Source organism: Nocardia sp. NPDC003999, assembly GCF_053604885.1.
Window position 1 is genome coordinate 343,089 of the sequence record NZ_JBSGIB010000002.1, and the last position, 57,671, is coordinate 400,759.

Consider the following 57,671-nt stretch of genomic DNA (forward strand, 5'->3'; position numbering starts at 1 on the left):
AGCAAGCGGAACTGAGCCTGCGCCATCTCGGCGTCGACCGGATCGATCTGTACCAGCTGCATCGCATCGACTCGCAGGTGCCGCTGGCCGACCAGATCGGCGAGCTGGTCGCACTCCAGCAGGAGGGCAAGATCCGGCACATCGGCCTCTCGCAGGTGACCGTCGAACAGCTGCGCCAGGTGCGCGAACTCGCCACCATCGTCTCGGTGCAGAACCTGTACAACCTCGCCAACCGCGCCGACGAGGACGTGCTGAACTACGCCGAGCAGGAGAACATCGGCTTCATCCCGTGGTTCCCCATCGCCACGGGCGAACTCGCCGCTCCCGGCGGTCCGCTGGCCGCCATCTCCGCCGAGCACGGCGCGACCCCCGCCCAGCTCGCCCTGGCCTGGCTGCTGCGCCGCTCCCCCGTCATGCTGCCGATCCCGGGCACCTCCAGCGTCGCGCACGTCGAGGAGAACATCGCCGCCGCGCGAATCGAGCTGACGGACAAGGAATTCGAGGCGCTGTCGGCCGCCACCGCGTCGAGCGGAAACTGACCGTTGCTGCTGTCGGCTGAGCGCCCCACGGCGGCGGGGTGCTCAGGCGGCGGCCGACGCGACCGCGACTTCACCCGGTCATGACTCATGCGCCCTGGCTGTCGTGGCGGGCTGGGTATTCATGACGCCGCGGCAATACGAGCAGCGATGGGGACGGCCACCAGATATCGACCGGCCCCGCGAGTGGCACATAACGGCCCGCATCAGAAGCCGCGGAACACCCCGTCGGCGTCGACGTTTTCGGAGAAGTCCTCGAAGTCCATGTTCGACAGCGACAGGTTGTTCTCCACGGCAGGCATTTCGGTGGGCACCACGCGGAAGGTCTGGAAACCGACGACGTCCGTGTTGCCCCGGCTCGTATCCACGACGAGTATCGGGCGTTCGGGATCGGTCATCGTTCGCTTGTCCGCCAGGAAGAGGTAGTAGGGCGGTGGCGCTGGAACGATTTCTTCCAACTTCTCCACCGTCAGACCTTCGAAGCGACGGTCATCGACCGGCGTGATATCCGCAAAGGCGAGTATCCCGTCACCGAGGTCCCACGGCTGCAGCGCGGCATCCAAAGTTTCGGACCAGGCGGCGTCGTCGGCGAAATACGTTCTGATGAACAGGGAATCGCCGTCGGGCAACAGCATCGCGTTCTCCTCCCTCGCCGAGATCGGGCCCCTGTCGGCCGAACACGCAGCGATCACCACCACGGCCAACGCAGTGACCGCTATCGGACCGAACCTCACGTGCCGGAAGCCTACTCACGCCGAGCTCGGTCCCCCGGCGAGGCTGCGGTGGCTCGCACTCCCGCCGATTAGCGTCCCTTGCGGATATCGTTGATTCCATGGGAGATGTCGAGTTCCCTGCGGGCTCCGGTGACAACTGCTGCGACCCTGGGTGTGGTGGCGATTGCCACGCGGCACGATGCCACCACGCGGATACCACGACGGGCTTGGAATTCATGTCGCCGCAACGGTACGAGCAGCGATGGGGACGGCCGCCCGAAATCGACTGACACCGCGAGTGGCACATCACCGAGGGCCCACTCGGGTTCGCCGCGGCCGTATGCCACTCGCTCAGGTCGATGTACCCCTCCCGACATCGACTCGGTTCCGCGGGCACCGGGAAGTCCTCGTACCCCGTCGTACGGGGTACGAGGACTTCGGCGCTGCCGGGGCTCCCTCGCCGTAGTCCCGTGCAGGGGATGAACGTCGTTGGCGGGCGGATCACGCTGCCGGCAACGAGTTCGGTGCGCTGACAGTCGGTCAGCGCGAGTATCCGTCGGCCCTGCTGTCGGGGACGACGCGGCCGGATGCGACCAAGGTGCGGAAGGCCGCTTGTTTGCGGGGGCAGGCGTCGGCGCGGCAGGGGCGGTGGCCCTGCATCACGCGGTGCGCCTGCTCGACGGTGAACGGCTCATCGGGCGGTCGGTGCGCGTCCTCCGCGCCGCCGTGCGGCAGGCAGGAGCCGACGCCGACGATCGCGGCCACCAGCAAGGTGCACGCGCCGAGCATGCTCAGCAGCGGATTCACGGCCGCTCACTGGTCGGCGGCCTGCCGGGAACAGAACGCCGACGCGGTTAGGTATTGCCTGCAGTGTGCGCCGTGCCCGGCGTGGACGGCGCACAGGAACCGCGCGCGGTCATAGGTCAGGCCGAGCGGTTCCTGCGAGCAGTCGCGGCTCTGAATCAACCACAGCTCTCGGACATCCGAGTGCAACACGTCCATCGTTCACCTCCATAAGCGCAGTGCACCCGGCACCGAGAAGGCGCCGCCGGAGCCGCGCTCGACACGGATGGATCGGGCCGTGTCGGGACCGTGCGCCGGGTTCCGGACAACGGGCGCCCTCGACAGGGTTTGGGCGGACCCCCGATGCCGGGTGCGATTCAACAGTGCGCGTTGCGATTCGGTAGATAACAGACCCGAATGCGGTAATTGCGAGTACTTTCCGTTTGTAGCGGCCTGGAGCGAGGAAGAGAGACCTATGGTGGAGGTCGACTGGACGGGCGAAGCTGTACATGCGCTTCGCACGGCGATGAAGCGAAGCCGTTACGAATTCGCGCGTCTGGTGGGCGTCACACCGCGCACCGTGGTCCTGTGGGAGAACGGCCGGACAACCCGGATGCACGCCGCTAGCCAGCGTCTCCTGGACAGGGTCTTGTCGGGCGTCGATTCCATCGTCGCCGAACGATTCGAGCGCGCGATCACCACGCGCCAGGAGCCGGCCCCCGACTACGAACGCGCCGATTCGGCGCCCGAAAGGCACACCAAGCTCGGTAGGGAAATCGGGCTCGACAAGGAAGTCGAGGAAGACGACGTGAGAAGGCGAGAACTGCTGGCCTGCATCGGCGCGGGCATGGCAGGCCAGGCGGCGGACCTGGTGGCGAGCGAACCGGAGAGGATGCTGGCAACCCTCGACGCGGGGTCGATCAGCGAACGGCGACTGGCGTTCCTGGAGCAGTCGGCCGAGGTCCTGGGCACGCGGGTGGTGCAGGTTCCGCCCCACGAGCTGTTGCAGACGGGGCTCGAGCAATTCCGGCTGGTACGTGGCTGTCTCGGCGAACGGCAGCCCACCCATCAGCAGGTCCGATTGGTGCGCACGGCCGGACGGCTGGCGAACGTGGTGGGCGAGATCCTCTTCAACGAAGGGCATTTCGGTCAGGCGCGCATGTGGTATGCCACCGCGATCCACGCCGCGCAGGACATCGGCGACCGTTATTCGGAGGACATCGCCCTGGCCGGGCTCGCGTATTTGCCGACGTATAGCGATAAACCGAAGGAAGTTTTGCAGTTACTCGACGGCCGCTTGCAAGAAAATCCGTCTTACGGCCCGGCCGCCGCATGGTTGTGGGGAATGGCGGCGCGTGCGCACGCCAGTCTCGGGCACGCCGATGAATTCGCGCGGTGTATCGCACGATCGGCATCGGCTTTGGAAGACGTCGGGTCCGAAGACCTTTCGGTCGGTATTTTTTCTTTCCGCCCGGAGAAACTCGCTTTTTATCAGGCGATCGGATATTCCCGGCTCGGCCGCGCCGAGGAGACCGCCGTGGCGGCCGCCCGCGCGATGGCGTTGTACGACCCGTCGGAGACCATGGAGCCCGCCTTGGTCCGCTTCGAGCACGCCACGGCGCTGCTGGCCTCGGGCGAGGTCGAGGAGGCCTGCGCGGTGGCGACCAGCGCCATCACGAACGCGCACACCTACGTGGGGCTCACGGTCACCAAGCGCGCGAAACAGTTCGACTCGGCGCTCGGCGGCCTGCGCACCAGAGCCGTCGCGGAATGGCGGCAGCACGCGCACGCGGTGATCGACGCGGCGCACGCCGAGGTCTGAGCCCGGAGACGAGGCGGGGCGCACCGGTCGGCAGGGGGATGTGGACCGGCGCGCCCCGCGTATTCAGGTGGTCAGTTCGCCTCGGTGGACATGGCTTCGATGAGCGACTTGGGACGCATGTCCACCCAGTGCGTCTCGACGTACTCCAGGCAGGACTTGCGGTTGGCGGCGCCGTAGGCGATGGACCAGCCGCCGGGAACGGCGGCGAAGACCGGCCATAGGGAATGTTCGCCTTCTTGGTTGATCAGGACGTAGAACTTGGCGTTGTCGTCGTCGAACGGGTTGGTCATTTCGGATTTCCTTCTTCCTGGTCAGATCAGGTTGGGGGTCTAAGGGCGGTCGGTGTCGGCCAGCGCCGCGGTGAGGACGTGGCCGATCCGTGCCAGCGCGGATTCGGAGGTCATCCGCCAGTGCGAGGCGTGCACCGCGTGGTTGTGCACGGTGCCGTCCACGGCGTCCGCCCAGCTCGCGGCGCCCGCGGCACCGGTCGGATCGTCCAGCGCGGCGGTGAAGTACACGAGGTTGCCCTTGTAGGGGCGGGGGCGGTAGCGCCGGATCAACTCCAGTGACCCGGCGCCCGCGCCGAGCACACGGTCGAGGCGGTCGGCGCCGAACGAGGCGAACGGCTCGGGCAGGTCCGCGAGCAGGCGCGCGAGCCGAGGCGGGTCGAGTTCGGCGTCCTCGTCGTCGGCCGCTTCGCCGAGCAACCCGCCGAGCAGATCGGCGACCGGCAGCGCGATGACCGCGTGCGCGGCGACCCGCAGCGAGCTGTCCATCATGGCCAGTACCGCGACCCGCTGGCCCTGCTCCTGGAGCCGCACCGCGACCGCGTGCGCGAGTACGCCGCCGAGCGACCAGCCGAGCAGGTGATACGGGCCCTCGGGCTGCACGGCGCGGATCTCGCGCACGTAGCGGCTCGCCCAGTCGTCGATGGACTCCGGCATGGCCTCCGAGTTGAGCACCGGCGACTGGATGCCGTACACGTCGCGCTCCGGGTCCAAGTGCGCCGCGAGGCCCGCGAACGACCACGCGACGCCGCCGGCCGGGTGGAGGCAGAACAGCGGCTCCCGCGCGCCGCCGGTGCGCAGCGGAAGCACGACGTCGAACGCGGCGGTCGCGTCCACCCGGCCGCGACCGGACCGGTGCTGCTCCAGCTGGGCGATCAGGCGGGCCGGTGTCGGCGCGGCGAACAGCCACAACACGGGAATCTGTTCGCCGAGCGCCGCGCTCAGCCGGACGGCCAGGCGGGTGGCCAGCAGCGAGTTGCCGCCGCGCTCGAAGAAATTGTCGTCCAGGCCGACCCGCTCGACGGCGAGTATCTCGGCGAAATCCGCGCACACGGCATGCTCCAAGTCGGTGCCGGGGGCGCGGAATTCCCGGGCCTGTGTCTCGGGTCGGGGCAAGGCGGAGCGGTCGACCTTGCCGTTCGCGGTGAGCGGCAACGTCGCCAACTGCCGCAGCACGGCGGGCACCATGTAGCTCGGCAGGATCTCGGCCAGCGCGGCGCGCAACGCGGCCGGGTCGAGCCGCTCTGCTGCGGTGAAATAGCCCGCCAGCACGGCGTTCGCGCCGTCGGTGTCGTAGGCGACGACAATCGCCTCGCCGATCTCGGGCCGCGAGCGCAGGGCATGCTCGATCTCCGCGAGTTCGATGCGGTAGCCGCGGATCTTCACCTGGAAGTCGCGCCGCTCGACGTACTCGAGGTGGCCCCCCGCGGACCAGCGCACCATGTCGCCGGTGCGGTACAGGCGAGTGCCCGCGGGTCCGAACGGGTCGGCCACGAACCGCTCCGCGGTGAGCTCGGCGCTGCCGTGATAGCCGCGGGCCAATTGCGCGCCACCGAGATACAGCTCGCCGGTCACCCCGGCGGGCACCGGGTGCAGACGGTCGTCGAGCACGTAGACCCGGTTGCCGGATTCGGGTGTGCCGATGGGCACCAGCGCTTGCCGGTCGCCCGCGGCGGTGCGGAAGCGGGTCACCGACACCGCGGCTTCGGTGGGTCCGTAGAGGTTGTCGATCCTGGCCGCGGTGAGCGCCTGGACCCGCCGCACCGTCGCGGCGGGCAACGCCTCGCCGATGACCAGCAGTCGGCGCAGCGAACGCGGCAGGCGGCGCTCGCCGGACGCTTCGGCCAGCATCGCCAGCAGCGACGGCACCAGCGTCAGCGTCGTCACCGAGGCACGGCGCACCAGGTCGAGCAGCCCCGACGGATCGCGCTGCGCGCCCCGAGGTGCGAGCACGAGCCGCGCCCCGGCCCGCGGCGCCCACCAGTACTCCCACACCGACAGGTCGAACGCGGCCGAGGTCAGCACCAGCGCCGCGTCGTCTTGGCCGAGCGCGTATTCCGACTGCATCCAATCCAGCTGGTGCGCGACGGCGGCGTGCGGCATCGCCACGCCCTTCGGCGCGCCGGTGGAACCGGAGGTGAAGATGACATACGCGGTGTTCGTTGGCGACAGCGCGGCGATCCGTTCGTCGTCGCGCACCGGACCGTCGGCCACCGTGTCGGCGACGGTCGAGATATCCAGCACCACGCTGTGTTCCGACGCCGTCGCGGGCAGCATCGGCTCCCGCGCCGAAGTGAGCACCAGCCGCGGCGCTGCGGCGGCCAATACGCTCGCGGTGCGTTCCAGCGGATGCGCCGGGTCGAGCGGCACGTAGGCGCCACCGGCCGTCACCACCGCGTACATCGCGACGAGCAGGTCGACGCTGCGCGGAATAGCCAGCGCCACCAGCTTTTCCGGGCCGATGCCGCGCGCGATGAGCACCCGGGCCAGGCGATTGACCCGCGCGCCGAACTCCTGGTACGTGACCGTCGTGGCGTCGTCGACGATCGCGATGGCCTGCGGCGTCCTGGCCACCCTCGCCTCGAACGCGGCGGCCAGCGTGGCAGGCGTGCGGGCGCGCCCGGACTGGTTCCAGGTGACCAGCACGCGCTCGGTCTCCGCCGGGTCCAGCAGCGCGAGATCCCCGACCGGCAGTCGCGGGTCCGCGCACACCGCGCCCAGCAGCCGTTGCAGGCGAGTGGCGAAACCGGCCACCGTCGACTCGTCGAACAGGGCGGTGGCGTAGGTGATCGAAGCCGCCATGCCAGCCGGGGTTCCGTCGGAGCCGTAGCGATCGGTGACGATCAAATGCAGGTCGAACTGGGCGACTTCGGATTCGAAATCGGCGGCGGTGACGGTCAATCCGTCCAGCGAGAAATCGGCCTCCGCCTGGTTGTGGAAGGAGAAGCCGACCTGGAACAGCGGGTGACGAGCGGTGGAGCGCTCCGGGTTGAGCACCTCGACCAGACGCTCGAACGGCACGTCGGCGTGCGCGAAGGCCGCGACGTCGGCGGCGCGCACGCGCGCGAGCAGGTCGGTGAAGCCCTCGCCCGCGTCCACCCTGGCGCGCAGCACCAGCGTGTTGACGAACATGCCGACAACGTCGTCGAGTTCGGCGGCGCCGCGCCCGGCCACCGGGGTGCCCACCGCGATGTCCGAGGTGCCCGACAGGCGGGCGAGCAGCACCGTGAACGCCGTGTGCAACACCATGAACAGCGTGGCGCCGCAGGACCGGCCGAGATCGGCCAGCCGCGTGTGCACATCCGGGGTGATCGCGAAATCGACGTGCCTGCCGCGCGTGGAAACGACCGCGGGACGCGGGCGATCGGTGGGCAGGCTCAGCTGCGCGGGCAGCTCGGCCAGCGTCTCGGTCCAGAATCGGATCTGCCGCGCCAGCAGCGAGGCGGGATCGTCCTCCGCGCCGAGCAGTTCACGCTGCCACACGCTGAAATCGGTGTACTGCACGGGAAGCGGTGCCCGGTCCGGTGCGACGCCGCGTTTGCGTGCTGCGTAAGCGGACATGACGTCGCGCGCCAGCGGCGCCAGCGACGAGCCGTCCGCGGCGATGTGGTGCACCACCACCACGAGCACGTGTTCGGTCCCCGCCGCGTCGCCGTCGACCGGCGCGAACAACCGGGCGCGGACCGGGACGGTCTCGGCGACGTCGAAGCCGCCGCCGACGAAATCGGCCACCGCCGCGGCCAGGTCGTCGGCCGGGACGGCGATGGGCGCGAGCACCGGGGTGGTGTCCGCGACGGGCAATACGACCTGCACCGGTCCGGACGCATGCAGCGGGTAGACGGTGCGCAGCACGTCGTGGCGAGCCACCACGTCCCCGATCGCGGCGTTCAACGCCGCCACGTCCAGCTCGCCGGTCAGGCGCACCGCCAGCGGGATGTTGTAGGCGGTGGACTGCCGATCGAGGCGGTTGAGGAACCACATGCGCTGCTGCGCGAGCGAGAGCGGCACGGGACCGGTCACCGCGCGCCGGGTGAGCGCGGGACGCGCGGACCCACCTGAGGCGTCGTCCAGCGCGCGGGCCAGCGCGGCGACGGTCGAGTGCTCGAACACCGCGCGGACGCCGACGGCGACCGAGAGCCGGTCACCGAGCCGCGCGGCCAGCTGGGTCGCGGTCAGCGAATTGCCGCCTCGGGCGAAGAAATCGTCGTCCAGGCCCACGCCGCCGTCGAGTCCGAGCACCTCCGCGACCGTGTGCGCCACCGCCCGCTCGGTCTCGGTACGCGGCGCACGGAACGGAGCAGCGCGAAACTCGGGCTGCGGCAATGCTCTACGGTCCAGCTTGCCGACCGGGGTCAGGGGCAGCTCGTCGAGCGACAGCACGCGGCTCGGCACCATGTACGCGGCGAGCGAGCGCGCGGCATGAGCCAGCAGGTCGGCGGCGTCGATCGTGTGGCCCGCGGCCGCGACCACATAGGCGACCAGCGATACCGCACCCGAGGCATCGGTGTGGCCGACGGTGACGGCCGTGCGCACCGTCTCGTGCGCCGCGAGCACGGCGTCGATCTCACCGAGTTCGATGCGCAGGCCGCGCACCTTCACCTGGTGGTCGGAACGCCCGACATAGCGCAGTGCGCCGGATCCGGTCCAGCGCACCAGATCACCGGTCCGGTACAGCCGTCCGCCCGCGGGACCGTAAGGGTCGGCGACGAACCGTGCGGCCGAAAGCCCTGGTCGCGCATGGTATCCCCGGGCCAGGCCTGGACCGCGCAGGTACAGCTCGCCGGTGACGCCGACCGGCACGGGCCGCAGCCTGCCGTCCAGCACCACCGCTGACATGCCGTGGATCGGCGTGCCCAGGTCGAGCGGGTCGCCGGGCCGCAGCGCGGCGCTGATCGTCGCGATGACGGTGGTCTCGGTCGGGCCGTAGGTGTTGTGGAACGACCGGCCGGGGGCCCAGCGGCGCACCGTGTCCGGGCCGTAGGACTCGCCGCCGACGGTGAGTTGCCGTAAGCAGTCCAGCTCGGCCGGGTCGAGCGTGGGCAGGACGGCCGGGGTGAGGAACGCGTGCGTCACCCGCCGGTCACGGATGAGCGCGGTGAGTTCCGCGCCGCCGTAGACGCCAGGGGGCGCGATCACCAACGCCGCACCCGCGGACAGAGCCAGCAGCAGTTCCAGCATGGACGCGTCGAAGCTGGGCGAGGCCACGTGCAGCACGCGCGCGTCCGCGGTGACCAGGTACCGGTCCCGCTGGGCGAGGGCCACTCCGGCGAGGCCACCGTGCGTGGCGACCACGCCCTTGGGCGTCCCGGTCGAGCCGGAGGTGTAGATCATCCAGGCCGGGTTCGCGCACCGCACGGGACGGACGAGTTCGGCGGGGTCGATCGGCGCCGTGCTGTTGCGGCGCATCCGCGCGGCCGTGGACGGGGCGTCCAGCACCAGCCAGTCGACGGCACCGGGCAGCGCCGCGCGGCAGGTGGCGATCGTCAGGCCCAGCGCCGCACCGGAATCGGTCAGCATGTGCGCGATCCGCTCGGCCGGATAGGTCGGGTCGACCGGAACGAACGCGGCGCCGGTCTTGGCCACCGCCCACACCGCGAGCACGGAGGTGATCGAGCGCGGCGCCGCGACGGCCACCACGTCCTCCGCGCCGAGACCGTGGCCGATGAGCATGCGCGCCAGCCGCGACGACTGCTCGTCCAGCATCCGGTAGGTCAGCTGCCGTTCGCCGCCGACCAGCGCGACCGCGCCGGGGTCGAACGCGACGGCGGCGGCCATCAGTTCGGCAAGCGTGCGCGGCGGCACCGGCGCGTCGCCCCGGCGGCCGAGCAGGCCGGCGCGTTCGGCGGGGGCGAGTAGATCGGCGGCGGCGATCGGCGCGTCCGGTCGCGAGGTGAGCGTGCCGAGCAGCCTGCCGAAGCGGCGCAGCAGAGCGCGCGCGGTGGCGGCGTCGAAGAGGTCTGTGGCGTAGTCCAGTTCGACCGCGAGGTGGCCGTCGGCGTCGGGCTCGGCGGCGACGGTGAATTGCAGGTCGAAACGCGCCACCTGTTCGTCGAACGCGACGGCGGTGAGTTCGAGACCGGGCACGGTGAAGGCGTCGGCGGCGGTGTTCGGGTAGCTCAGCGCCACGGTGAACAGCGGATGCCGATCCTGGGACCGCTCGACGCCGAGTTCGTCGACCACCCGATCGAACGGCACGCTCGCGTGCTCGAACGCCGTGAGATCGACGGCCCTGACCCGGGCGAGCAGGTCGGTGAAGGACTCGTCGGCGTGCACTTCGGCGCGTAGCACCACGGTGTTGACGAACATGCCGACCAGGTCGTCCAGGGCCGCCGCGCCGCGTCCGGCCAGCGGGGTGCCGATCGGGACGTCGCCGGAACCCGACAACCGGGACAGCAGCACGGCGAGAGCGGCGTGCACCACCATGAACGGCGTCGCGTCGTGGCGCAGCGCCAGTTCACGGACCCGCGCCGCGATCCCGTCGCCGATCCTGGCCCGCACGCTGGCGCCGCGCTTGCTCGCGACGGCGGGACGCGAACGGTCGGCGGGCAGCTCCAGCTCGCCCGGCAGATCGCGCAGCGTCTCCGCCCAATACGAGAGTTGGTGCGCGGCAGTGGTTTCCAGCTGAGCGTCCTGCCACAGGGCGTAGTCGGCGTACTGGGCGGCGAGCGCGGGCCAGACCGGTTCGGCGCCGAGTACGCGGGAGAGATAGGCCGTCAGCAGATCGCGCAGCAACGGGCTCATCGAATAACCGTCGGCCGCGATGTGGTGCACCACCGCGACCAGCACGTGGCTGGTGGCGTGCTCCCGCAGCAGCACCGCGCGCACCGGAACGGCGGCGGTGACGTCGAAACCGGCGTCGAGGAACTCGGCGATCCGGTCGTCGGCGGCGCGACCGTCCAGCGCTTCGACCGTCAAGCGCACCGAAGCGCCGTCCGCGGGCAGGATCACCTGATGACCCGCGCCGGTCGCGTCGGCCGGATACACCGTGCGCAAGGTCTCGTGCCTGGCCACGACGTCGGCGAACGCGGCGATCATGGCGTCGGTGTTCAGCTCTCCCTCTATGCGCAGCGCGACCGGGATGTTGTGCGCGGCGGACGCCGGATCGAGCCGGTTGAGGAACCACATGCCACGCTGGACCGGCGCGAGCGGAATCCGTTCCGGTCGCGGTCCGGCGACCAAGGGCACCACCTGTTCGGTCGCGGCGGCCTCCGCGGTGAGCAGCGCGGCCAGCGCGCCTACCGTCGGCGCTTCGAACAGCAGCCGCACCGGGACGCGGCGACCGAGCCGGTCGGCCAGCCGGGCCGCGACGCGGGTGGCGCTGAGCGAGTTGCCGCCGAGGGCGAAGAAGTGGTCGTCGACGCCGATCGGCCCATCGCCCAGCACCGTTTCGAAGGCCTCGACCACTACGCGCTCGGCCAGGGTGACGGGGGCGAGATAGGCGGCGCGGTCGAAAACCGGATCCGGCAGCGCTTTCCGGTCCAGTTTGCCGGAGGCGTTGAGCGGGAAGGCGTCGAGCGTGACCAGAGCCGAGGGGAGCATGTACGACGGCAGCGTGCGCGCGGCGGCGCGCAGCACCTCGGCATCCGCAGGCACCGCGCCCGGCTCGGTGGTGACGTAACCGACCAGGTGATCGTCGCCGGTGACGGTGGTGACCACCCGGGCCGCCGCCTGCGCCACCCCGGGGGCGGCCGCGAGCGCGGCCTCGATCTCGCCGAGCTCGACGCGCTGGCCGCGGAACTTCACCTGGAAGTCGGTGCGGCCCAGGTACACCAATTCGGCGGTGTTCCCTCGGGTCTCCCAGCGCACCAGGTCGCCGGTGCGGTACATCCGCAGCCCCGGCGCGCCGAACGGATCGGCCACGAACCGGTCCGCGGTGAGATCCGGCCTGCCGTGATAGCCGCGCGCGAGCTGGACGCCCGCGAGATACAGTTCGCCCGCGACGCCGGGCAGCGTCGGGCGCAGCCGCGAATCCAGCACGTAGACGCGGCTGTTCCATTCCGGATTGCCGATCGGCAGCGCGGTGCGGTCACTCTCGCCCGTCACGTCGCGGTGGGTGATGCTCACCGCCGCTTCGGTGGGGCCGTACAGGTTGTGCACCCGTGCGGCGCTCACCGCGCCGAATGCCCGCACGGTCTCGGCGGGCAGCGCCTCGCCGATCACGAACACCGTGCGCAGCGACGCGAGTGCGGCGCCGCGCCCTGCGGCGGCGACGTGCCCGGCGAAGACGCTCAGCATCGACGGCACGAAATCGGTGACGGTGACTTGCCTTTCGGCGATCACGCCGGTGAGATAGGCCGGGTCGCGATGGCCGTCCGCAGCCGCCAGCACGAGGGTGGCGCCGACCCGCAGCGGCAGGAAGTAGCCCCACAGCGACACGTCGAACGTGGTCGCCGTCTTCTGCAGGTAGACGTCCTCGGCGGTGAGACCGTACCGCGACTGCATCCAGGTCATCTGGTTGACGATCGCGGCGTGCGACACGCTGACGCCCTTGGGTTTCCCGGTGGAGCCGCTGGTGAAGATCACGTACGCCGGGCTGCGCGGGTGGATCGGCGCGCGACGTTCGTCGGCCGCGATCGGGTCGTCGGCGTAACCGTCCAGCGCGACGGCGTCGACCAGGACGGTGGCGACGGAATCGCCGAGGTCGATCCGGTCGGCCGCCGTGGTGAGCACGGCCACGGGCGCGGCGGTGTCGAGGATGTGGGCGATGCGCCGCGCGGGGTGGTCCGGGTCGATCGGCACATACGCCCCGCCCGCCTTGAGCACCGCGTACATCGCGACCACCAGCTCCGGTGAGCGCCGGATCGCCAGCGCCACCAGCGCTTCCGGGCCGACGCCCGCCGCGATCAGGTGGCGGGCCAGCCGGTTGGCGCGCCGGTCCAGCTCGCCGTAGGTCACGGTGACGGGAGGCATCGCGCTGTCGGGCACGAACACCAGCGCGGGGTCGTCGGGCGTCGCGGCGGCCTGCGCCTCGAATTCGTCGAGCAGCAGTTCGTCGGCCAGGGCGGTGTGCGTGGAGTCGTTCCACTCGGTGACCACGCGGCGCAGTTCGCCCGCGCCGAACAGGTCGATGTCGCCGACCACCTGTTCCGGGTCGGCGGTCACCGCGGCGAGCAGACGGGTGAAGCGCAAGCCGAACGTCGCCACGGTGTCGGCGTCGAACAGGTCGGTGGCGTAGGTGAAGCGCAGCGCGTCACCCGTGACGGTGAGCTGGAGGTCGAACGGCGTTGCCTCGTAGTCGAAGTCGTGCTCCGCCACGGCGACGCCTGCCATGTCCAGGGTGACCGGCCCGAGGTTCTGGAAGAACAGCGCGATCTGGAACAGCGGGTGCCTGGCCTGCGAACGCGGCGGGTCGAGCAGCTCGACCAGGCGCTCGAACGGTACGTCGGCATGGGCGAAGGCGTCCAGGTCGCGCTCGCGCACCCGGCGCAGCACGGCGGCGAAGGTGTCCGAGCCGGGGACCTGCGCGCGCAGCACCAGGGTATTGACGAACATGCCGACCAACTCGTCCAGCGCCGCGTCACCGCGGCCCGCGACGGGCGCGCCGATCGCGATGTCCTCCGTGCCGGACAGCCTGGCCAGCAGGGTGGCCAGCGCGGCGTGCACGACCATGAACGGTGTGGCCTCGTAGCGCGCGGCCACCTCGGCGATGCCCGCGCCTATCTCCTGCGGGAGAGCGACGGTCGTGCTCGCCGCCATGTGCGAGGCGACGGCGGGGCGCGGCCGGTCGGCGGGCAGGTCGAGCTGGGCGGGCAGAGCCCGCAGCGTCTCGCGCCAGTACGCGAGCTGGCGTGCGGCCACCGAGTCCGGGTCGTCCTCGGCGCCGAGCACCTCGCGCTGCCAGAGCGCGTAGTCGGCGTATTGCAGGTCGAGTTCGGTCCAGACCGGGGCGGTTCGCGTCGCGCGAGCCGCGTAGGCGGCGGCGAGATCGCGGGCCAGCGGGCCCATCGAGAAGCCGTCGGCCGCGATGTGGTGCACCACCAGCGCCAGCAGGTGGTCGCGATCGGACCGGGTCACCAGGCCGACGCGCAGCGGCACTTCGGCGGTCAGGTCGAACGGGGCGGCGACGAACTCCCGCAGCGCGCCCGTCGCTTCCAGCATTCGGATGACGGGTACCTGATCGGCGTCGAGGATGCGCTGGTACCCGACGCCCTCGTGGTCGGGGTACACGGTGCGCAGCGTTTCGTGCCTGCCGACCACGTCAGCGACGGCGCCGGCGAGGGTGTCCGGGTCCAGGTAGCCGGTGAGGCGGACCACCACCGCGATGTTGTGCACGGTTTCGGCGGGATCGAAGCGGTTGAGGAACCACATCCGCTGCTGCGCGGGCGAGAGCGGGATGCGCTCCGGGCGCGGCCGGGGCGCGAGCGCCGGTTTGGCGCCCGTCCCCGCGAGCCGTTCGGCCCGCGCGGCCAGCGCGGTCACGGTCGGCGCCTCGAACAGCAGGCGCACCGGGATCTCGGCGTCCAGTTCGGCGCCCAGCCGGGCGGCGACCTGGGTCGCGAGCAGCGAGTTTCCGCCGAGGGCGAAGAAATCGTCGTCCGCCCCCACGCGCTCGACGCCGAGCAGAGCCGCGACGATCCCCGCGACGGTCGCCTCGGTCCGAGTGGCCGGAGCTCGGTACCCCACGGTCGCGAACCGCGGCGCGGGCAGCGCGGCGCGGTCCAGCTTGCCGGAGGCGTTGACCGGGAACCGCTCGAGCAGGACGAACGAGGTGGGCACCATATACGCGGGCAGTTCGGCGCTCAGCGCGGCCCGCACGTCCTCGATGTCGATCGGGTGGCGGCGCGAGGCAACCAGGTAGGCGACCAGCTGAGCGCCCAACCGCTCGTCCGAACGGACCAGCACCACCGCCTGGGCAACCGCGTCCAGCGCCGACAGCGCCGACTCGATCTCGCCCGGCTCGATGCGCAGACCGCGCAGCTTCACCTGGAAGTCCGTGCGACCGAGATACTCCAGCTCACCCTTGCCGGTCCAGGAGACGAGGTCGCCGGTGCGGTACATCCGCGCCCCGGCGGGGCCGTACGGGTTGGCCACGAACCGGTCGGCGGTCAACTCCGGGCGCGCCACGTAACCCTGGGCCAGCTGTGCACCGGCGAGGTACAGCTCCCCCGGAACGCCGACCGGGACCGGCCGCATCCGGGCGTCCAGCACCAGCAGGCGGGTGTTGGCCACCGGTCTGCCGATCGGCACGGACACCAGGTCCTGATCGGTCACCTCGTGATAGGTGACGTCGACGGCGGCCTCGGTAGGGCCGTACAGGTTGTGCACCCGCGCTCCGATCACCTCTCGCGCCCGCTGCGCGGCAACCGCGGGCAATGCCTCGCCCGATGCGAAGACGTTGCGCAGCGTAATGCACTTTTCTGTGCGCGGATCCGCCAGGAAAACCGCCAGCATGGCGGGTACGAAGTGCACCGTCGTGACGCGTTGCTCGACGATCAGGCGGGCCAGATAGGCGGGGTCGCGATGCCCATCTGGACGTGCGACCACCAAGCGAGCGCCGAAAGCCAAGGGCCAGAAAAATTCCCAGACCGAGACGTCGAAGGTGGCGGGGGTCTTCTGCAGCACCACATCGTCCGTGACCAGCGGATAGGCCGACTGCATCCAGGTGAGGCGATTCACGATCGCCGCGTGGGTGACGGCCACGCCCTTCGGGCGACCGGTCGATCCTGAGGTGAAGATCACATACGCGGTGTGGCCAGGGGCGGGCGCACCGAGCCGGTCTCCGGCGGTGAGCGGATCGGCGGAGTATCGGGTCAGGTCGAGCCGGTCGACGCGGACCTGCCGCGCCGCGCCCGCGTCCAGGTCGAGGCCCGAGGTGAGCACGCACACCGGCCGGGCGGTCGACAGCACGTACTCCAGCCGCTCGGCCGGATGGTCGGGGTCGAGCGGGACGTACGCGCCGCCCGCGAGGGTGACCGCGTAGATGCCGACCACCAGATCCAGCGACCGTCGCATGCCGAGCGCGACCGGCGCGTCCGGGCCGACGCCCTGAGCGACCAGCCAGCGCGCCAGCCGCCGCGCCCGCGCGGCGAACTCGGCGTAGGACAGGGTGCGCCCATCGACCGTGACCGCAGGCGCGTCCGGGGTCCTCGCGACCTGCGCCTCGAACAACGAGATCAGCGTGGCGGCCGGGTCGACGGGGACGGCGGTGTCGTTCCAGCGGTCGAGCACCAGTGCCCGTTCCGCGTCGTCCAGGATTTCGAGGTCGCCGACCCGCACCGAGGGGTCGGCCACCGCGGCCCGCAGCACGCGCGTGAAGCGCGCCCCGAACGTCTCGACGGTGGCTCGGTCGAACAGGTCGGTGGCATACCGCAGCACGCCGCGCAGCGCGTAACCGGTCGCGACGCGGTGTTCGGTCAGTTCCACCGCCAGGTCGAACTGCGCGACGCGGTTGTCCAGCGGATAGGCCGTCACCGTCAGGCCGGGCAGGCGCAGCACGGTGTCGTCGTGCTGTTCGAAGGTGAGTAGTGTCTGCACCAGCGGCGAATGAGACTGCGAGCGAATCGGGTTCAGCTCCTCGACCAAGCGCTCGAACGGCAGGTCGGCGTGGGCGAAGGCCCGCACGTCGATCTCCCGGACGCCGCCGAGAAAGGCGGCGAACGACGCGTCCGGCGTGATCGGCGTGCGCAGTACGAGGGTGTTGACGAACATGCCGACCATGTCGTCCAGCGCTTGTTCGCCCCGTCCCGCGACGGGGGTGCCGATGGCGACGTCGCCGACTCCGGCGAGTCGGGCGAGCAGCGCGGCGTAGGCGGCGTGCAACACCATGAACATCGAGACGCCGTGCCGCCGGGCGAGTTCCGCGATCGACCCGGTGAGGTCGGCGGGAATCGCGAAGTCGACGGTGGCGCCGCGCCCCGAGGCCACCGCCGGGCGAGGACGGTCGGCGGGCAGTTCCAGCACCGGGGCGAGTCCGTCGAGTTCCGAGCGCCAGTAGGCGATCTGGTTCGACAGCGGCGAGTCCGGATCATCCGCGGAGCCGAGGGCCTCGCGCTGCCAGAGGGTGAAGTCCGCGTACTGCACGGGCAGCGGCGGCCACGACGGCCGCTCCCCCGCGACGCGCGCGGTATAGGCCGTCATGAGGTCGCGGGCCAGCGGTGCGGTGGAGACGCCGTCGGCGGCGATGTGATGGACCACCACGGCCAGCACATGTTCTTCGGGCGCGACGCGGAACAGGCTCGCCCGCATCGGGATACGACTGCGCAGGTCGAAGCTCTCGCCGATCGACGCGAGCACCGCGTCCCGCAGGTTCGGCTCGGTCACCTCGATCGGATGCAGTGGCAGTTCGGGCACATCCGCGCCGGTGCGGACGACTTGGGCGGGGCCGTCCGCGTCGGCGGGGAAGACGGTGCGCAGCGATTCGTGCCGATCGATCACGTCGCGCACGGCCGCGCGCAATGCCGCGAGGTCCAACGCGCCGGTGAGCCGGATGGTGATCGGGATGTGATAGACCGCCGAATCCGGATCGAGCCGGTGCAGCAGCCACATCCGGGTCTGTGCCAGGGACAACGGGATCCGCTCCGGCCGTTCGCGGCGAACGAGCGCGGGCCGGGTGACGTCCGGCCGTTCCGATCCCGCCACTCGCAGGGCGAGTCCGGCCACGGTCGGCGCTTCGAAGACCTCGCGCACCGTCAGCGCGCACCCGAAGGCCGCGTTGACCCGGGCGACCAGCCGCATGGCCAGCAGCGAGTTGCCGCCGCGGGCGAAGAAGTCGTCGTCCGCGCCGATCCGCTCCGCGCCGGTCAGGTCGGCGACCAGGGTGGCGAGCACCGCCTCGGTCCCCTCCCGCGGTGCGCGGAAGTCTCCCGTGGCGCCGGTGAGCTCGACAGCGGGCAGCGCCGACCGATCGAGCTTGCCCACAGTGGTCAGTGGCATCTGGTCCAGCACGACGATGTGGGCGGGCACCATGTACGCGGGCAGTTGTGCCCGCGCGTCGTCGAGCACAGCATCGGGCGTCGGGTCGGCTCCGGTGACGTAACCGACCAGGCATTCCTGTCCAGAGTTGTCGCGAGCCACGAGCACCGCCGCGTTGGTCACGCCGGTCGCGGCGGCGAGGACGGACTCGATCTCGCCCAGCTCGATCCGCTGGCCGCGCAGCTTGACCTGCGAATCGTTGCGGCCCAGATACACCAGATCGCCGTCGCGGTTCCAGCGCACCAGGTCGCCGGTCCGGTACATCATGCGGCCGGGCACGCCGAACGGATCGGCGACGAACCGCTCGGCGGTCAGTCCGGGGCGGGCGTGATAGCCGCGCGCCAGCTGGTCGCCCGCGAGATACAGCTCGCCCGTGACGCCGATCGGCACCGGGCGCAACCGGTCGTCCAGCACATAGGCCCTGGTGTTCCAGCACGGACGGCCGATGGCGACGTCCCGCCCGGATTCGGCGTCGCTGTCGGTGAATTCGTGGTAGATCGCCGAAATCGCCGCCTCGGTCGGGCCGTAGGCGTTGTGCACCGCGCCGTCGAAGCTGCCGCGCAGCGCGGCGAGCAGGTCCGGGGTGAGCGCCTCGCCTCCGCAGTGCAGATGCCGGAACGACCGCAGCGCGTCGCCCATGCCCTCGCCGATCAGCGCGGCCAGCACCGAGGGCACGTACTCCGCGATGGTGATCCGGTGTTCGCGCAGCAGATCCGCGAAGTAGGCCAGGTCCAGGTGCCCGCCGGGCCGGGCGATCACCAGCGGCGCGCCGACGGCGATCGGCAGGAAGCATTCCCACACCGACACGTCGAAGGTCAGCGGGGCCCGTTGCAGGATGCGGTCGGACGCCGTGACCTGGTAACGGAATTCCAGCCAGCGCAGCTGGTTCATGATCGCGCGGTGGGTCACCGCGACGCCCTTCGGCCGCCCCGTGGAGCCGGAGGTGAACAGCACGTAGGCCGTGTTGTCCTGGCGCAGCGCGGTGATCCGCTCGGCGTCGGCCACCGGTCCGTCGGCGAAGTCATCGAGGTCGAGAGCGTCGAGCTCGAGCACGGGGACGCCGTCGAGCGGGCGCAGCGTCACGTCACCGGCGGTCAGCACCAACCGGGGCTCCGCGCTCGCGACGACCTGCGCCAGGCGTTCGGCCGGGTGCGCCGGATCGATCGGCAGATACGCCGCGCCCGCGCGCACGATCGCGTACATCGCCACGAGCATGTCGATCGAGCGCGCCGCGGCCAGGCCGACGATGTCCTCCGGGCCCACACCTGTCCGGATCAGCTTGCGGGCCAGACGGTTCACGCGAGAGGCGAACTCCGCGTAGGTCACCGCTTCGTTCTCATAACGCACGCCGACACGGTCGGGCGTGGCCGCGACACGGGCGGTGAGCAGGTCGTCCAGCGTCTCGGCGGGCAACGGGTGCGCGGTGGCGTTGCGATCCGACAGCAGCAGGCCGCGTTCGGCCACCGACATCAGCTCGACCGCGCCGACCCTGGTGCGGGCGTCGCGCACCATGGCGCGCAGCACGCGGTCGAAGGCGGCGAGGAACCCTGCGGCAGTCGGTTCGTCGAACAGGTCCAGCGCGTAGTGCAGGTGCACGTCGATGCCGTCGGGCGCGCCGTCAGCGGTGTAGCGGTCGGTCAGCGTCCAGTCCAGGTCGAGCTGGATCGGCGCCGCGCCGATCTCCAGCGCCGCGATGGCCAGCCGGTGCAGCCGGAACTCCGGCGCGGTCTGGTTCTGCAAGGTCAGCGCGACCTGGTACAGCGGAGCGTGCGCCTGTGAGCGAACCGGGTTCACCACCTCGACCAACTGCTCGAACGGCACCGCGGCGTGATCGAAGGCGGCCAGGTCGGCCGCGCGCACGGACGCCAGCAACTCGGCCAGAGTCGCGTCCGGGCGAACCTCGGTGCGCAGCACCAGCGTGTTGACGAACATGCCGACCAACTCGTCCAGCGCTTCCTCGCCGCGCCCGGCGACCGGCGCGCCGATCACGACGTCCTGGCCCGCGCCGTAACGGCTCAACAGCACGGCCAGCGCGGTGTGCAGCACCATGAACGGGGTCGCCCGGTGCGCGGCGGCCAGTTCCTGGATCCGCTCGTGCAGGGCGGCGTCCAGCCGTCCGGTCAGCGCGCCGCCCCGGTTGGTGGCGACCGCGGGGCGGGGCCGGTCGGACGGGAGTGTCAGCACCTCCGGCAGCCCGGCCAGCCGGTCGGTCCAGTAGGACAGCTGGCGTGCCAGCACCGAGGCCGGGTCGTCGGCGGAACCCAGCGCGGTGCGCTGCCAGATCGCGAAGTCGGCGTACTGCACCGGCAACGCTCCCGGCGCGGGAGCCGTGTCCGCGCACCGCGCGACGTAAGCGTTGGCCAAATCCCGGGTGAGCGGCGCGAACGACCAACCGTCCGCGGCGATGTGGTGCACGACGAACAGCAGGACGTGCACCTGGTGGCTGCCTGCCGCGGCGTCGTCCTCCACGCGCAGCAGGCGCACGCGCAGCGGGACCTCGGCGGTCACGTCGAACCCGGCTCGCGCGGCGGCGGCGACGAGTTCGGGCACCTGCGGCGCGGGAACCGGCCGTGCGACCAGCTCGACCAGCTTCGTCCCCGCGGGCAGCACCAGCTGCGTCGCACCGCCGTCCTGCTCGGGATAGATCGTGCGCAAGGTTTCGTGCCGGGCGATCACGTCGGCGATCGCCGCCTCCAGGGCGGGCACGTTCAGCGCTCCGGTGAGGCGCAGCGCGAACGGGATGTTGTACGCGCCGCTGGTGGTGTCGAACCGGTTCAGGAACCACATGCGCTGCTGGGCGATCGACAGCGGGATCGACCGGCCGCGCTCCTGCGGCGTGAGCGGCGGCAGCGCGACGGGCCCGATCTCGGCCGGAGCATCGACCGTGATCCGCCGCGCCAGCGCCCGCACCGTGGGCGCGTCGAAGACAGTGCGCACCGCCACTTCCCCGCCGGTGGCTTTGCCAAGCCGCGCGGCGAGCTGGGTGGCGCTGAGCGAATTGCCGCCCAGGGCGAAGAAATCGTCCTCGGCGCCGACCTCGTCCACCCCGAGCAGAGCCGAGAATGTCCCGGCGACGAGTTCTTCCGCCGCACCGCTCGGCGCCTCGAACACCACGCCGGCGATCACGGGCGCGGGCAGCGCCGATCGGTCCAGCTTCCCGGACGCGTTCACCGGGAACCGGTCCAGCACCACGAACGCCTGCGGCACCATGTAGCCCGGAAGCCGTTGGGCCACCGCGTCACGCACCGCCGCGATCTCGACCGGTCCGTCCGTCACCAAATAGGCGACCAGGCGCTCGCCCACGCCGCGATCGTCCCGGACCAGTACGGCGGCCTGGGTCACGGCGGGCGTCGCGAGCAGCACCGACTCGATCTCGCCGAGTTCGACGCGCAAGCCGCGGATCTTGACCTGGAAGTCGGTGCGGCCGAGGAACTCCAGCTCTCCCGAAGCGTTCCACCGCACCGAGTCGCCGGTGCGGTACATCCGTTCACCGGGCGGCCCGAACGGGTCGGCGACGAACCGGTCGCCGGTGCGGCCGGGGCGGTCCAGATAGCCGCGCGCCAGTTGCACGCCCGCGAGATACAACTCCCCCGGCGCACCCGCAGGCACCGGCCGCAGTCGCGCGTCGAGCACATATGTTCTGGTGTTCCAGATCGGTTCGCCCATCGGCACGGTCTCGAAGTCGGTGTCACGCACCTCGTGGAAGGTCACCTCCACCGCGGCCTCCGTGGGGCCGTAGCCGTTGTGCACCCGCGCGCCGGTGAGTTCGCGCATCCGCTGGGCCACGCCGACGGGTAGCGCCTCGCCGGAGCAGAACACCTCACGCAGCGACGGCACGTCGAACTCGCCCGCCACGAAGACGGCCAGCATGGACGGCACGAAGTGCGCCGCGGTGACGCCCTCGGCGCGGATGAGGCGGGCCAGATACGCCGGGTCGCGATGCCCGTCCGGCCGCGCCAGCACCATGCGCGCGCCGACCTGCAACGGCCAGAAGAACTCCGGCACCGAGACGTCGAAGGTGGCGGGCGTCTTCTGCAACAGCACATCGCCCGGCCCGAGCGCGGCATACGCGGACTGCATCCAGCACAACCGGTTCACGATGCCGCGGTGGCTCATCGCGACACCCTTCGGCTTGCCCGTGGAGCCCGAGGTGAACAGCACGTAGGCGGTGTTCGCCGGGCGCAGCGGAGCGCGCCGGTCGGCGTCGGTGAGCGGGGTGTCCCGGTAACCGGACAGGTCCAGCCGGTCGATCCGCGTCTCGGGCACGCCGCAACTCAGGTCCGCGCCTGCGGTCAGTACGCACACCGGCGCGGCGGTGGCCAGGATGTGGGCGGTGCGTTCGGCGGGGTGGTCGGGATCGAGTGGCACGTATCCGCCGCCCGCGACGGTGACCGCGTACATGCCCACCACCAGGTCGAGGGATCGGCGCATACCGAGCGCAACCAGCGTTTCCGGGCCGACGCCCTGGGTGACGAGCCACCGCGCCAGCCGGTTGACCCGCCCGGCGAATTCCGAATACGTCAGCGTCGCGGAGCGACTCGTTGGGGGGTGGTGGTCGGGTGACGGGTGGGCCAGCGTCGCGGAGCTACCCGCCGAGGGGTGGCCGGGTGACGGGTGGGCCAGCGCCGCAGAGCTACCCGCCGAGGGGTGGCCGGGCAATAGCTGAGGCAGGACAGCGGAGCCACCCGCTGAGAGGTCCTGGTCGGGTGACGGGTGGGCCGGCGCCGCAGAGCCAGCCGCTGAGGAGCTGTGGTCCGGCGACGGGTAGGCCCGCGTCGTCTCCTCGAAGGTGACCGCGGGCGCGTCCGGTGTGCGTTCGACTTGCGCGGCGAACAGGGAGGCGAGCGTGTCGGATTCGGGGAACGGGCGGTCGGTGGCATTCCACACCCGCAACACCCGTGTGCGTTCGGCGTCCGAAAGCAGTTCGATGTCACCGATCCGCGCACCGGCGTCGACCGCGACGGCGGCGAGCATCCGCTGGAAGCGGTCGGCGAACGACTCGACGGTCGCGGCGTCGAACAGATCGGTCGCGTAGCGCAGGGTGCCCGACAGTCCCGCCGAATCCGCGCGCTCCGCCACCACCAAGTGCAGGTCGAATTTCGCTCCGTTGTCGGGGATCTCGACCGGGTGCACCGACAGCCACGGCACCTCCATGGCTTTCCCGCCGAATGCGGGCGTCGCGGTCTCGAAGCTGAACATCACCTGGAACAGCGGATGCGCGCCCGCGGAGCGATCCACCGCCATGACGTCCACTAGGCGCTCGAATGGCAGGTCGGCGTTGGCGAACGCGGCCAGATCGGCCTCGCGCACCTCGCTCAGCAGCGCGGCGAACGAGGCGTCGGCGGCTACTCGGGTGCGCAACGCCAGGGTGTTGACGAACATGCCGACGAGTGCGTCCAGCGCCCGCTCCCCGCGTCCGCCGACGGGCGAGCCGATCACGATGTCGGCGCTGCCGCTCAACCGGGCCAGGGTGGCGGCGAAGGCCGCGTGCAGCGTCATGAACAACGTCGCGCCGCCGCGCCGGGCCAGCGCGCGCAAGCCGGCGACGACCTCGGGCTCGATCACGAAATCGACGCCCGCTCCCTCGTGCGAGGGGATCGCGGGCCGTGGATGATCGACCGGGAGGGGCAGTTGCGCCGGCGCGCCGGTCAGCACGTCGCGCCAGAAGCGCAGCTGCTGGTAGGCGAGATCACCGGGGACGTCCTCGGCGCCGAGCAGGTCCCGATGCCAGAGGCTGTAGTCGGCGTACTGCACCGCCAGCGGCTCCCAGTCCGGCCGCCGCCCGGTCAGGCGCGCGAGGTAGGCCCCGACCAGGTCGGTGACCAGCGGGACCATCGACAAGGCGTCGGCGGCGATGTGGTGCACGACGAACACCAGCACGTATTCGTCGCCGGTGACGCCGCGCGCCTCGTCGACCCGCTCCACCGCGAGCAGCGCGACCCGGCAGGGCAACTCGGCGGTCACGTCGAACCCGGCGCCGACGATGCCTGCCACGGCATCCTCCAGTGCGGAGCGGTCGATCGGCACCGGATGCAGGCTCAGGCCGATGTCGGTGGCGTCGCGAACGGATTGGCAGGGGCCGTCGTCGGTTTCGGGGAAGGTGGTGCGCAGCGTCTCGTGCCGGGCGAGCACGTCGAGTACGGCGCGCTCCAGCGCCGTCACGTCGAGGCGGCCGGTCAGCCGCAGCACGATCGGCAGGTTGTAGACGCTGTCGGCGCCGTCCTGGCTCTCGACGCGGTTGAGGAACCACAGGCGCTGCTGCGCGGGCGAGAGCGGCACCCGCTCGGGCCGTGGACGGCGGACCAGTGGGAGTCGCGGCGCCCCTGCGGCGCCGAGCCGCTCGACGGCGGCGGCGAAGCCCTCCACCGTGGGCGCGTCGAACAGCGCGCGCACCGGAACGCGCACTCCCATCGCCTCACCCGTGCGGGCGCTGACCTGGGTGGCGTCCAGCGAGCTGCCGCCGAGAGCGAAGAAATCGTCGTCCAGCCCGGCCCGCTCGACCCGCAGCACCTCCGCGACCACCGCGGCGACCAGACGTTGCGCGGCGCTCACCGGCGGACGGAAGCGCTCGGCCGCGAGCACCGGGATCGGCAGGGCGGCGCGATCGAGCTTGCCGCTGGTGTTGCGGGGGAATTCGTTCAGCTCGACCACTGCGGTCGGCACCAAGTAGCTGGGAAGACGCTGAGCGACACACGATTTCACCGCGTCGAGATCGAGCGTCGCGCCGGGCGCTGCGATCACGTAGCCCGCCAGGAACTCCCCCGCCGGTCCGGTGACCAGCCGCGCCGCGGCCTGGCCGACCCCGGCCGCCGCCAGCAGCGCTGTCTCGATTTCGGCGAGTTCGACGCGCCGGCCGCGGAACTTCACCTGGAAGTCGCTGCGGCCCAGATAGATCAGCTCGCCGTCGCGGCTCCAGCGCACCAGGTCGCCGGTGCGGTACATGCGGGCGCCCGGCGCACCGAAGGGATTGGCGACGAAACGATCGGCGGTGAGGTCGACGCGGCCGTGGTAGCCGCGCGCCAGCTGCGCTCCCGCCAGGTACAGCTCGCCCCACACGCCGATCGGCGCGGGCCGCAACCGTCCGTCCAACACGTAGACCTGCGAGTTCCACTCCGGCTCGCCGATCGGCACTTGCGGCGAGTTCACCTCGGTGACCTCGCGGTTGGTGATGGACACCGCCGCCTCGGTGGGGCCGTAGAGGTTGTGCAGGCCCGCGTCGCACACCTGCCTGAAGGCGGCGACGGTCTCCGGCGGCAGCGCCTCGCCGATGACGAACACGTCGCGCAGCGAGTCGAGTTCGCCCGGCGCGGCGTGCGCGGCGAACACCGCGAGCATCGATGGCACGAAGTCGGTGAGCGTGACGCCATGGCGTGCGACGGTCTCGGCGAGATAGCGCGGATCGCGATGTCCGTCCGGTGCGGCCAGCAGCATGGTCGCGCCCGCTCGTAGCGGTAGGAAGTAGCCCCACAGCGAGACGTCGAAGGTGCTCGCGGTCTTCTGCAGGTAGACATCGCCGGTGCGCGGACGGTACTCCGCGTGCATCCAGGCCAGCTGGTTGGCGATGGCCTGATGACTGACCGCCACGCCCTTCGGCTTTCCGGTGGACCCGGAAGTGAAGATCACGTAGGCGGGATGCTGCGGGTGCAGCGCGCCGTGGCGTTCGCGGTCGCCGATCTTGCCGGAGGGGTAGGCGGAGAGATCGAGTTCATCCAGGTGATACACCGGAACGGAAACCTGCGCGGCGGCGTCGAAACCGCTATCGCTCGTGGTCAGGACGGCATGCGGTCGCGCGGTGTCGAGGATGTGGCCGATGCGTTCGGCGGGATGTCCTGGGTCCACCGGGACGTACGCGCCGCCCGCCCGCGCCACCGCGTACATGGCGACGACCAGTTCCACCGAGCGCGGCAGGGCCAGCACGACCAGCGCTTCCGGACCGACGCCGAGCCCGATCAGCATCCTCGCCAGCCGGTCGGCGCGGTCGGACAGCTCGGCGTAGGTCAGCCGCTCGCCGTCGGTGACCACCGCGACGGCATCCGGGGTACGGCGCACCTGCGCGTCGAAACCCTCGTGCAGGAACCGATCGGGCACTCGGTGCCCGCTGGCGTTCCAGCTCGCGGTGACATAGTCCAGCTCGCCCGCGTCGAGCAGCGGGAGATCCCCGACCGGTGCGTCCGGGTCGTCCACCGCCGCGCGCAACAGCCGGACGAACTTCGCGGCGAACTCCCGCACCGTCGCGGCGTCGAACAGGTCGGTGGCGTAGGTGAATTCGGCGCGGTAGCTGTCGGCGGCTTCGGACACCGTGAGCTGGAGGTCGAACTTCGCGAAACCGGAGTCGAAGTCGACCTGCTCGGTGTCGAGACCGGGCATGGTCAGCGCGATCGGCCCGATGTTCTGCATGAACAGCGCGACCTGGAACAGCGGATGCCTGGCGGCCGAACGCGGCGGGTTCAGCGCCTCCACCAACTGCTCGAACGGGATGTCGGCGTGCGCGAAGGCGCGCAGGTCGCGGTCGGCGGCGTGCGCCACCAAGTCGGCGAAACCGCTCGCGGCGTCCACTTCGGTGCGCAGCACGAGGGTGTTGACGAACATGCCGACCACGTCGTCGAGTACGGCCTCGCCCCGGCCCGCGACCGGTGTGCCGATAGCGATGTCCGCGGTGCCGGACAACCGGGCCAGCAGGGCGGCCAGCGCCGCGTGCAGCACCATGAACGGCGTCGCGCGAACGCGCGCGGCGATCGCCTCGACGGCGGAGCGCAGCGCGGCGTCGACGGCGAACTCGTAGGTGGCGCCCTGGTACGAGGGCGCGGCCGGACGCGGCCGATCGGCGGGCAGATCCAATTGCGCGGGCAGCTCGGCCAATTCGGCGCGCCAGAAGGCGAGCTGGCGCGCCGCCACGGAATCCGCGTCGGTCTCCGCACCGAGGACCCGTTGCTGCCACAGCGCGTAGTCCGCGTACTGCACGGCCAGCGGAGTCCACTCCGGCCCCCGGCCGTCGCGCCGCGCGGCATAGGCCGTGGCCAGGTCGCGCATCAGGGGCACGAGCGAGACGCCGTCGGCCGCGATGTGGTGGACGACGAGCACGAGCGTGTGGTCCTCGGGTTCGCAGCGCAGCAGGCGCACCCGCACCGGGATCTCCTCCGCCACGTCGAAGCCCTGGCTCGCCGCCCGGCGGATCGCCGCGGCCAACCGCTCCCGCGGCACCTCGGCGGGAGTCAGGTCGAACACCGCGTGTACGCGTCGCACCGATTGCGCAGGCCCGTCGGCGGTCTGCGGATACACGGTGCGCAGCACTTCGTGCCTGGCCACCAGATCGGTGATCGCCGCCGACAGCGCGGCGACGTCCAGCGGGCCGCGCAGGCGCAGCGCCACCGGGATGTTGTCTACGGCGGCGGTGCCCAGCTCGCGGGCCTGATCGGTGTCGGCGCCGAACCGGTTGAGGAACCACATGCGCCGCTGCGCGGGCGAGAGCGGAACATGCTCCGGGCGCGGACCGGCCACCAGCGGCGGACGCGCCGCGGCCGGGCGCGCCGACGCGACCACCGCGGCCGCGGTGGGACGAGCGAAGAAATCGCGCACGTCCACGGTCGCGCCGATGGCCGCGGCGATCCGGGCGATGGCTCGGGTGGCGAGCAGCGAATTTCCGCCCAGCGCGAAGAAGTCGTCGTCCGCGCCCACGCGCGGCACGTCCAGCAGTTCGGCGAAAATCGCGGCGACCGCCGTCTCCGCCTCGGTCTCCGGCGCCCGATAAGCCGTCGTCCCGGAATCGAATTTCGGCTCAGGAAGCGCTCTGCGGTCCAGCTTGCCGTTGGCGTTCAACGGCATCGCCGCCAGCGCGACGAGCAGCGTCGGCACCATGTGCTCGGGCAGCTCGCGGCGGACGGAGTCCAGTACCTCGGCGGTCTCGACAGCGTCGCCGACCACGTAGCCGACCAGATGATCGCCGCTCGCGTGCCGGTGCAGCACCACGGCGGCCTGGGTGACGCGCGGGTGGCGCAGCAGCGCCGCCTCGATTTCGCCGAGTTCGATCCGCAGGCCGCGCAACTTCACCTGGAAGTCCGTGCGGCCCAGATACTCCAGCTCCTCCGGCCCGCCCTCCACCCCGGGCGCCCAGCGCACCAGGTCGCCGGTGCGGTACATCCGCTCCCCGGCCGGTCCCTCGGGGTTCGCCACGAATCGCTCGGCGGTCAGGCCTGGCCGGGCGACATAACCGCGGGCCAATTGCACGCCTGCCAGGTACAGCTCGCCGACGACGCCGCGCGCCACCGGACGCAGGCTGTCGTCGAGCACCAGCAACTCGGTGTCGTCGGCGGCGACGCCGATCGGCACGCCCGCCACGTCCGCGCCGGTTACCTCGTGCGCGGTCACGTCGACCGCCGCCTCGGTGGGCCCGTACAGGTTGTGCAGCGTCGCCCCGCAGACGTCGCGGAAGGCCGCGGCGGTGGCGGCCGCAAGCGCCTCACCCGAGGCGAAGACCAGCCGCAGCGAGTCCACCGCGACCGACTCGGCGACGAAGACCGCGAGCATGGACGGCACGAAATGCGCCACCGTGACCCCGTTTTCGGCGATCGCACGCGCCAAGTACGCCGGGTCCCGATGACCGTACGGCTCCGCGACGACCAGCCGGGCGCCGACCTGCAACGGCCAGAAGAACTCCCACACCGACACGTCGAAGGTGAACGGCGTCTTCTGCAACACCACGTCGTCGGCACACAGCCGGTACATCCGTTGCCGCCACCGCAGATTCGCCACGATCGCGCGGTGCGACACGGCGACGCCCTTCGGCCTGCCGGTCGAGCCGGACGTGAAGATCACGTAGGCGAGGTCGTCGGCCGACCGGGCGACCGCGGGCGCTTCCGGCGTGGGCGAGCCCACGAATTCGTCGATCCGCAGCGTCGCGACCGCACCGCCGAAGTCGGGCTCGTCACGCGTGGTGGTCAGCACGAGCACCGGCTCGGCGACCGCGAGCACGTAGCCGATGCGGTCGGCCGGATGGTCCGGGTCGATCGGCAGGTACGCGCCGCCCGCCCGCAGGATCGCGTACATGCCGACCAGCAGGTCGATCGAGCGCCGCACGGCCAAGCCCACCAGCGAGTTCCGCCGCACGCCGAGTTCGACCAAGTGGTGGGCCAGCGCGTTGACCCGGCCGTCGAATTCGGCGTAGGTGAGGGTGATTCCCGCGTATTCGACGGCGATCGCGTCCGGAGTCCGCCACACCTGCTCCTCGAACAGGCTCACCAATGTCTCGACGGGCGCGGTGGTGGTCGCCGGAAGGTCGGGCGCGGCCGCGAGCGCGTCGACGAGCAGTGCGTCCAGCACCGCGCCGAGCGCGCCGTCACCGGATTCCAGCAGCGCGGGCAGTCGACCGGAGACCACCACCGGAACCAGCGCCTCCGCGCCCACCCCCGCGCCCATGGCTTCGGACAGGGCCGCGAGTTCGTCGGCCAGCGCCGCGTAGGTGACGGTGAGCTCTCCGTGCCGCAACGCCACGCGCTGCGGGTCCAGCCCGGCAACAGTCGCGATGAGACCGGGCAGGTCGTCGATGCCGTAGCCGCGGCGCACGGCGTCTGCGTGGGTCATCAGCGGTTTCCTTCCGAATCGAGGGCCGCCGCCGAGTCGGCGAGCAGCGCCTCGGCGGTGGCGGGCAGGGTCCGCAGCAAGGCCGCCAGACCGCTGCCGCCGAGTGCGGCGAGCAGGCCGGGAACCAACCCGGCGAGCGAGACATGGATCAGGGCTTCGGGTTTGGCCGCCGGGCCCATCGCCTTCGCGACGGACGCGAGCTTCGCGTCGAGCTCGCCGAAGGAGACCAACCGATCGCCGTGCTCGAACGCGGTGGCGGCGGGGACGGCCCGGGCCGCCCGGGCGATCAGCGCGGGCAGGTCCGCCACCGACGCGGTGGGCCGGGGCAGCCGTTCGGCCGCGGAACGGATGTCGATCGCGCGAAGGGCTACCGCCGGATCCGCGGCCACCGCCTCCAGCACCCGCAGCAAGCGGTCACCGAACGCGTGCGCCGTCGGTTCGTCGAAGAGGTCGGTCGCGTAGCCGACGCGCAGCTCCATACCGGCGCGCGCACCGTCGGCGGCGAACTGCTCCAGCACGGTCACCTGGAGGTCGAACTTCGCCTCCGCCGACGTCAGGTCGATCGCCTCGACCGCGAGGCCGGGCAGTTCCACCTCCGCCCGCGGCAAGTTCTGGAAGGTGAGCAGTACTTGGCACAGCGGTGCGTACGAGCCGGAACGGGTGACGCCCAGCGCCTCGACCACCTGATCGAACGGGACGTCGGCGTGCGAGAACGCCGCCAGATCCCGCCGGGTGACCTGGCGCAGCAGCTCGCCGAAACTCGCACGGGGATCGACCTCGGTGCGCAACGCCACGGTGTTGACGAACATGCCGACCAGCTCATCCAGCTCGCGGACACCGCGCCCGGCGACCGGCACACCGACCGTGACGTCCGCCGCGCCGGACAGTTTCGCCAGCAGCACCGCGAGCGCGCTGTGCACCAGGGTGAACAGTGTGCCGCCGTGTTCGCGGGCCAGTCGCTCCAGGCGTACGGTGCGCTCGGCGTCGATCTCCCGGGTAACGCTTGCCCCCTTCATGCTTCGCCTGGCCGGTCGCGGTCGATCGGTGGGTAGGGCGAGCAGTTCCGGCGCACCGGTCAATTCGGTGCGCCAGAAGGCGAGTTGGCGCGCCAGCAGGCTGTCGGGGTCCGCGCCGTCGCCGAGCAGCTCGTGCTGCCAGGCGCTGTAGTCGCGGTAACGGATCGCGGGCGGGGCCGAGTCCGGCGCGTGTCCGGTGGATCTGGCCAGGTAGGCGCGCACCAGATCGGCGGTCAACGGCGCGATCGAGTATCCATCCGCACCGATGTGGTGCAGCACGACCACCAAGACGTGTTCGTCGGCGGCGGGGGTGAACAGGGCGGCACGCACCGGCGGCGCGGAAGCGAGATCGAAGGCGGGGGCCACGAATTCCGCGATCCGCCTGTCCATTTCCGCTCGGCCCACCGGAATCGGTGTCAGATCGACCGGCGACGCGAGCACCACCTCCTGGACCGGTCCGTCCTCGGTGTCCGGGTACCTGGTGCGCAGCGTCTCGTGCCGGTCGAGCACATCGCCGAGCGCCGCCGCCAGCGCCGCCACATCCAGCCGGCCGCGCAGCCGCAGCGCCGTGGGAATGTGATAGGCCGACGAGTCCGGTGCGAGCCGGTCGAGCACCCAGATGCGCTGCTGCGCGGGCGCGAGCGGCACCGGCCCGGCATCGGCGCGACGGACCAAAGCGGGCCGGGCCACGCCGCGCTCGGTGGCCGCGATGCGTTCTGCGAGTGCGGCGGGCGTCGGGGCTTCGAACACCGCGGCCACCGCGACATGGCCGCCGAGTGCCGCGCCGAGCCGGGCCGCGAGCCGGGTGGCCATCAGGGAGTTGCCGCCCCTGGCGAAGAAGTCGTCGTCGACGCTCACCGCGTCCACGCCGACGACCTCTGCGAACGCGTCCGCGACCAGGCGCTCCAACGCACCGGACGGCGCGCGGAAGGCCGCCTCGGCGAACGGCGGCTCGGGCAGCGCCGAACGATCGATCTTGCCGTTGGCCGTGAGCGGCAGCGCCGCCAGCACGACGACGGCGGCAGGCGTCATGTATCCGGGCAGTCGCGCGGCCACAACGGCGCGCAGCGACACGGCCAGGTCGGCGTACGCGACCGGATCCGCCTCCGGCACTGCGGCATACGTGATGAGCCGTGTTCCCGCGCGGTCGTCGGCCTTCGCCACCGCGACGGCCGCGGCCACCCCGGGTTGCCGCAGCAGCGCGGCCTCCACCTCGCCGAGTTCGATGCGGAAGCCGCCGATCTGCACCTGGAAGTCGGCGCGCTCGAGGTATTCCAGGGTGCCGTCGGGACGCCAGCGCACGATGTCGCCGGTGCGGTACATCCGCTCGCCGGCCGCCGCACCGAGTTCCACCGCGAACGGATCGGCCACGAAGCGGTCGGCGGTCAGCGCCGGACGGCGCTGATAGCCGCGCGCCAGCTGCGCTCCCGCGAGGTACAGCTCGCCGGGCACTCCGATCGGCGCGGGCCGCAACCGCCCGTCCAGCACGTAGACCCGGCTGTTCCAGGCGGGCGACCCGATCGGGACGGTGTGCTCCGGCTGAGTGTCGAGCGCGAACGCGGTGATCGACACCGCCGCCTCCGTGGGGCCGTAGAGGTTGTCCAGCGCGGTCGTGCCGCTATGGCGGCACAGGAAGTCCACGGCCGTGGCCGACGGCAGCGCCTCGCCGATGGCCAGCACGTGGCGCAGCGTTTCCGGCAGCGCGCCACCCGGCTCGGCCGCCAGCAGCATGCCGATCAGGGCGGGCACCGCGTGCAGCACGGTGACGCCGTGGTGGCGCAGCAGCGCGCGCAGCAGGTCCGGGTCACGTTCGGCGCCGGGCGCGGTGACGATCAGCGACCCGCCGGTGATCAGCGCGGACCAGAACTCCCACACCGACAGATCGAAGGTCGCGGGCGTCTTCAGCAGCACCCGATCGTTCGCGCCGAGGCCGAATCTGTCCGCCAGCCAGGCGAGTTGGTTGACGATCGCGGCGTGCGGAACCGTCACGCCCTTGGGCACGCCCGTGGAGCCGGAGGTGAAGACGACGTACGCCGGATGCTCGGGACGCAGCGGACCGATCCGGTCCGCGTCGGTGATCGGCGTCGCGGCGAGCCCGGCGACGTCGAGCCGATCGATTTCCATGACAACGCAGTCGGTTTCGAACGGGAACCCGTCGCGCGAGGTGGTCAGGACCACGACCGGCGCCGCGGTGGCCACGATGTGGGCGATCCGCTCGGCCGGATGGTCCGGATCGATGGGCACATAGGCGCCGCCCGCCCGCACCACGGCGTACATCGCGACGACCAGTTCGAGCGAGCGGCGCATCGCCAGCACGACCGTCGACTCCGGTCCGACACCGGACGCGATGAGCCTGCGCGCCAACCGGTTCACCCGCCCGTCGAACTCGGCGTAGCGCAGCTCTTCGCCGGTCGCCGCGTCCACCAGCGCGACCGCGCCTGGGCTGCGCGCGGTCTGCGCGTCGATCAGATCCGCCAGCGTGGCCCGCGGGACCGGCCGCCGGGTCCGGTTCCATTCGGCGAGCACCTGCGATCGGTCGGTCCCGAGCAGCTCGATGTCACCCACCGGCAGATCCGGCCGCGCCGCGATCGTTTCCAGCACCCGGCGCAGTTGAGCGGCGAACCGGAACGCGGTCGCGCGCTCGAACAGATCGGTGGCGTAGCCGAGGGACAGCTCGATGCCGTCGGGCGCGCCCTCGGCGTCGTAGGCGTCCACCGCGAACAGGTGCAGGTCGAATTGCGCTACGCCGTTGTCGAACTCGAATTCGCGAATCTCGAGTTCGGGCAGCCGCAGCTGTCCGCGCTCATGGTTCTGGAACGAGTAGCCGACCTGGAACAGCGGGTGGCGTGCGGTGGAGCGCACCGGGTTGAGCACTTCCACCAGACGTTCGAACGGCACGGTCGCGTGTTCCAGCGCCGCCAAGTCGGCGGCCCGCGCCCGGGCCAGCAGTCCGGCGAACGATTCGCCGCCGTCGACACCGACGCGCAGGACGAGAGTGTTGACGAACATCCCGATGACGTCGTCCAGTTCGGCGGCGCCGCGTCCGGCCACCGGCGTGCCGATCGCGATGTCTCCTGCGCCCGACCACCGCGCGAGCAGCACGGCGAACGCGGTGTGCACCACCATGAACAGCGTCGCGCCATGCCGTCGGCCGAGGGCGGCCAGATCCGCGTGCAGCCGCGCGCCGATCGTGAGCGGAACCTTGTCCCCGCCCAGGGTCTGCCTCGCGGGGCGGGGGCGGTCGGTCGGCAGCGCCAGCTGATCCGGCAGTCCGGCGAGTGTCCGGGTCCAGAAACGGATCTCGCGGGCCGCCACCGATTCGGCGTCGTCCTCGGCGCCGAGCAAATCGCGTTGCCACAGTGCGTAATCGGCGTACTGCACGGTCAGCGGTGTCCAGTCCGGCGCGGCGCCACCACGGCGCGCGGTGTAGGCGACCATCAGGTCCCGTACGAACGGCGCGATGGACGAGCCGTCGGCGGCGATGTGGTGCAGCACCGCGGCGAGCACGAACTCCGGCCGCGCGCCCGTGCCGACCACGCGGAACAACCTCATCCGCACCGGAATCTCGGCGGTGACGTCGAAGGTCGTCTCCGCCAGTTCCCTGACCCGCTGTGGTAGTTCGTCTTCCGGGACATCGATCGGCCGCAGCGCCGGAACGGTGGCGGGTTCGACGAGTTGCACCGGTTCGCCGTCGATCTCCGGATAGCGAGTGCGCAGCGCCTCGTGCCGGGCGACCACGTCACCGAGCGCGGCGCGCAACGCGGGCACGTCCAGCCGACCGGACAGCCGCAGGGCCACCGGGATGTTGTAGGCGGTGGAGGACCGGTCGAACCGATTGAGGAACCACATGCGCTGCTGCGCGGGCGAGAGCGGGACCCGCTCCGGGCGCGGCGCCGCCACCAGCGCGGGCAGGGCGCCTCCCATGGCCACCGCGCTCGCCGCCGCCGCGAGGTCCGCGACCCTGGGAGCTTCGAACAGCGCGCGCACACCGACCGTCCGGCCCAGCGCCGCGCCGATCCTGCTGACCGCTTTCGCGGCCAACAGGGAGCTGCCGCCGAGCGCGAAGAAATCGTCGTCGGCGCCGACGGCGCGCTCCGCGCCCAGCACTTCGGCGAACACCTCCGCCACGACCCGTTCGCTCGGCGTGGACGGCGCCCGGTAGGTGGTCGATTCGAACCGTGGCGCGGGCAGCGCGGCGCGGTCCAGCTTCCCGTTGACCGTCAACGGGATGCGCGGCAGCGGGACGATCGCGGCGGGCACCATGTGCTCGGGCAGGCGATACACCAGGGCTTGTCGTAGCGCGGCGCTGTCGACGGAGTCGTCCGCGACGACCGCGTACGCGACGATGCGCGATTCGTCCACCAGATCGGTGCGCACCACCACGGCCACTTCCCGGACCGCTTCGGACGCCTCGAGCAGCGCGGCCTCGATCTCACCGAGCTCGACGCGGAAGCCGCGCAGGTTCACCTGCTGGTCCGCGCGCCCGAGATACTCCAGCTCGCCGTCGGCGGTCCAGCGGGCCAGATCGCCGGAGCGGTAGGTGAGCGCTCCGTCGCCCGCGTACGGGTCCGCGACGAAGCGGCCCGCGGTCAGGGCGGGCCGGTGCAAGTAGCCGCGCGCCAATTGGCCGCCGGAGACGTAGATCTCGCCGGGCACGCCGACCGGGACCGGCCGCAACCGGTCGTCGAGCAGGCGGACGGTCAGTCCGGGCAACCCCGCGCCGATCACCCCGGTCGAGCCGGTGTGCCCGTCGATCTCCCGATAGGACACGTGCACCGTGGTCTCGGTGATGCCGTACATGTTCACCAGGCGCGGCGCGTCCGGGTAGCGGGCGAACCAACCACCGAGGCGCTGCGGCTCCAGCGCCTCGCCACCGAAGACGACGACCCGCAACGCGAACGCGGCGGGTTCCGGCTCGGCCAGATCGGCGGCGACGAGCTGATAGAACGCCGACGGGGTCTGGTTGAGCACGGTGACCCGCTCGGCGATCAGCAGCTCACGGAACTGCCGCGGCGAGCGCGAGGTGTAGTAGTCGACCACCACCACCGTCGCGCCGGACAGCAGCGGTCCCCACATTTCCCAGACCGAGAAGTCGAAGGCGTAGGAGTGGAACAGGGTCCACACGTCCGCCGAGCCGAAGCCGAAGCGCCGCCGCGTGTTGTCCAGCAGCCGCAGCACGTTGCGATGCGGCACCACGACGCCTTTGGGCCTGCCGGTGGAACCGGAAGTGTAGATGACGTAGGCAACGTGACCGGAGCGCAGCGGGGCGCGCCGATCCACATCGGTGACCGGCTCGCCGCCGAACTCGACGAGGTTCGGTGCGGCGACGTCGATCACCGGTCCGCCGAACCAGCCGCGCGGCAACTCGGTGGCGGCCCCCGCGATCGCGCAGATCGGCCGGGCATCGTCCAGGACGTATTCGATCCGGTCGTCCGGGTAGGCCGGATCGATCGGCAGGTATCCGCCGCCCGCTTTGAGCACCGCGAGCAGGGCGACCACCAGTTCCGCCGAGCGGGGCAGCGCGACGGCCACCAGTGTTTCCGGCCCGACGCCCGCGGCGATCAGCCGCCGCGCCAGCCGGTTGGACCAGTCGTCGAGTTCGGCATATGCCAGCGACCGTGCCCCGTCGCGCACCGCGACGGCGGCCGGGTCCAGCGCGGCGGCCCGCGCGAAACGCTCGGCCACACTGCCGGTGGCGTCCGCGACGTCGGGGCCGCCGACCGGCCACTCGTACAAAGCGCGATGCTGCTCCTCGGCGCTGAGCAACTGGATGTCGCCCACGACCACCGTGGGATCGGCGGCGATGGCGGCGAGCACCTGGGTGAACCGCCTGCCGAGAACGGCGACCGACGGCGCGTCGAAAAGGTCGGTGGCATAGCGGATCTCGATCTGCATGCCGTCGGCGCGCCCGTCCGGGTCGTTCGATTCGAGCACGGTGAACTGGAGGTCGAACTCGGCCACCGGCGCGTCGAACTCCTGCGCGCGCACCCGTAGATCGGGCAGCTCGAGCTCGGGCAAGGCGAAGTTCTGGAAGGTCAGCGCCACCTGGAAGAGCGGATGACGGTTGCGCGCGCGGGTCGGAGCGAGCATCTCGACGAGCCGCTCGAACGGCGCGTCGGCGTGCGAGAGCGCGTCGAGGTCCTGGTCGCGCACCGCGTCCAGCACGGTCTCGAACCTGGCTCTGGAGTCGACGGCGGTGCGCAGCACCAGCGTGTTCACGAACATGCCGACGAGCCGGTCCAGCGCCGCGTCACCGCGTCCGGCGACCGGGGTGCCGATCGCGATGTCCGCGCCGCCCGACAGCCGGGCCAGCAGTACCGCCAAGGCCGCGTGCACCGTGCTGAACAGCGTGGTCTCGCGTTTGCGCGCCAGCTCGCCCAGCTCGCTGTGCAGGTCGGAATCGATCCGCAAGCGGTACGTCGCACCGCGATGGGAGGAGATCGCCGGACGGGGACGGTCGGTGGGCAGTTCGAGTTGCTCCGGCAGGCCGTCCAGGGCGCCGCGCCAGTAGTCGAGTTGCCGCCCGGCGTCGGCGAGATCGGCCTGCCAGAGCGTGTAGTCGGCGTACTGCACCGGCAGCGGATCCCACGCGGGCGCTGCCCCGGCCCGGCGCGCCGAGTAGGCGGTCATCAGATCCTCGGCCAGCGGACCGAGCGAGAAACCGTCCGCGGCGATGTGGTGCAGCACCAGGGCGAGCGCGTATTCCGCTTGTGGCGCACCGTCGATCGCGAACAGCGCTGCCCGCAGCGGTGTTTCCGTGGTCAGATCGAAAGGCGCTGCCGCCAGCTCCCGAAGCTGTTCCACCAGTGCGGTTTCGGCCACACGCGTGACCAGGAGGTCGGGCGCGGACTGCGGCAGTACCAGTTGTTCCGGCCCGTCCGAGCCGTCCGGGTAGACGGTCCGCAGGATCTCGTGCCGGGCCGCCACGTCGGCCAACGCCGTGGTCATCGCCGCGACGTCGAGCTCACCGGCGAGGCGCAGCGCGACCGGGATGTTGTCGATCGCGGCGGCGGGCCCGGCCTGCTCGTCGGCGTGGAAGCGGTTGACGAACCAGACGCGCTGCTGGGCCGCGGACAGCGGGACGCGCTCCGGCCGCGGGCGGGGGCGCAGCGGGACGCGACCGCCGTCGCCCCGATGCGTTTCGGCGCGAGCCGCCAACGCGGCGACCGTCGGTGCGTCGAACAGCGCCCGCACCGGAATCCGGGTGTCGAGCGCGGCGCCGAGCCGGGCCGCGACCCTGGCGGCGGTGAGCGAGTTGCCGCCGAGGGCGAAGAAATCGTCGTCCAGGCCCACCCGGTCGACGCCGAGCAGCTCGCCGAACGCCGCGGCGACGAGTTTCTGCACGGGCGTCGCGGGCGCGCGGAACCGCGCGGGCTCGATCGCGGGCGCCGGTAGCGCTCGGCGGTCCAGCTTGCCGGAGGCGTTGACCGGGAATTCGGGCAGCACGACGTATGCCGACGGGATCATATACGCCGGGAGACGCCGGGTGAGCGTCGCTTCGAGCGCACCGGGGTCGAGGTCCGCGCCGGACGCGGAGACCAGGTAGGCGACGAGCCGCTCGCCGGTCTCGGTGTCGTCGCGCAGGACCACGACCGCCTGAGCGACTTCCTCCAGACCCGTTAGCGCCGACTCGATCTCACCCAGCTCGATACGCAGACCACGCAGTTTCACCTGGAAGTCGGTGCGGCCCAAGTATTCGAGTTCACCGTCTTCGGTCCACGCCACCAAGTCACCCGTGCGATACATCCGCGCACCCGGCTCCCCATACGGGTTGGCGACAAACCGATCACTGGTCAGATCCGGACGCGCGACATAACCCCGCGCGAGCTGAACGCCCGCCAGATAAAGCTCACCCGCGACACCCACCGGCACCGGACGCAACCGCGCATCCAACACGAACACCTGCGTGTTGAACACCGGCGCACCGATCGGCACCGACTCGATATCGGCATCCACGACCTCGTGGAAAGTGACGTCGACCGCCGCCTCCGTCGGGCCGTACAAGTTGTGCAGGGACGCGCCGGTCAACTCACGCAACCGATGCGCAGGCTTGGGCGGCAACGCCTCACCCGAAGCGAACACCAGACGCAGCGAATCACACTGCGCGGCAGCCGCGTCAGCCACGAACACCGCCAGCATCGACGGCACGAAATGCGTGACCGTCACCTTCTCGGCGCTGATGATCTCGGCCAGGTAGGCCGGGTCGCGATGACCGTCCGGCTTCGCCACGACCAGGCGGGCACCGACCTGCAACGGCCAGAAGAACTCCCACACCGACACATCGAACGTCGCAGGCGTCTTTTGCAACACCACATCAGCCGAGGTCAACTGGTACGCGGTCTGCATCCACACCAGGCGATTGACGATCGCCGAATGCGAAACCGCCACACCCTTCGGACGACCCGTCGAACCCGACGTGAAGATCACATACGCCGCATTCGACGGTGCGAGCGTCCCGAGACGATCCTCGTCGGTCAGCGGTTCGCCGGAATAGTCCCCGGTATCGAACAGGTCGACGTCCAGCACCGCCCACATCCCGGTGGCCCGCCCGGACAGGTCGAGCCCGTCCGCGGAGCGGCTCAGCACGCACACCGGCCGCACCGTTCGCAGCATGTCGGCGATCCGCCCGGCCGGATGCTCCGGATCGATCGGAACGTAGACTCCCCCGGCCGCGAGCACCGCGTACAGGGCCACCACGAGATCGACCGACCGCCGCATGCCCACCGCCACCGGCTGGTCCGGCCGCACGCCGACGGACACCAGTAGCCTGGCCAGCCGGTGCACCCGGCTCGCGAACTCGGCGTAGCTGAGCGATGCACCGTCGAAGGTCACCGCGAGCGCCTCGGGCGTCCGCGCCGCCTGCGCCTCGAACAGCGACACGAGCGTCGCGGCCGGATCCACCGGGTGCACGGTGGCATTCCAGGTGCCCAGGATGCGGGCACGTTCCCCTGGGCTGAGCAGGTCGATCGCGCCGACGGGCACCCTCGGGTCGGCGGCCACCGCGTCGAGCACCCGGCGCAAACGCAGGGCGAACGACGCGACGGTAGCCGAATCGAACAGATCGGTCGCGTATTCGAAGACCGCGGCGAGACCGGAACCGTCCGCCGCCTCTGTCACCGACAGGTGCAGATCGAATTTCGCCGTCCCCGTGTCGATGTCGAGCCCGGAGACGGTCAGGCCGGGCAACTCGAGTTCGGTGCGCGCGGTGTTCTGCAAGTCCAGCATCACCTGGAACAGCGGATGCCTGGCCGCCGACCGCTCCGGCGCGAGCACTTCGACCAAACGCTCGAACGGCGCGTCGGCGTGGGCGAAGGCGGCCAGGTCGCGCTCGCGCACCGCCGCGACCAGGCCGGTGAACGTCAACCCGGCCCGCACATCGGCGCGCAGCACGACGGTGTTGACGAACATGCCGACGAGCTCATCGAGCGCACGCTCGCCGCGACCGGCCACCGGGGTGCCGATCACGATGTCCTGCTGCCCGGTCAATCCGGCCAGCAGCGTGGCGAACGCCGCGTGCAGCACCATGAACAGCGAGGCGTTCGCGCTGTCCGCGATCTCGCGCAACCGGCGCCGCGTAGCGGCATCGATGGTGAAGACGTGGCGCGCGCCGCGACCCGACGCGACGGCCGGACGCGGCCGATCGGCGGGCAGCGTCATCACGTCCGGCAGACCGGCCAATTCGCCCCGCCAGAACCGGATCTGCTCGGCCAGCATCGCGTCCGGGTCGTCCTCGCAGCCGAGGACCTCCCGCTGCCACAACGCGTAGTCGGCGTAGTGGACGGACAGTGGCGTCCAGTCGGGTGCGCCACCCGCACGGCGAGCGTCGTAGGCGCGCATGAGGTCCCGGGTGAGCGGTGCCAGCGACCAACCGTCGGCGCTGATGTGATGCAAAGCGACGACGAGCACGTGCTGCTCCGCGCCGAGGCGCAGCAGGGCGAGGCGCACCGGCGGCTCGCGATCGACCCGGAAGGGCGTGGCCACCAGTTCGCGAATCCGTTCCGTCAGCCGCCGCTCGTCGACCGATTCCGCGACCAGCTCGACCCGCGCCTCCTCGACCGGGAGCACCAGTTGATACGGAATACCCTCCGCCGCCGGGTAGACCGTGCGCAGCGACTCGTGCCTGGCGAGCACGTCGACCACCGAGTCCGCCAGCGCCGTCTGATCGAGCGCGCCGCGCAACCGGATGGCGGCGACCAGATTGTCCGCCACCGAGGCCGCGTCGAACTGGTTCAGGAACCACATGCGCTGCTGCGCGTAGGACAGCGGGATCAGTGTGGGGCGCGCCCCGGCGACCAGCGGCGCCCGTCTACGCGCCCGGCCGCCGGACAGGTGCGCGGCCAGCGCCGACACGGTCGGGAACTCGAACAGCGCCCGCACCGGCACCTCGGTGTCCAGCGCGTCCGCCAGGCGGGCCGCGATCTGCGTCGCGACCAGCGAATTCCCGCCCAGCGCGAAGAAATCGTCGTCCGAGCCGACCGGATCAATCCCCAGCACCTGCCCGAACACGTCGGCGACGGTCCGCTCCACCGGCGTGCAGGGCGCGCGGAAAGTCTTCGTGACCGGCACCGGGTCGGGCAGCGCCTTGCGGTCCAGCTTGCCCGACGGAGTCAGCGGCATCGCGGTCAGCGGGACGTACGCGGTGGGCACCATGTACGAGGGCAGCACCGGGCGCAGCCGCTGCTCCAGCTCCGCGGCAAGCCGATCGGGGGCGATCGCGCCGACCACGTAGGCGGCCAGCGTCTCGCCGGAGGGCTGCGCGACGATCCGCACCGCCGCCGCCCGCACGTCGTCCATGGCGAGCAAGGCGGCCTCGATCTCGCCGAGCTCGATCCGCTGCCCACGCAGCTTCACCTGGAAGTCGCCGCGGCCCAGGTACTCCAGCGCGCCGTCGCGGCGGCGGCGCACCAGATCCCCGGTCCGGTACATCCGGCTGCCCGCAGGCCCGTACGGGTCGGCGACGAAACGCTCCGCGGTCAGGTCGGCCCGGCCGAGGTAGCCGCGCGCCAGTTGCACGCCGGACAAGTACAACTCGCCGACCACGGCGTCCGGAACCGGTCGCAACCGTTCGTCCAGGACCATGGCACGGCTGCCCGGCACCGGACGCCCGATCGGCGCCGGACCGCTCGCGGCCGGGTCGACCGGGGCGTACGTGGCGTGCACGGTGAATTCGGTGGGCCCGTACAGGTTGTGCAGCTGCGCGGGGCTCACCGCGGCGAACGCGGCGGCGGCCTCACCGGTCATCGCCTCCCCCGCGACCAGCACGGTGCGCAGGGACGCGATCGCACCCGGCGCGCCGGCGTCGGCGAACACCGTGAGCATGGACGGAACGAAGGAGGTCATCGTCACCCGGTGCGCGGCGATGGTCGCGGCGAGATACCGGGGATCGCGGTGCCCGTCGTGGTCGGCGACCACGATCCGCGCGCCCCGGGTGAGCGGCGCGAACAGCTCCCACACCGACACGTCGAAGGTGGCGGGGGTCTTGAACAGCACGACGTCGTTCGCGTCGATCCGGTATTCGTCCGCGATCCACCTGACCTGATTGACCGCCGCGTCATGCTGCACCGCCACGCCTTTGGGACGGCCGGTCGAACCGGAGGTGAAGATGACGTACGCGGTACCGGAAGCGCGCAAGGGGGCGAGACGATGCGCGTCGCCGACCGGCGCGGCGGAGTATTCGGCGACCTCAGGGGCGTCGGCCGTGAGCACCCGTGTCGCGGGTAGCTCCGCGAGCGCGCATCGATCGGCGAATTCCCCCGCCTCCGCCCGGGATCGGGTCAAGACGCACACCGGGCGGGCCGCGGCGATCACCTGCGCGATCCGGGCCGCCGGCTGGTCCGGGTCCACCGGCACGTACCCACTGCCCGCGGTCAGCACCGCGTACGCGGCCACCACGAGATCGACCGAACGCGGCATGCCGAGCACGACCAACCGCTCGGGCCCCACCCCCGCGGCGATCAGCCGACGCGCCAGCCGGTTGACCGCACCCGCGAACTCCGCGTAGGTCAGCCGCCGCTCGGCGTCGAGCACCGCGACCGCGTCGGGGGTGCGCCGCGCCTGTGCCTCGAAGGCGGTGAGCAACGTCTCCGCCGGGTCCTGTGCGCCCGCGACGGCCTGCCCCGCCGCGAGTGCGCGCGCTTGCTCGTCGCGGTCCAGGAGAGGCAGGTCGCGCACCGCGATCGCGGGATCGGCGGTGATCGCCCACAAGAAGCCGATCAGCCTGCCCGCGTAACCCGCGATGGTGGCTTCGTCGAAGAGATCGGTGGCGTAGGTGAATTCCGCGGGAACCCCCGCCGGTGCCGAACCTTCCCCGAGTCCGGCACCGGCGGCGTTCTCGGTGACCGTGAGCTGGAGATCCAGCTTGGTCACTCCGGTGTCCAGGGTACTGGTGGCGACCGACAGTTCGGGCAGTTCGAAAGCGATTGCCTCGGCGTTGTCGAAGGCGAGCAGCACTTGGAACAACGGGTGGCGCGCCTGCGAGCGCGGCGGATCCAGCGCCGCGACCACCCGCTCGAACGGCAGTTCGGCATGGCCGAAGGCGGCGAGGTCGTCCTCGCGTACCCGCGCCAGCAAGGCGGTGAAGGGCTCGGCGGCGTCCAACCGGGTGCGCAGTGCCAGGGTGTTGACGAACATGCCGATCAGGTCGTCGAGCGCGCGGTCGCCCCGACCTCCGACCGGGGTGCCGATCACGATGTCGTCGGCGCCGGACAGCCGCGCCAGCAGCGCGGCCAGTGCGGCGTGCGTCAGCATGAAGGTCGAAACGCCGTGCGCGCGGGCGAATTCGTTCATCCGGGCGACCAGTTCGCCGGGGAACTCGAAACCGAACACCGCGCCACGGCCGGAGGCGACCGCAGGGCGGGGCCGGTCGGCGGGCAGGTCGAGCTGGTCGGGCGCGCCCGCCAGCGCGTCGGTCCAGAACGACAGCCGATCGGCCGCGAACGAATCGTCCGAGGAGCCCAGCAACTCGTGCTGCCAGAGGCTGTAGTCGGCGTACTGAATCGGCAGCGGGGCCCATGCGGGCGCGCTGCCGCCGCGGCGCGCCCCGTACGCGGTCATCACGTCGCGGGCCAGCACGCGCAGCGACAGCCCGTCGGCGGCGACGTGGTGCAGGACCAGCGCGAGGGCGTGACTGCCGTCGTCCACCGCGAAGATCCGCGCCCGGATCGGGATCTCACGTTCCAGATCGAAGCCGCGGGCGGCGAACGCGCTCAGCCGCTCGTCGAGGTCGGCGGCGCCGATCGCCTCCGGCGCGGCGGCGATCGGCGCCACCGACAACACGACCTGCCGTGCCGCGATCCCCGCGCCGTCGGCGGGCAGGAGCGCGGGGAAGATCGTGCGCAGCACTTCGTGCCGGAGAACCAGGTCATCGAGCGCCTGCCGCAGCGCGGTGACGTCCACCGCCCCGCGCAGCCGCACCACGAAGGGCATGTTGTAGCTCGCGCCGGCGCGCTCGAACCGGTTGAGAAACCAGATGCGCTGCTGCGCCGGAGAGAGCGGAACCAGCGGCGGCCGTGGCCGTGCCCGCAGCTGCGCGACCAAGGACGCGCCGCCGGATCCACCGGCCCGCTCGACGAGCCCGGCGAGTTCGGCCACCGTGCAGGCGGCGAACACGTCGCGGACTCCGAGCGGGCAGTTCAGGTCGGCGGACAGCCGCGCGGCGACCTGCGTGGCCACCAAACTGTTTCCGCCGAGTGCGAAGAAGTCGTCGTCGCGACCGACCAGCTCGTTACCGAGCACTTCGGCGAACACCCGCGCGACCGCCAGTTCCACAGGGGTGGCGGGCGCGGTGTAGCCCGTCGAAGTTCTGCTCGGGGCAGGTAGAGCGGCGCGATCCAACTTTCCGGACGCGTTCACCGGCAATGTGTCGAGCACCACGTAGGCGGCGGGCACCATGTACCCGGGCAGCGCCTCGGCCGCCACGGCGCGCAGCCGCTCCGGACGCACCGCGCCGGGCACCGCCGCCACGACGTAGGCCACCAACTGCTCGCCGATCCCCGCGTCGTCGCGCACCACGACCACCGCGCGGGCCACCTCGTCCACCCCGGCGAGCACGGCCTCGATCTCGCCGAGTTCGATGCGCAGACCGCGCAGCTTCACCTGGAAGTCCGTACGGCCGAGATACTCCAGCTCGCCGTGCGTGGTCCATCGCACCAGGTCACCGGTGCGATACATCCGGTTCCCCGCCTGTGCGGGCCCGCCGAACGGATCGGCTACGAACCGCGCCGCGGTCAGTTCCGGTCGAGCCACATAGCCCCGGGCGAGCTGTACCCCCGACAGATACAGCTCACCCGGCGCCCCGACCGGCACCGGCCGAAGCCGCGAGTCGAGAACATGAAGCCTGGTGTTGAACACCGGCGCGCCGATCGGCACCGAGAGGGTATCGGTGTCGGCGACTTCGTGAAAGGTGACGTCGACCGCTGCTTCCGTCGGACCATACAGATTGTGCAGGCGAACGCCGGTCATGGCGCGCAGCCGCTGAGCGAGCGCGGCGGGCAGCGCCTCCCCGGAGGCGAACACCGTGCGCAGCGGCGTGCGGAACGCGACATGCTGATCGGCGAGGAACGCCGCGAGCATCGAAGGCACGAAATGTGCTGTGGTGACTCCGTATTCGTCGATGACCCGACGCAGATAAGCGGGATCGCGGTGCCCGTCCGGCTGGGCGAGCACCAGCGTCGCGCCGATCTGCAGCGGCCAGAAGAATTCCCACACCGACACGTCGAACGTGGCCGGAGTCTTCTGCAGCACAACGTCTTGCGCCGATAGTCGGTAGGTCTGCTGCATCCACACCAACCGGTTGACGATCGCGCGGTGGGTGATGGCGACGCCCTTGGGCAGACCGGTCGATCCGGAGGTGAAGATCACATACGCCGGATGCTCCGGTCGCAAGGCCGCGACTCGTTCCCGGTCCCAGATCGGCCCCGCCCCGACCGTCTCGTCGGCTCGGTCCACCCGCACCACCGGCAGACCGGACAGCTCCGGCGGCCGCTCGTCCCCGACGATCAGCACGCAGGCCGGACGGGCCGTGGCCAGGATGTGCGCGGTGCGCTCGGGCGGGTGATCCGGATCCAGCGGCAGATAGGCGCCGCCCGCGGCGAGCACCGCGTACATCGCGACGACCAGCTCCGGCGAGCGCGGCAGGCGCAGCGCCACCAGCGTTTCGGGCCCGACGCCGAGCGCGATCAGCGTGCGGGCGAGCCGATTGGCGCGCGCGGCGAGGTCCCGGTAGGTCAGGTCCGGCGCACCGGCGGCCCGCAGCGCCACCGCGCTCGGCGTGCGGGCCGCCTGCGCCTCGAACATCGACACCAGCGTCGCCACGGGAGCGAAGGCCGCGGAGCGACCCGGCAGCTGCGCTTCCACGTCGAAACCCGTCTCGTTCCAGATCCGGGTGCTGACCTCGAGTTCCAGCTCGGTCGCGACGTCCACGGCGGCGAGCGCGGTGTCCGGCTCGGTGGCGACCAGGCGCTCCAGATAGCGGAGGAACCGGGCGTGCTGCCTGGCGACGTCGTCGGCGGTGTACAGGTGCGGATTGGCCTCGAAGTCGACGTGCACCCGGTCCCGGTCGCCGTAGTAGACGTTGAGACTCAGGTCCTCGACCGGACCGGTGGACAACACGTGGTACCGCCCCACGGTGGCGCCGAGGGTGAGATCGCTGCGGAACAGCATGATGTTGGCCAGCGGACCGAACAGCCCGCGGCGCGCCGGACCGGCGGCGCGCTCGGTGTCGCGCTGGATGTCCTCGTGACGGTAGCGCTGGTGGCGCAGCGCCCCCGCGACCTCGACGCGGGTGGCGCGCAGCAACGCGCCCCAGCTGCCGTCGACCGGCAACCGCAGCGGCACGATGTTCGACAGCATGCCGGCCGAGCGCCGCAGCGCCGCGGTGGTGCGCGCGGTCACCGGCAGGCTCAGCACCGCCTCGTCCCGGTCGGTCAGTCGTGCCAGGTAGGCGGCGAACGCCGCGAGCAGCACCACGGCGAGCGTCGAATCCTGGCTCGCGGCAAGCGCGTTCATCCGTTCGACGAGTTCCGGCGTGAGCGCTCTCCCGGCGATCAGGTTGGTCGCGCCACGGGGTGCGGAGCGACCGGCGAGGCTGGTCGCGCCGTCCAGCCCGGCCACCCGCCCGGCCCAGTGCGCGCGATCGGACTCGAACCGGGGGCTGCTCCGGTAGGCGAGTTCGGCCTGCGTCAACGAGGCGAGCGTCCCCGGCCGCACGGCCTCGGGTTCGGTGCCGAGCATCCGCGCGGTGTACCGCTCGGCCACCCGCATGGTGTTGGTGAGCGCGCCGTAGCCGTCCAGCACGATGTGATGAGCCCGCAGGTACCAGAAGTACCGTCGCTCGGCGACGCGCAATAGTGCGCCCGCGAACAGCCGGTCGGTGCGCAGGTCGACCGGCGCGCTCGCGTCCGCGCGCATCCAGGCGTGCGCCGCGGCCACCGGGTCGGTCTGGTCGCGCAGGTCGATCAGCGGAATGTCGACCGAGAGGCCGAAGTCGACGTACTGGTGCGGGACGCCGCCGGATTCCCCCAGCCGCACCAGCACCGACTCGTACTCGCGCGCCGCCTCCACCGAGACCTCTTGCAGCAGAACGGCATCCAACTCGCCGTGCACGTCCACGTACTGCGCGACGTTGATCGGCGCGTCCGGGTCGAGCAGCTGCGCGTACCAGACGCCGAGCTGCGCGGGCGCCAGAGCGAACGGTTCGGGTGCGATCCGGGACGACTCCGGCTCGACGGAACGCGGCGGCAACGCGCTGGCCCCACCCAACTCCGTATCGTGCACCAGAGCCTCCTACTCGGCGGAACAACGGCTGTCCGAACGCTTTCGAGCAGCACGAACAAGCCGCTGCGCCCGGCTGCCCAGCCCGGGCGCATGGCGTCGACCACCACGTGCGATTCGATGAGAGCGCGAGCGGTGCTCGGGCACGCTCGCGCGGAAAGCCGCCAATCCTCCAACGTCATCGCCGTGGAGCGGGCGCCACGGCTATGTCAGCTACGTCACACGGTCGTGATCCGTGCATTGCGAACATTAGGCGCTTCGTTAATAAAAGGGAACAATTTGCACTAAAAACTTCTGGACGCTTGTCCAACGCGGCTACCAGGGCCGGAAGTCCAGGGCAAAGCGTCTTGCGCGATCACATCGACCGCGGCGACGCCGATGGCTGTGCAGACTATGAGCCGAAACGTTGCATTCGCGTTGCATCGGCGCCGAGGCGGCGATCCAGTACCCGGATCTTGGCCTCGATCTGCGCGTACAGCGGCGAGTCACGATCGACCGTGGCCCGGTAGGCCGCCCACGCCGCGGCGTCGTCGCGCCCCTCCGGACACGCGGTCCACCGGCGCAGCACCGCCGGGTCGCCCGAAGCCAGCACCGCTGTGCGCAATCGAACCCGCAGTTCGTCGCGAATATCGATGATGCCCGGCGCGGTCGAACGCGGCAGCACCGGCCCGGCATAGAGCCGTAATGCGGAATCGACATCACCGGAGTCGAGCGCCGCGCGCAAAGCCTCCACATCGGTTGCGACCGGAACGCGCAAACGGTAAGGCCGCGAACCGAACACGGTCGGACCGACCACCGAACGCAAGCGGGACACGGCCGCGCGGATGGTGCCGTTGTCCAGATCGGTGTCATCGAGCAACAGCGCGAGATGATCGGCGCCGAGTCCCTCCGGATGTTCGGCCAGCAGCAGCAGGATCTCGGCATGCCGCTGCGACAGGGGCACTCGATCATCCGCGACGCTCAGTTGCGGCTGACCGAGGCCGAGCACGTCGAGCGCGAGCCTGCCCGCCGGGTGCGGCTGCGCCGGGTCACGCCTGCCGCGACCGTCGTTCCGACGCTCGCCGGACCGTATCGCGGTGAGCAGCAGGTCCATCTCCGCGGCCGTGGCGGTGGCTTTGATCAGGGCGAGAATCTCCGGCTTGGCCACCCGGACGCCGCCCGCGATCATCAGCACTCCCACCAGCCTGCCGTCCGGATCGTGCACCGGGGCCGCGGCTCCGGTGATCTGGTGCATCCGGTGCAGGAAGTGCTCCGGGCCGTGGATCCACGCGGCGCGCCCGGTACGCACCACCAGGCCGACCGCGTTCGTCCCGATGCGGCGCTCGCTCAGGTCGTCACCGGCGCGCAGGCCGATCTCCGCGGCGGCCGCGACCTGTTCGTCACCACCGTGCACCGAGAGCACCCGGCCGAACTGATCGGCCACCACGACGATCAAACCTGTTCTGGCCGTGTCCTGTACGAGCAATTTGTCGATCAGCGGCATCAGCGCGGCGATCGGATGTGCCTGGAGATAGCGCTGCAGATCGGCGCCGCGCAGACCGCGGCCGTCGACCGCGTCCATCGGATCGACCCCGCCGCGCAAGCTGCGCAGCCAGGACTCCAGCACGGCGGGACGCAGCAGACCGGCGAGGCGGGCAAGTTGATCGCCACCCGCGCCGAGATATCCGTGCGCCTGCGCGGCGTAGACTTCGAGCGCACCGAGTTGGGCGCCCGGCTCCACGCCCGGCCGTGGGGGTCGCCCACCTGCGATGTTGCTGACCATTTGCCTTTCTTTCCGCCCCAAACTGTACCGGCGCACTCAGGGCGGGAACGACCGATGTTCGGCTTTGTCCGCCAGGTCACACCCGGTGCGCATCCCGGCAAATTGTGACCGAACCGTCTTTCACTTCACGAGCACAGGTGTGCGGCCGCCTTTTCCGCGATCACCATGGTCGTGGCCTGCGGTCCACGACCGAGCGGCACCGGCACCACGGAGAGATCCACCACGGACAACCCGGTAACTCCGCGCACCCGGCAGCGCTCGTCCACCACGGCAGCCGCATCGTTTTCCCGGCCCATTCGACAGGTTCCGGACAAATGTTGCGAAGTGGCGAGATTCGCGCGTAACCAGGCATCGAGATCCGCGGGCCGCGGAATCGGATCGACCGGCCGCGCGTTCATTCGTCGCAGCAGCCCGCCCGCGGTCGCCACCGCGTCGCGTAATCGGGCGCGATCCTGGTCGGCGGTCAGGTAGCGGTAGTCGATCAGCGGCGCGGCGCCGGGGTCGGCCGACCGCAAGCGGAGCACGCCGGAGGATCGCGGCCGCATCAGTGTGACGCCGAGCCTGCGCACCCCGGGTGTGAACGACACGGCGTACGGCCGGATTTCGACATCGTCCACCTCGAGCACCGTCTCCAGCGGGACGCTCGGCGGTTCGGCCAGGTGCAGCAGATAGGAGATGCCCACTTCCGGATGGTCGCTGAGCCAGGAGCCCACCGGGGCGGCGTGCACGACCGGGATACCGAGGGGGCGCAGCCGTTCCGGGTCGCCGATGCCGGAGCGCAACAGCAGCGTGGCCGACTCGATCGCGCCCGCGCAGAGCACGATCCGGTCGGCCCACTCGATGCCGCTCTCGCCATCGCGTACGTACTCCACGCCGACCGCACGGGTTCCGTCGAAACGGATGCGCGTGACCGACGTTTCCCCGGCGACGGTCAGGTTCGGGCGGGTCAGCGCGGGCAGCAGATAGCCGATCGACGGGCCGATGCGCCTGCCTCGGTCGCAATTGCACGGCACCGCGCCCACCCCCTCCCCGCTGCCGGGGGCATTGAGATCGGGCACCTCGGCGAACCCGGACGCGAGGCAGGCCTCCGTGAACGCCGCGCTGACCGGCGAGGGATCCGAGCTGCGCACCACGGGAATCGGGCCGCGGTCGCCGTGCCAGGGCTGTTCGCCGAAGTCGAGGTCACGCTCGATCCGGCAGTAGAGCGGAAGCACGGAATCGAACGACCAGCTGTCCGAGTCGCCGAGCACCCGGCTCCATGCGTCGAAATCCGCCACCGTGGCACGGACGAAGTAACCGCCGTTGACCGCCCCCGAGCCGCCGATCACCTTGCCGCGCACGATGGTTGCCGGCACCGGCGGGTCGTCGGCGAGGACCACCTCGTAACGCCATAGCCACGGGGCCTCCGGACCGATCGGCAGCGACGCGGCGTCCAGCAATTCGGCGGGCATCGCCTCGCGACTGCTCCACATCCGACCGGCTTCGAGCAGCCGCACCGTGTGCGCCGGATCGGCGCTCAACCGCTCCGCCAGGACGCACCCGGCGGTACCGCCCCCGACGATGAGCGTGTCGGCCATTCGGACTCCCGTTCAGTATCTCGGCGCGGTCCGCGTAGCCGGACGGCGGCGCGGCGAGGGTGCGGGCAAGATCCAGGTCATCGCGGGTTATTCGGGTCGATCAACGGGATGGTGTGGTGGGTTTCAGCGCTTCCACGCTGCGCGCGCGGAACGCGCCGAGCCACAGGCCGGTGCCGTAGGCGATGTCGTCGAGGCGCTTGTAGACGGTGTAGCGGACGGGATCGAGGCCGCCCGAGTCGCGGTGGGTGAACCAGTCGGCCAATCCGTCCGCGACGGCCATGGTGATCGCGATGCGCCGCACCCGACGGGAGAAGAACATCGCCAGCACCGTGATCGGCCAGTAATGCCTGCACATCGCCGAGGCCAGACGCCATAGTCCGGCGAAGAAGCCGCGCGCCAGATAGATCGCGGCGATCCGGGTGGAGTTGTCCAGCCCGGCGAAGACGCGGCGCAACCGGGCCAGCGCGGTGATCAGGGTGACGATGCCGCCGAACAGTCCCCACTTGGTGAGCGTCGCGAACAGGAACGCGGCCAGCAGCGTCCAGGACGGCACCGACAGCGGTGACACCGTTCCCGCGTGCCGCTCGCCCAGCGGCGCCGCGCCGGTGCCGTAGAACAGCTTTCGGCCGAACCACGCGCGGAAGCACACCCGGTGGTCGTGCGCCACGTGGGCCGCGGGCTCGTAGCGCAGCCGCCAGCACGCCCGCTCCAGCCGCCAGCACAGGTCGACGTCCTCGGCGACGTGCATCGACTCGTCGAAGCCGCCTTGTTCCAGCAGCGCCCTGCGCCGCGCCAGCAGCGCCGCGCTCGGCACGTAGGACACCAGCCCGCGCGAGTGCACCGCAGCCTCGCGCCTGCCCAGGTCGAGCGAGGAGCGGGTGTGCTCGTAGCGCGCCAGCGCGTTGGACTCCGGGTCCAGCGCGACGATCCGCGGGGCGACCAGCGCCACCCCGGGGTCGCTGAAATGGCCGAGCATCACTTCCAGCCACCCGCTGCGCGGCACCACGTCGGAATCCAGGAATGCGACGAAGTCGGTTGTCGCCGCCCGCAAGCCGGCGTTGCGCGCGGCCGCGGGTCCCTGCTTGCGGTCGTGCCGCAGCACGGTCACCCGGCACCTGGTGCCACGGTTGCGCGGTATCCGCACCGGCTGGTCGGACCCGTCGTCGACCACGATGACGTTGTGCCCGCGCAACGCGGCGAGCAGCCGCGCCAGTCCCTCGGCGTTGTTGTGCAGCGGCACGATGACGGTGACGTCGTCCGGCGAAGGCAGCAGCCGGGGGCGGGGGTTGGCCACTCCGGAGTCGAGCAGCCGTCTGGCAACGACGGCGGACTTCGGGCCGGTCACCTCGAGGTACCCGTCGCCGATCATCTCGGCGGCCTCCGGGGCAAGTCGCAGCAACCTGGCCGGCGAACCGCCGATCAGAACCCGCCCGCCGGAGTATGCGCGTACCCGGGGATCGATCCGCACCCCGAATCCATCGGGCAGGCGATCATGGCGCATTCCTGGCATGCTAGGCGGAGTTTCGCGGGTAGACATCAACAGTCCGGAAAAAACGGCAGATTTCCGGGCGAAACCGGCCCGCCACCGGAACGGCCGCGCGCCGTACCCGATGCCGAGTGTTCGCTCGCACCCGTTTCCCAGCATCCGGCAACGGAGCGGCTATCGCCCGGTCGACGACCGGACGATAGCCACACCCGTGCTCTCAGCATACTTTTGGCAAACTTCATGGCTTCATGCCAGCGGGCTCTCGTCGCAGGCCCGCGCCGGGCGGCGTTCCGGCGTGAATCCGGCCGGGCGCGTCGCGCTCAGCGTCAGCGGAACCGGTCCGCCCTTGCGCCCGCCCGCGCGCGGGGCGACCCGGCGGGAATGGTCGACCGACGAACGCGGGATCATCCGCGCCGTGTCGGCCAGCGCCGCTTCGCCGTACCCCTGGACGCACTCCGGATCAGGCCCGTCGGCGGGCAGCCCGGTGAAGAACTTCGCCGCCATGCAGCCGCCGCGGCAGGCGTCGTAATGGCTGCACGAGGCGCACGCGCCGCCGCCACTGGGCTCGCGCAGCTCCCCGAACAGTTCCGAGGATCGCCATACCGCCTCGAAACCGCCGTCGGCCACGACGTTTCCGGCGTGGAACCGATCGTGAATGGCGAACGGGCAGGCATAGACGTCACCCACCGGGTCGACCAGACAGACCACCCGTCCCGCACCGCACATGTTCAGCCCCGGCAGCGCCGCGCCGAACGCCGACAGGTGGAAGAACGAGTCGCCGGTGAGCACGCCCTCCCCGTTGCGCAGCAGCCAGTCGTAGAGGACGCGCTGCTGATCGGGCGTGGGATGCAAGTCGTCCCACACGTCCGCACCCCGGCCCGACGGCCGCAACCTGGTCAAACGCAAGGTGGCGCCGTACTTTTCGGCGATGGCGCGGAACTCGTCGAGCTGTGCGATGTTGTGCCTGGTCGCCACCACCGACAGCTTCGCGTCCCGGAAACCCGCCGCGGCGAGATTCTCCAGCGCGCGAATGGCCATGGCGTAGGAGCCAGGCCCGCGCACGGCGTCGTTGACCTCGGCGTCGGCGCCGTCCAGCGACACCTGCACGTCGACGTAGTCACTGGCGGCAAGCCGGGCCGCGACCTCGGGCGTGATCCGCACTCCGTTGGTGGAGAACTTCACGCCCACATGGTGCGCGGTCGCGTAGTCGACCAGTTCCCAGAAGTCCGGGCGCACGGTGGGCTCGCCACCGCCGATGTTCACGTAGAACACCTGCATACGTTCGAACTCGTCGATCAGCGCCTTGCACTGCTCGGTGCTCAGCTCGCGCGGATCCCTGCGCCCCGAAGACGACAGGCAGTGCACGCAGGACAGGTTGCAGGCGTAGGTGAGTTCCCAGGTCAGACAGATCGGCGCGGCGAGACCGGACTCGAAGCGGTCCACCAGGCGAACCGCCGCGTCCGACGGCGGGACCACCCCCGCCGTCGACGGCGGCGCCGTGGCCGCGCTCGCGACGGAGGGCGCCGTCGGTGCGCCGGCCGGCGCACCGATGATCATGTCGGATTCGGCCAGCTGTGTCAGCGCTTTGACGTAAGCCGCGGCGTTCTTCTCCGGCACGCCCGCCGCGCGCAGGGCGGTGCGCGCCGACGTGTGCTCCGGCAGCGACCGGACGATCTCGACGATCCGCGGATTCTTCAGGAAGGAGAGCTTGCGCGTGCCGAAGTGGTAGAGCAGCGCGCCGAACGGCTCCGGACGCAGCGCCACTCGCGGATGCAGCTGCCAGCGGGTATCGAGATCGAGCATCGTCATCGACCGCCCGTCAGTAGACGCCGCACATGCCGTCGATGGACACCTCTTCGATGAGGCTCTCCTCGACCAGCGGCGCTTCTTCGGCCGACCGCGCGGCGGCGGCCTCCATCCGTCCGGTGTTGTCGGTGTCTGCGTGTCCGGTGGACCCGTATTCCGGCATGGCTACCTCCGCGAGGACGATCCGTGTGCGAACTGCCCGGTGCAGTCCGTGCTCACACAATAACGTCATGAACTGACAAAACAACAGGTTTCACTTATCCGGCGATCCGGGAGGTCCCAGCCGCCGCGCGCGCCGAGCGAGGAGCCGATTCCGCCGCGAGCCGAGTGGAACAGGCGGCGACGGGACCGATGCCCGGCGCTCTAGACTGCGGGTGGCAAGCAGCTGAACAGAATGTGACGGGCAGCACGCCCGCAGTGGTAGAGGTGGCATGGGAGTCGGACGAATGCAGACGAACGGGGGCGGCAGCACGCTGTCGGAGTCCGAGATCGTCGAGGCCGCGCTGCGGGTGGTACGCGAGGACGGCGTGGAGAAACTGTCGATGCGGCGACTCTCCCGCGAACTCGGCGTCTCCCCGATGGCGCCCTACTACTACGTCGCCGACAAGCGCGAGCTGCTGGATCTGGTCGCCAGCGCGGCCCTCACCGGAGTGCGCACGCCACCGGCCGAATCCGGCACGTGGCAGCATCGGCTGCGCGATCTCGTCGACCAGATCGACGAGAAGCTGCGCAAGCATCCCGGCCTCGGCGACATCCTGATCGAGCAGATGCTGGGCAAACAGCTGGACCTGATCGCCGCGATCATGGACATCCTCGACGACGCGGGGTTCGGCGATCGCAACATCCTCGCCGCCTACGCCACCATCCACACCTACCTGTTCGGCCGCAGCCGGGTGAACCCGCGCGACCGCTCGGCGCCTGCCGATGTCACGCTGCCACCGGTTGTCGATCGGGCCACCCGGTACATCGGTGACCTGCGCGGACGCTACTCCTACGACTTCGGCATGGAGGTGCTGATCGCCGGTCTGGAAGCCCAGCTTGTCCGCCAGGCGACGACCGACGTACGATGAAACTGAAACACGTTCTAGTTTTTGCGTCGCGGGTTGCCCGTGCCAGGTTCGAGAGGACGACATGACCACTGTCGAGGTTCCCCACGGCTCGCGCTCGGTCGTGCTGCGGGTGTTCGCGGTCATCGCCGAGACGGCCGACACCCGCTCGCTGGTCTTCGACGTTCCCGACGAGCTGGCCGAGAAGTTCCGTTACCAGCCGGGACAGTTCCTCACCCTGCGCATCCCCAGCGACCGGACCGGCTCGGTGGCGCGGTGCTACTCCCTGGCCAGCTCGCCCTACACCGACGACCGTCCGAAGGTGACCGTCAAGCGGACCGAGGGCGGCTACGGGTCGAACTGGGTGTGCGACAACGTGAAAGAGGGCGACCAGATCGAGGTGCTGCCGCCCTCCGGCGTCTTCACCCCGAAGGATCTCGACGACGACCTGCTGCTGTTCGGCGCGGGCAGCGGCATCACGCCGGTCATGTCCATCCTCAAGTCGGCCCTGGCCCGCGGAAACGGCCGCATCGTGCTGGTCTACGCCAACCGCGACCACGAGTCCGTGATCTTCGCCGGTGAGCTGCGCGATCTGGCAGACAAGCACCCGCAGCGGCTCACCGTGATCCACTGGCTGGAGTACCTGCAGGGCCTGCCGACGGCCGACGCGCTGGCCACCCTCGTCGCCCCGTATCGCGGCTACGACGCGTACATGTGCGGGCCGAAACCGTTCATGGACCGGGTGCACGACGCGCTCGGGCAACTGGGCGTGCCGCGCACGCGCACGCACGCCGAGGTGTTCAACTCGCTGGCCGGCGATCCGTTCGCCGATCAGGCGCCGGTCGAGGTCTCCGACGAGGAGGCGGCCGACGCGGCGACCGTGGAAGTCGAACTCGACGGCGAAGTGCACGAACTGAAGTGGCCGCGCAAGCAGACGCTGGTGGACATCATGCTGGCCAAGGGCTTGGACGTGCCCTACTCCTGCCAGGAAGGCGAGTGCGGCTCGTGCGCGTGCACGGTGCTGGAAGGCAAGGTCGAAATGGACAACGCCGAAATTCTCGACCCGGAGGATATCGAGAACGGTTACATCCTCGGCTGCCAGGCGCACCCGGTGACCGACCACCTGAAGATCCAGTTCTGAGCGCGCTCGCCTGAAATAATTCGCCGATCGTTTGCTTCGCCTATCGCGCGCGGTATTCCGCGCGAGCCCCGTGCGGCAGATGCTCGGTCGCGTAGCTCAACGCGGTGCGTCCCATGGCCGGGGCGTGCCGGTCGAGGAATCCGGTCAGCAGGCCGCGGTCGACGCGCTTGCCGACTTCGCGCAGCATCCAGCCCAGCGCCTTCTGGATCAGGTCGCGCCGGTCGTCGAGCAGCAGTTCACACAGCGCGAAGGTAGTCGAGGCATCACCCGCCTTGATGAACGCGAACGTGGACAGCAACGCCACCCGCCGCTCCCACAGCGACTCGGTGGCCGCCAGCTCGAACAGCAGGTCACGCGGTTTGTCCAGCAGCCACGGGCCGACGATGTTCTCCGCCGACACGTCCACCAGATCCCAGTTGTTCACCCGTCCGCGGCGCACGGCCGCCAGATACAACCGCACCATGGCGGCGCGGGCGGCGTCGTCGAAGGAGCGCGGCTGGGACGCCTTGGCGAATCGCGCGTTCAAGATCACCAGCGCGGCGAACCGGTCTTCGTGCACGTCGCTGTCGAGCAGCCGGTCGATCTCGTCGAGCGGAAGTGTCGCGAAGCGCTTGGCGACCCGGCGGCTCGCCGGTACCCGGACGCCGAGGAACACGTCACCCTCGCCGTATTCGCCGGGACCGGTCTTGAAGAACCGCTGTAGCTGCGTCGCATCAGCCGGATTCGCCAGTTCCCGCAACGCCGCCCGCACGTCGGCCGCGGTCACCGAGTCGGTCATCGAACCATGCTCCTGTTCCGAGAAGTGGCGGACGCGCCCGCGCCGGGCAGCGGTTCACCCCTGCGCGCCCAGTACGCGGCCGGACTCGAAGGCGGCCGCGCTGGTGGGCAGCGCACCGGGCCGACCGCTGTTGAGCACCCGGATCACCCCGGTACCCGTGGTGGGGCGGCCCAGCGCCTCGATGCGCCGAATGGTCTGCGCGGCAACGGCTTGCGCGCTGTCGAAGAGCCGGACGCCGTTTGGCAACGCGGCCACGATCGCGTCGGTCACCAGCGGGTAGTGCGTGCAGCCGAGCACCACGCCTTCCACGCCGGGCGGCGTCCGCTCCGCCGCGCTGCCGATCGCTTCGTGGGCGGCGGTCAGGTCGCCACGGTCGATCGCGTCCGCCAACCCGTGACACGCCACCCCGACCACATCGGCGTCGCCGCCGAATTTGGCGATCAGATCGGCCTGGTACCGGCTCGCCGTGGTCGCCGCGGTGGCCCAGACCGCCACCGACCGGCACACGGCCGCCGCGGGCTTGATCGCGGGCACGGTGCCGATCACCGGCACGCCGGGCCCGACCTCCGCGCGCACGTGCTCCAGCGCCGTCACGCTGGCGGTGTTGCACGGCAGCACGATCACCTCCGCGCCCGAACGAAGCGAGGCCCGCGCGGCGTT

Annotated in this window: 17 protein-coding genes and 1 pseudogene (2 of these 18 cut by a window edge); 4 read left to right on the forward strand and 14 right to left on the reverse strand. The window is 71.1% G+C overall.

Annotated features, from left to right (window positions below; genetic code table 11):
- On the forward strand, positions 1–539 hold the 3' portion of the coding sequence (locus ACWESM_RS05575; protein ID WP_364424915.1) for an aldo/keto reductase. It extends 349 nt beyond the left edge of the window; only the last 539 of its 888 coding nucleotides appear in the window; its start codon lies beyond the left edge, outside the window; its stop codon occupies positions 537–539.
- A 203-nt stretch (positions 540–742) separates the two neighbouring features.
- On the opposite strand, the gene ACWESM_RS05580 is transcribed toward ACWESM_RS05575, so the two are convergent.
- From ACWESM_RS05580 to ACWESM_RS05590, 3 genes are all read right to left on the reverse strand, one after another.
- Complete coding sequence (locus tag ACWESM_RS05580) at positions 743–1,234, reverse strand: DUF6924 domain-containing protein (RefSeq protein WP_452491127.1); 492 nt, start codon at positions 1,232–1,234, stop codon at positions 743–745.
- Between the two features lie 555 nt (positions 1,235–1,789).
- Entirely contained in the window at positions 1,790–2,056 is a 267-nt protein-coding gene (locus ACWESM_RS05585; protein ID WP_355074834.1) for a hypothetical protein, read from the reverse strand.
- 6 nt (positions 2,057–2,062) lie between these two features.
- Positions 2,063–2,251 carry a hypothetical protein gene (locus ACWESM_RS05590; protein WP_355074836.1) on the reverse strand — a complete coding sequence of 63 codons (189 nt, stop codon included), beginning with the start codon at positions 2,249–2,251 and terminating at the stop codon, positions 2,063–2,065.
- A gap of 151 nt (positions 2,252–2,402) precedes the next feature.
- Here ACWESM_RS05590 and ACWESM_RS05595 point away from each other — a divergent pair, with 151 nt between their 5' ends.
- A complete protein-coding gene (locus ACWESM_RS05595; protein ID WP_452491032.1) occupies positions 2,403–3,854 on the forward strand; it encodes a helix-turn-helix domain-containing protein in 1,452 nt (483 codons plus the stop codon).
- Between the two features lie 71 nt (positions 3,855–3,925).
- Here ACWESM_RS05595 and ACWESM_RS05600 read toward each other — a convergent pair whose 3' ends face one another.
- The 9 genes and pseudogenes from ACWESM_RS05600 to mftA all read right to left on the reverse strand — a co-directional run bounded on the left by ACWESM_RS05600 (position 3,926) and on the right by mftA (position 54,158).
- On the reverse strand, positions 3,926–4,144 hold the full coding sequence (locus ACWESM_RS05600; RefSeq protein ID WP_355074840.1) for an MbtH family protein: 219 nt from the start codon (positions 4,142–4,144) through the stop codon (positions 3,926–3,928).
- A gap of 39 nt (positions 4,145–4,183) precedes the next feature.
- Positions 4,184–29,629 carry a non-ribosomal peptide synthase/polyketide synthase gene (locus ACWESM_RS05605; RefSeq protein WP_452491033.1) on the reverse strand — a complete coding sequence of 8,482 codons (25,446 nt, stop codon included), beginning with the start codon at positions 29,627–29,629 and terminating at the stop codon, positions 4,184–4,186.
- On the reverse strand, positions 29,629–47,418 hold the full coding sequence (locus ACWESM_RS05610; protein WP_452491034.1) for a non-ribosomal peptide synthase/polyketide synthase: 17,790 nt from the start codon (positions 47,416–47,418) through the stop codon (positions 29,629–29,631). Before ACWESM_RS05610 ends, ACWESM_RS05605 begins: the two co-directional genes overlap by 1 nt.
- A gap of 388 nt (positions 47,419–47,806) precedes the next feature.
- Positions 47,807–49,177, reverse strand: coding sequence for a GAF domain-containing protein (locus tag ACWESM_RS05615; RefSeq protein WP_356963738.1), 1,371 nt, complete (start codon positions 49,175–49,177; stop codon positions 47,807–47,809).
- Positions 49,178–49,302: 125 nt separating this feature from the next.
- Entirely contained in the window at positions 49,303–50,754 is a 1,452-nt protein-coding gene (gene mftG, locus ACWESM_RS05620) for a mycofactocin dehydrogenase MftG (protein ID WP_364424925.1), read from the reverse strand.
- A gap of 100 nt (positions 50,755–50,854) precedes the next feature.
- Complete coding sequence (mftF, locus tag ACWESM_RS05625; RefSeq protein WP_452491035.1) at positions 50,855–52,255, reverse strand: mycofactocin biosynthesis glycosyltransferase MftF; 1,401 nt, start codon at positions 52,253–52,255, stop codon at positions 50,855–50,857.
- A gap of 231 nt (positions 52,256–52,486) precedes the next feature.
- Complete coding sequence (gene mftC, locus ACWESM_RS05630) at positions 52,487–53,797, reverse strand: mycofactocin radical SAM maturase (protein WP_364425208.1); 1,311 nt, start codon at positions 53,795–53,797, stop codon at positions 52,487–52,489.
- 51 nt (positions 53,798–53,848) lie between these two features.
- Positions 53,849–54,049, reverse strand: a pseudogene (gene mftB / locus ACWESM_RS05635) (mycofactocin biosynthesis chaperone MftB); the annotation flags it as partial.
- A 10-nt stretch (positions 54,050–54,059) separates the two neighbouring features.
- Positions 54,060–54,158 (reverse strand): mycofactocin precursor MftA, encoded by a 99-nt coding sequence (gene mftA, locus ACWESM_RS05640; RefSeq protein ID WP_157170973.1) that lies wholly within the window; start codon positions 54,156–54,158, stop codon positions 54,060–54,062.
- A gap of 334 nt (positions 54,159–54,492) precedes the next feature.
- On the opposite strand from mftA, the gene mftR2 reads away from it, so the two are divergent.
- Complete coding sequence (gene mftR2, locus ACWESM_RS05645; RefSeq protein ID WP_355074852.1) at positions 54,493–55,116, forward strand: mycofactocin system transcriptional regulator MftR2; 624 nt, start codon at positions 54,493–54,495, stop codon at positions 55,114–55,116.
- Positions 55,117–55,177: 61 nt separating this feature from the next.
- Entirely contained in the window at positions 55,178–56,233 is a 1,056-nt protein-coding gene (locus ACWESM_RS05650) for a 2Fe-2S iron-sulfur cluster-binding protein (RefSeq protein ID WP_452491036.1), read from the forward strand.
- 40 nt (positions 56,234–56,273) lie between these two features.
- Here ACWESM_RS05650 and ACWESM_RS05655 read toward each other — a convergent pair whose 3' ends face one another.
- Together ACWESM_RS05655 and ACWESM_RS05660 are read right to left on the reverse strand one after the other, a co-directional pair.
- Positions 56,274–57,011 (reverse strand): DNA alkylation repair protein, encoded by a 738-nt coding sequence (locus ACWESM_RS05655; protein WP_364424930.1) that lies wholly within the window; start codon positions 57,009–57,011, stop codon positions 56,274–56,276.
- Positions 57,012–57,065: 54 nt separating this feature from the next.
- A protein-coding gene (locus ACWESM_RS05660) for a glutamate racemase (RefSeq protein WP_364424932.1) crosses the window boundary here: on the reverse strand, positions 57,066–57,671 show its 3' portion. 156 nt of this gene lie beyond the right edge of the window; only the last 606 of its 762 coding nucleotides appear in the window; its start codon lies off the right edge, out of view; it ends in the stop codon at positions 57,066–57,068.

What these genes read in the sequence shown, in the direction of transcription:
- ACWESM_RS05590 (WP_355074836.1), bottom strand. Translation starts at nt 2,251, where the DNA reads ATGGACGTGTTGCACTCGGATGTCCGAGAGCTGTGGTTGATTCAGAGC.
- ACWESM_RS05600 (WP_355074840.1), bottom strand. Translation starts at nt 4,144, where the DNA reads ATGACCAACCCGTTCGACGACGACAACGCCAAGTTCTACGTCCTGATC.
- ACWESM_RS05605 (WP_452491033.1), bottom strand. Translation starts at nt 29,629, where the DNA reads ATGACCCACGCAGACGCCGTGCGCCGCGGCTACGGCATCGACGACCTG.
- ACWESM_RS05615 (WP_356963738.1), bottom strand. Translation starts at nt 49,177, where the DNA reads ATGGTCAGCAACATCGCAGGTGGGCGACCCCCACGGCCGGGCGTGGAG.
- mftG (WP_364424925.1), bottom strand. Translation starts at nt 50,754, where the DNA reads ATGGCCGACACGCTCATCGTCGGGGGCGGTACCGCCGGGTGCGTCCTG.
- mftF (WP_452491035.1), bottom strand. Translation starts at nt 52,255, where the DNA reads ATGCGCCATGATCGCCTGCCCGATGGATTCGGGGTGCGGATCGATCCC.
- mftC (WP_364425208.1), bottom strand. Translation starts at nt 53,797, where the DNA reads ATGATCATCGGTGCGCCGGCCGGCGCACCGACGGCGCCCTCCGTCGCG.
- mftA (WP_157170973.1), bottom strand. Translation starts at nt 54,158, where the DNA reads ATGGAGGCCGCCGCCGCGCGGTCGGCCGAAGAAGCGCCGCTGGTCGAG.
- mftR2 (WP_355074852.1), top strand. Translation starts at nt 54,493, where the DNA reads ATGCAGACGAACGGGGGCGGCAGCACGCTGTCGGAGTCCGAGATCGTC.
- ACWESM_RS05650 (WP_452491036.1), top strand. Translation starts at nt 55,178, where the DNA reads ATGACCACTGTCGAGGTTCCCCACGGCTCGCGCTCGGTCGTGCTGCGG.
- ACWESM_RS05655 (WP_364424930.1), bottom strand. Translation starts at nt 57,011, where the DNA reads ATGACCGACTCGGTGACCGCGGCCGACGTGCGGGCGGCGTTGCGGGAA.